The organism is Streptomyces sp. RPT161 (assembly GCF_027533845.1).
In the GTDB taxonomy this organism is placed as follows: domain Bacteria; phylum Actinomycetota; class Actinomycetes; order Streptomycetales; family Streptomycetaceae; genus Streptantibioticus_A; species Streptantibioticus_A silvisoli_A.
In genome coordinates this window covers 909,376-965,545 of sequence record NZ_JAPZVN010000001.1, presented here as the reverse complement: position 1 = coordinate 965,545, position 56,170 = coordinate 909,376, and the positions used below count along the sequence as shown (strand labels likewise).

Below are 56,170 nucleotides of genomic sequence, written 5' to 3'. Positions count from 1 at the left end.
GACCTTCGCTGTGCTCGCGGTGTTCACCAGCGGCCAGGCGGCCTTCCACGCCGGGTGGTTCACCGAGAACCTGATCACCCAGGCGCTGGTGATGCTGCTCCTGCGCACCGCGCGCGGACCGGTACCCAGCGCTCTGCGATGGGCAACCGGCTCACTCGCCGCCATCGGCCTGCTGCTGCCGCTTTCGCCGCTGGGCGCGGCGCTGGGGCTGGGGGCGTTGCCGCTGGCGTACTACCCGTGCCTGCTGGTGGTACTCGCGGCGTACGGCGCCGCCCTGGCGGTGTGCCGGAGGTCCCGGCTGGCCAGCGGCGGTGCCTGAGCTCCTGGGTTGAGGCCCGCTCGGCACCCGCCGGACGACCGTCGTGGTTGATCGTCGTCGCGGCGGAGACCAAGCGGAGTTCAAGTTGCCCCGCGGCTCAGGCAGTTGCCTCACCAGCAGGCAAGTTGCTCACCCGTAGGACAGGTTGGCGCACGGGTTGTCGTCCGCCGAGCGGGCCTGGCTGGCTTCCTGGGACGAAAGCGCGCTCGGGGTCGGGGAGGACGCGTTTGATGTGCCCGAGGCGGCGGTCGCCGCGTAGTCCTGGCCCAGCACCAGGTTGATGCCGGAGGTCGCGGTCTGCTCCAGCTTCGCGCCCGGGAACAGCTTGGCCAGCGTCTGCGCGCCCTGTAGATGCGCGGCGCCGTACTCGATGATGGTCGTGGGGTGCTGCTGGGAGGTGGCGGTGGCGGTGCCGGTCACGGTGAAGTTGTCGTCCCGCAGCTTCTGCGCGGCCTTGGCGGCCAGCCCGTGGTCGAGGGTGCCGTTGTAGACGGCCACCACGATTCCGGTGCCGGTGACGTCGGAGACGGGGGTGGCGGACGGCGAGGTGGCCGCCGCGGGCTTCTTGCCGCCGCTGGCGTCCTGCCCGTCGAGGGTCCGGTCCGCCTTCAACTCGGCCCACAGCGCGTCCACGTCCGGGTGGACCAGGGCGACCCGCTCGCCCTGGTAACGCCAGGGAGCGGTGATGAACTTGATGTTGTGAAGGTCGATGCCCTTCATGGACATCGCGAACGACAGCAGCTTGTCGGCCGAGCCGAGTCCCGGGTCCACGGTGAGGGACTTGGTCGCCGCGTCGGCCAGCGGCAGCAGCGTCGTCGGGCTGAACCCCTCGCCCTGCACCTTCTTCATCAGGGAGGACAGGAAGGCCTGTTGGCGCTTCATCCGGCCGATGTCCGAGCCGTCGCCGACGCCGTGCCGCAGCCGTACGTAGTTCAGCGCCTGCTGTCCCTGGACGGTCTGCAGGCCCTTGGGGAAGATCAGCTTGCCCTTGTAGCCCAGGTTGGGGTTGAGGTCGCCCTGGTAGACGTTGTTCGGCATGCAGACCTGCACGCCACCGACCGCGGAGGTCATCGCGGAGAAGCCCTTGAAGTCGACCACCATCGTGTGGTCCACCCGGATTCCGGTGAGCTTCTCCACCGTGTTCTGGGTGCAGGCCGGGTTGCCGGACGGTGAGTCGCCCATGGAGAAGGCGGAGTTGAACATCGCGCTTGGCTGCTCCGCGGACCACTTGCCGCCGGGCAGCAGGCAGGGCGGGATGTCCACCAGCGAGTCGCGGGGTATGGAGATGCCGACCGCGTGTTTGTGGTCGGCGTAGACGTGCAGCAGGATCGTGGTGTCCGAGTGGGCGACGTCCTGCCCGGCCGCGCCGCCCAGTGCGCTGTTGCCGCCGGCGCGGCTGTCGGAGCCGATCATCAGCACGTTCTGGCCCGCGGTGTCGGACGGCCGGTCCTTGCTCAGGCCGTTGGCGTCGAACGTGGTGATGTTGCCGTCGAGCTTGAGGTACAGCGCGCCGATGCCCGCCACCAGCAGCACCGCCACCGAGATGCTGACCACGGCGAACATCCGTTTGGGATTGCGCCTGCCCTTGCGTCCGCGGCCTTGCGCCGCCGCGCGTCCACGGCCTCTGCTCTGCGCCGCGCGCCCAGCCCGTCCCCCGGTCCTTGCCCCACGGCTGCCTGTCATACTCACACCCTCGTCTGCACCAACGACGAAAAGAAGACGGTTGCACCGGGGCATTGGTTGCCCAGTTGCGCAACGCGGCGATCAAACGGACAAAGCGGGCCCCGGAGTTACCGGACGGTATCCCAACGGCCTGAGAAGTTCCTGAGGACCCCCGGGAAAGCGGTAACGAGAACCATAGGCCACGCACAGCACGTCTGACCTGGGAGGTGACCGCGCCAACCGCCCTTGTCGGGCGTTCTTACGTGATCAGGTACAGGGTCGGTACGTTTTCTTCACACGCCTCCGCGCGCTCCGCACGCGGAACGCGCGGGTGATATGCCCGACGGCGCAGGTCAGTCCGCCACCCGCGCGGCGGCGAAGGCGGCGAAGTCCGCCCAGGCGGCGGGGCTGAAGGTGAGGGTGGGACCCTCCGGATCCTTGGAGTCCCGAACGTGCACGGCGGCGGGGTGGGCGGCGATTTCGATGCAGTTGCCGCCTTCTTCGCTGCTGTAGCTGGACTTGAACCATTCCAGTGCGGCGTTCATCGCTCTCCTAGCAGCCGGCCCAACAGGCCCTTGGCTTCCTCTGGGTTGAGGGCCTGTGTTCGCAGCATCGCATACTTCTGGGCGAGGACACTCACCTCATCTGGGTCAGAGATGAGCTGGCTGCCACGCTGAGTCTCGACGTAGGCGAGCAGGGCGTGTTCGGGGGTCTCTAGCAGAACGAAGGGACCGGCCAGCCCGGCGTGCGTCTCCCTGCCGAACGGCATGATCTGGAGCGTGAGGCCGGGCAAGTCTGCGCATTCGCGCAGGCAACTCAGTTGGTCCCTGTACACCTCCTTGCCGCCCAAGCGGTCCATGAGGACGGCCTCGGAGAGGATGAAACTGGCTGTTGGCGGGACCTTGCGGTGCAGGATGTCCTGCCGCTCCATGCGAGTGGCAACGCGACGTTCGACCTTCTCTTCGCAGAGGAGGGGGACCCGGCTGCGGAAGACTGCGCGTGCGTATGCCTCAGTTTGGAGCAGACCCGGGATCAACTGGTTCTCGTACGAGGAGATGGCGATCGCCTCCCGCTCATGGTCGATGAACGCCTCAGCCCACACCGGGTACTTCGCCCGCTCCGGCAGATTCCGTACTGCCACCTCCAACGCACCCTTGGTCTCCAACAGTTCGTCCAACTGCTCGGCGAGATCGAGCTTCAGCGGGCGGCGCCCCTGCTCGATGGAGGCGATGGTCTCCTCATGGACACCTAGCCGTTCGGCGAGTTCGCGTTGCGTCAGCCTCGCCCACCTGCGGAACAGCGCCACCTGGGCGCCGACCAGCCGTTCCGGAGTGGCGTTCTTCATGGGCTTCATGCCCGACCAACTCCCCACCCCCACCCGTACGTCACCTCGAACAAACCCGTACGGAAGATCCGTACGGGCTGACGCACTGGTTCCGCTTCGCGGCTCGACGTAACCATCTGTCGCATGAGCGACAGCCCTCAACAGTCGTGCTTCAGCAGGCACTTCTACCCACGTACGCGCCGATCCGTGCCAGCCGCACGGGAGTTCGCGCGGCGGGCTCTGCGGCACTGGCACATCGTGTCGCGCACGGACGACATCCTGCTGTGCGTAACCGAGTTGGCCACCAACGCGCTGCTGCACGGCGTCCCGCCGGGGCGCGGTTACCAGGTCTCGCTGGAGCTGTCCGGGGACGGCGTACTACGCGTGGAGCTGCACGACAGCGGCGACGGCGAACCACGTATCCCCGACACGACAGCCGAGGCCGAATCCGGCCGGGGGCTGCGGCTGGTGGACGCCCTCGCCGACAAGTGGGGCGTGGGGGAGCGGGTGCCCGGAAAGATCGTTTGGTGTGAGTTCGAGAGGGTGGGCGGGTTCAGGTGAGGAGGAGGGAATCCACGTCCATCTCGACCTTGGCCCCGATGGACTCGGGCAGGGTGAAGGTCTGGCCCTTCCGGTAGACCGCGCGGGAGCGGTACTCACCGTTGAGGGGGTCGCTGAGCACGACGACCTCGTTGTGCTTGCGGTCGGCGATTACGTACACGGTCCGGCCACCGCGTACAGATCGGGCTTGGTGTAGAGATCGGTGCGCCAGTTGGACGAGGTGACCTCCAGGGCGAGGCGGCAGACAGCGGGTTCCACGCAGTTGTACTGGACCACATGGTCCTGGTGGTCCGCGTCCACGATCGCCAGGTCCGGGATCGCGTAGTCCTCCTCACCTGTCGGTAGCCAGATGCCGATCGCTTGGACGACGCGGGTTTCGCCCCGGTGCAGGTTCGCGGTCAGAAGCCGCATCATCACGTCGGTGAGCGACGCCGCGTGCGGAATGTCGGCGCGCGGCGTCACGACCAGCTGCCCACCGAGGATCTCGGGGCGGTAGCCGGGGGAAAGTTCTGGAACACCGATTCGGCCACGTCGAGGAGGCGTTCCGGGGCAGCCGTCATGTCGCTTCTGCTGCCTGCCTCGTCCTTCTAGACCACGGGACCTCGCCTCCAGGACATAACGACAGAACGGCTGCCCCGGCAGCAGTATGCCGGGACAGCCGCAACGGGGCGCGTGGAAGCGTTCAGAGGCGCTCGGGCGTCTGGATGCCCAGCAGTTCCATGCCCTGCCGCAGGGTGCGGGCGGTCAGGTCGCACAGGAACAGCCGGTTCTCCACCATCGCCTGGCCGCCCTCGGCCTTGAGCACCGGGCAGTGCTCGTAGAACGCGGTGTACGCGGACGACAGCCCGTACAGGTACGAGGCCAGCTTGTGCGGCTCGTAGGTCTCCCGTACCGACGCCAGCGTCTCGGCGAACTCGTCGAGCGCCAGGCCGAGTTGGCGCTCGGCCGGGGCCAGCGGCAGCTCCGGGTGCGGTACCGGGCGGACGTCGCCCGCCTTGCGGATGATGGAGCGGATCCGCGCGTAGGCGTACTGCAGGTACACGCTGGTGTCGCCGTTGAGCGAGACCATCCGGTCCAGGTCGAAGGTGTAGTCCCGGGTGAGCGAGGTGGACAGGTCGGCGTACTTCACGGCGCCGATGCCGACCTGCGCCGCCCGCTCGCCGATCTCCTCGGGCGTCAGGTCCTTGCTCTTGTCCGCGATGACCGCGCGTGCCCGGTCCACCGCCTCGTCCAGTAGGTCGACCAGCCGCACGGTCTCGCCCTCACGGGTCTTGAACGGCTTGCCGTCCTTGCCCAGCACCGTGCCGAACGGCAGGTGCTTCGCGGTGACCTCGTCGGTCAGCCAGCCCGCCCGGCGGGCGGTCTCGAAGACCATCTTGAAGTGCAGGGCCTGCCGCGCGTCGACCACGTACAGCAGGGTGTCGGCGTGCAGGTTGCCGGTGCGGTCGCGGATCGCGGACAGGTCGCTGGCCGCGTAGCCGTAACCGCCGTCGGCCTTGCGGACGATCAGCGGCACCGGTGTGCCGTCCTTGGCCTTGATGTCGTCGAAGAACACGCACAGCGCGCCGTTGGACTCGACCGCGACGCCGGAGTCCTCCAGCAGCTTGCAGGTCTCGGCCAGCATGTCGTTGTACGCGCTCTCGCCGACGATGTCCTCGTCGCGCATCTCGACGGCCAGCTTGTCGTAGACCGAGTAGAAGTAGATCTTCGACTCGTCGACGATCTTGTGCCACAGGGCGAGCGTCTGCTCGTCCCCCGCCTGGAGGTCGACCACCCGGCGCCGGGACCGGTCCTTGAACTCCTCGTCGGAGTCGAACAGTGCCCGCGACGCCTTGTACAGCCGGTTGAGCCGGGACATCGCGTTCTCGCCGCTGTCACCGTCGGACGGGTGGTCCAGCTCGTGCGGGTGCTCGATCAGGTACTGGATGAGCATGCCGAACTGGGTGCCCCAGTCGCCGATGTGGTGGCGCCGGATCACCGTCTCGCCCGCGAACTCCAGGATCCGCACGATCGCGTCGCCGATCACCGTGGAGCGCAGATGGCCGACGTGCATCTCCTTCGCCACGTTGGGCTGCGAGTAGTCGATCACGGTGCGGCCGGGCCGCTCGGCGTGCGGGACACCGAGCCGGTCGTCGTCGGCGCGTGCGGCAAGCGTGTTGATGATCGCCGTGTCGGTGACGGTGAGGTTCAGGAAGCCGGGGCCCGACACCTCGATCCCGGCCAGCATGTCGTCGGCGGGCAGGTGCTCGACGACCTGGGCTGCCAGTTCGCGCGGGTTGGCCTTGTTCCGCTTGGCCAGTCCCAGCACCCCGTTGGCCTGGAAGTCCGCCCGGTCGCTACGTCGCAGCAGCGGATCGGCGTCGGCGGCCGACGGCACCGCGGCGGCGAGGGCCGCGGAGACGCGCTGCTGGATCGTGGCGGAGAGGGAAGGGACCGAAGCCATGGGATGGATGCCGTTCCTTGTATAGGTGACACGGTTCGAATCGTGTCTGAGTATCCCATGGCTCCCATGGCGAAGGGCGCCTCCCGAGGGATGGGACAATCTACTGGGGACGTGTGGCCGGTAAGGGCTCGTTCCCCAGCAGGATGGTTGCCGATCAACCGGAAGGAAGCAGAGACAGTGGCTCAGAGCACCGAAGCCGACTGGGTCGCCCGCGCTGCGGACGACGTCATCGCGGAAGCCGAGCGGCGGGCTCCGGGTAAAAAGATCGTCTGCGCCTCCGGCATCAGCCCGTCGGGCCCGATCCACCTGGGCAACCTGCGCGAGATCATGGTCCCGCACCTGGTCGCCGACGAGATCAAGCGGCGTGGCATCGACTGCGAGCACATCCTGTCCTGGGACGACTACGACCGGCTGCGCAAGGTCCCGGCCGGGCAGCCGGAGTCCTTCGCCGAGCACATCGGCCGTCCGCTGACCTCCGTCCCGGACCCGACCGGCGAGCACGCCAGCTGGTCCGACCACTTCAAGGCGCCCTTCAGGGCCGCGCTGCGGGAACTGGGCGTCGAGGTCCGGGAGATCAGCCAGACCGAGATGTACACCTCGGGCGCCTACCGCGAGCAGATCCTGCACGCCATGCGCGAGCGGCAGCGGATCGACGCGGTGCTCGGCCGGTACCGCACCAAGAAGGCCAAGACCGACGAGGGCTCGGAGGGCGCCGCCGAGGACGACGAGGGCGGCGCGGGCACCGCCTACTACCCGTACAAGCCGTACTGCGGGGCGTGCGGGCGCGATCTGACCCAGGTCACCTCGTACGACGACGAGACCACCGAGATCTCCTACACCTGCACGGCCTGCGGGCACCGCGAGTCGTTCCGGCTGGACAGCCACGACCAGGGCAAGCTGGTGTGGAAGGTCGACTGGCCGATGCGCTGGGCGTACGAGGGCGTGACCTTCGAGTCCGGTGGCGTCGACCACTCCTCGCCGGGCTCCTCGTTCACCGTCGGCGGCCAACTGGTGCGCGAGGTGTTCGACGGGCTGCCGCCGGTGTACCTGCCGTACTCCTTCGTCGGCATCAGCGGCATGGCGAAGATGTCCAGCTCCAAGGGCGGCGTGCCCACCGCGGGCGACGCGCTGCGCATCATGGAGCCGCAGCTGCTGCGCTGGCTGTACGCCCGCCGCCAGCCCAAGCAGGCCTTCAACATCTCCTTCGACCAGGAGATCAGCCGCACCTACGACGAGTGGGACGCGCTGGAGCGCAAGATCGAGTCGGACACCGCCGCGCCGGTGGACATCGCGGTCCACTCCAGGGCCGCCCGTACCGCCGCCGGTGAACTGCCCACCACGCCGCGGAAGTTGCCGTTCCGGACGCTCGCCTCGGTGGTCGACATCACCACCGGACACGAGGAGCAGACCCTGCGGATCCTGCGCGACTTCACCATCGAGGACCCCATCTCCTCGCTGGACGAGACGCGTCCGCGGCTGGACAAGGCGGAGTCCTGGGTGTCCACGCACGTGGACGAGGAGCAGCGCACCCGGGTGCGCACCGAGCCGGACCGCGAGACCCTCGCCACGCTCGGCGACGCGGACCGCGAGGCGCTCAAGCTGCTGGTGGACGGCCTGGACGAGCACTGGTCGCTGGACGGCCTGACCACGCTGGTCTACGCGGTGCCCAAGCTGCAGGCCGGGCTGGCCGCGGACGCCAAGCCGACGCCGGAACTGAAGGCCGCGCAGCGGCAGTTCTTCGCCCTGCTGTACAAGCTGCTGGTGGGCCGGGACACGGGTCCGCGCCTGCCCACCCTGCTGCTGGCGGTCGGCGCCGACCGGGTTCGGGAACTGCTGGCGGCCAGCTAGGGGGTTGACCCTGGCGGTGGTTCCCGGGCAAGCGGTTTCCAGCCCGTTCCACACCGCCGGGCTCCGGCCCGGCGGTGTGGAACCACCGCAACCAGACACAGCTGTTGGCCCTACGCGATGTGGTCTTCCATCAGCTCGTCGTTGAAACGGGCGGTGAACTGGTCCATGTACTGGTTCAGCTCGCGAGACTGGAGGCGCAACCCGTACTCGGCCTCGACGTTCGCGGCGAAGGCGCCCGGCGTCGGCATGCCCTCCTCTATCGAGCGCCGGAACACCTGGTACAGATCCTCCTTCGACGGCGCCCCCTCCTGCGCGCGCTTGCCCAACGGCCGCACACCGCCCGCCCCGTTCGGCACCTGGAGCTGCGGCTCCGGTGCCTGAGCCTGGGCTGGCACCGGCTCGGGCTCCGTCGCGCGTGGCTCCGGCACCGGGATCTGCTGCGGCTGCTCGTCGTACCGGGGCTGGTGCTCCCGCACGGGTACGTACGTGGACGGCACGTAGTTCGGGTCGTAGTCGCCCCTGTACTGCACATGCTGAGGCGTGGCGAACCACTGGCTCGGCGCCTCCTCGGCAGCCACGACCGGCTCCTCGGCCGGGGCGGCCTTGGACGCCAGCTCCGGCGCCGCGGGCTGGGCCGGCAGCAGCTGCGGCTCGATCCCCGCCGCCGCGAGGCCTGCGGGGGCGGTCTCCGCCAGCGGCACTCCGTACCGCGCGAGGCGCAGCGGCATCAGGGACTCGACCGGGGCCTTGCGCCGCCAACTCCGCCCAAACCGCGACCGCAGCCGCGCCTGATACACGAGCCGCTCCTGCTCCAGCTTGATGACCTGGTCGTACGAGCGCAGCTCCCACAGCTTCATCCGCCGCCACAGCAGGAACGTCGGGACCGGCGCCAGCAGCCAGCGCGTGATGCGCACGCCCTCCATGTGCTTGTCGGCGGTGATGTCGGCAATCCGCCCGACAGCGTGGCGGGCGGCCTCGACGGTGACGACGAACAGCACCGGGATGACGGCGTGCATCCCCATGCCCAGCGGGTCGGAGGCCGCCGCGGCGTTGAACACCACGGTCGCGATGGTCAGCAACCACGCCGTCTGCCGCAGCAGCGGGAAGGGCATGCGGATCCAGGTCAGCAGCAGATCCAGAGCCAGCAGGACACAGATACCCGCATCGATGCCGATCGGGAAGAAGTAGGAGAACTCGCCGAATCCCTTTCTGATGGCCAGCTCACGCACGGCCGTGTAAGAGCCGGCGAAGCCGATACCGGCGATGACCAGCGCACCAGCGACGACTACCCCGATGAGTATTCGGTGCGCGCGTGTGACCTTCAGTGGCGCGGCCACTCGGGAACCCCTCCCTGTTCGGTCTGTTGCGGGCGACAGCCTGGCACATGCGTACGGGACGGCGTGGACCGGTACGGACGAGTCCGCGCGGAAGCGGGAAGTTGTCGCCCTCCCGGGGCGCGCTCCGCGTGGGGGTCACATCCGGTGATCGTCATGCGAGGCAGGCTGAGAAGCGGGTCTGCGCCGCGACAGCGTGCGGGCCCACTGCGGCTGGGGTGGCCAGGCGGGGAGGTGGTGCTGCGGAGTGGACAACGGACAGCCCGAATCCCCCACATGGCGCGGCACCGTTGAACGCGATCGTCGCGGCGGCCGGCAACTCCCGTACCACCGCGCAGGAACCGGCGAAGCCGATCGCGGCGATGACCATCGCCCCGGCGGCGACGACGCCGACCGACGACCGGTGCTTACGGTCCATCCGTGTCGCGGACATCCCGCGGCCCTCCCGCGCTCGCCAACTGGCGCGGCACAGCCTGCCATACGGGCCGGGCGCGGAGCGCGGGAGGACTCAACCGTTACTTCAGCGAGGCCAGTGCTTCCTTGGCCGCCTGCTGGGTGTCCTTGTCCATTTCGTCGGCCTTGGGCTTGTCATCACCCTGCATGCCGGCGCCGTTGAAGTCGATCACCACCACGACGTTGGCGGACCGGGCCACCACCGTCGCGTTGTGGTAGGGGTCGTCGCCCTTCTTGTCGTCCCAGGTGATCAGGGTGGCGCTGTCGCCGAGCCCGCTGAGTTGCGTGGTCTTGGGGCTGGACGCCTTGCCGGTGGTGGTCTGCACGGCCTGCTGGAACGAGGACTTGGCCTGGTCGTCGGCGGACGCGTTCGGGATCGAGTCGAACCGCTGGAACGAGTCGTCCAGGTAGCGGAACTGGTAGCCGTCCAGACCGTTCCAGGAGCAGCCGCCGCGGTCCTTGAGGTCGTTGGAGTTGGCCGCCGTGCCGTTCGGGTTCTTCGCGCTCTGCACCAGGTGGTTGACGGTGTCCTGCGACATGGCCTTGCAGGGGTCGGGCAGCGTCTTGTACTTCGCCGGGGCGAGCGAGGGCGAGGCGGTGGACGTGGAGGAACCGGAGGACGACGATCCGGCCTGACCCTGCTGGCTCTTGGCGCCTGAGTCGGAGCCCGAGGAACAGCCGGCGAGCAGCATCACCGGCACGGCGGCACACGCGAGCAGGCGGGCGAGGTGCGGGGCAGCTGGTCTGTGCATGGGTCCTTCTGTCGTCGTGGGGCGGTTGTTGCGTGACGCGCGACCGTCCCGGCCGCAGCCGTAAACCGACACAATACGTGCTCGGCGTGGCGCGTTGTCCTTCCACGCACTCAATGTGCTATTCGTCTCGCCGGTGTCCGGTGGGGCCTTATTCCTCGATTTTCCTGGCCAGTTCCTGCGCCAGTCCGTGCGCGCCGAGTTGCAGGTCGACGCTCGGCGGGGTCACCGACGCGTTGGTGGACCACTGCGAGAACTCGATGGTGACCAGCACGTTGGCGGCGCGGAACACCACCGTCACATCGCGGTGCACCCCGGAGCCCTGGGTCATCACCGCGTCGTTGAGGAACGCCTCGTCGCCGATGCCGCCGACCCGGCGCGGCGCGGTGTCGGGCGCGGTGCTCGCGGAGGCGCTCGCCGAGGACGGGGACGGGCTCGACGACGGCTGCGAGGGGGTCGCGCTGGCGCCGGCGGTCGGTCGCTGGCTCGGCGCGGGGCTCTGGCCGGAGGTGCCGCCGGGCGTGGGCGACTCGGCGGGGATGTGGGCGGCGGCGGCCATCTGCTCGTACTCCTGCGCCGCCTTGTCCTCGTCGCTGACGGCCGGGTCGTAGCTGACCACCCGCTCGAAGTCGATGTGCAGATAGCGGTTGCCGCTGGTGACCGCGCCGCTCCACTTGCAGCCGACCCTGCGGTCGGTGTCGAACGTGGGGGTGGCCTGGCCGTCGTAGTCCTGTGAGTTGGGCAGCAGCTGGTGCAGCGTGGTGGAGCTCACGGCGCCGCAGGGCTCCGGGAGGTTGCGGTACTTGCCGGGCGGCGCGGCGCTCGCGGAGTCGCTGCGACTGCTGAGGCCGGAGTTGTCGGTGGCGCTGCCGTTGCCGCCGGGGCCGGAGCAGCCGACGAGGGCGGCGAGGGCGGTGAGCGAGAGGACGCCCGCTATGGCTCCGGTGCGGCGCGCCCTGGGCGTGTTGCCGGTCAGCCCTTCGCCGGGCACTCCCCTTGGCGTCACTGGCCTGGCCCCCTTTCGAAAACGCGTTGCCGCTGTGGGGCGGCCCGTGGACACAATGTCTACCGCAGAGATCGCCAGCGCCGCCGGTCGCGGGTGTTGATTGGGTTGTTTCGCCCCCGAATCTTGTTTTGACTAAGAAGCGCTAGATTTTGCCCGGTTTGTCGTTATTTTCAGCCGGTAAGTCCAACACTGAAAGCAGTGAGTCCAACCCAGGGGGAGAGATGACGTACACCGAGGTGCCCGGCGTCCGGGTGCCGATCCGCATGTGGACCGATCCGGCAGGCGTGGAGGACGTGGCGATGCGGCAGCTGCGCAACGTCACCACGCTGCCGTGGATCAAGGGCCTGGCGGTGATGCCGGACGTGCACTACGGCAAGGGCGCGACCGTCGGCTCGGTCATCGCCATGGAGGGCGCCGTCTGCCCGGCCGCGGTCGGCGTCGACATCGGCTGCGGGATGAGCGCGGTACGCACCTCACTGACGGCCAACGACCTGCCCGGCGACCTCTCCCGGCTGCGTTCCAGGATCGAGCAGGCCATTCCGGTGGGCCGCGGCATGCACGGCGATCCGGTGGACCCGCTTCGGCTGCACGGGTTCCGCACCGCGGACTGGGACGGGTTCTGGTCCGGGTTCGGCCAGCTGGCGGAGGCGGTCCGGTTCCGCGAGGAGCGGGCCACCAAGCAGATGGGAACGCTGGGGTCCGGCAACCACTTCTGGGAGCTGTGCCTGGACGCCGACGACGCCGTGTGGATCATGCTGCACTCCGGGTCACGGAACATCGGCAAGGAGCTGGCCGAGTACCACATCGGCGAGGCCCAGAAGCTGCCGCACAACCAGGGCCTGGTCGACCGCGACCTCGCGGTGTTCATCGCGGACACCCCGCAGATGGCCGCCTACCGGCGCGATCTGTTCTGGGCCCAGGAGTACGCGAAGCGCAACCGCGCGATCATGATGGCGCTGTCGCAGGACGTGATCCGCGGGGAGTTCAAGAAGGCCAACGTGACCTTCGACGAGGTGATCTCCTGCCACCACAACTACGTCAGCGAGGAGCGCTACGAGGGCGTGGAGCTGCTCGTCACCCGCAAGGGCGCGATCAAGGCGGCCGACGGGGACTACGGCATCATCCCCGGCTCCATGGGCACCGGTTCCTACATCGTGCGCGGCCTGGGCAACGAGGCGTCCTTCAACTCGGCCTCGCACGGCGCAGGCCGCCGGATGAGCCGCAACGCGGCGAAGAAGCGGTTCTCCACGCAGGACCTGGCCGAGCAGACCCGCGGTGTGGAGTGCCGTAAGGACTCCGGCGTGATCGACGAGATCCCCGGCGCGTACAAGCCGATCGATCAGGTCATCGACCAGCAGCGGGACCTCGTGGAGGTCGTGGCCAAGCTGAAGCAGGTCATCTGCGTGAAGGGATAGCGGCTGCCCACCGGCTCGTTGTGCCCGGCCCCCCTGTGCGGATGGCGCGCGTGCCTCGCATGTGCGTCATCCGCCTTCTGTGCCACGGTGAGCGATCGGCCTTCCGAACGCGGCAACGGCTGGGCCGCGACCCGTCGTTGCCGTGGGGACCTGTCCCGGGAACCGCCGACGGGCCGGTTGCTAGGGCCGCCAGGTGAGGGGGACCGGGGTGCACTGGAAGGCCGCGCCGGAGCCGAGGGCGTGGACCTCGGTCAGTTCCACCGCCCGGTTCGCCAGGGCGGGCTTGCACAGCATGGGCTCGACCGCCGGATCCTCCTGCCGCAGATCGTGCCAGGTGGTGTGCGGCCCCAGATGGTGGAAGGGCGCCCGGCAACCCAGGCTCACCAGACCGCGGAACACCGTGCCACGGGTGCAGATCCTGATCTGGTCGCCGTGCTTGACGACCTCGTAGGGCGTCGGGCCGTGGTCAGCCGCGTACGCGGGGGACGCGGCGGCCAGGGCGCCCAAGGCGAGGGCCGCCGTCGCGGACAGGCTGGCGATGGTACGCAGGCGCAGGACGCTTCTCCTTCTGGGGCCGGGCCGCGCGGGCTGGATGGCCCGCGCGGCGAACGCACGTGAAGGGAAACGACGGCGCGGGGCATGGGTAACGACAGCGCCGAACAAGGCGGTTGGGGCTGTCGGGCCTCAGTTCTCGCGGTGCACCTTGTAGTTGGAGGCCTGCGCCCGCGGCCGGACCACCAGCAGGTCGATGTTGACGTGCGACGGGCGGGTGACCGCCCAGTCCACCGTGTCGGCGACGTCCTCGGCGGTGAGCGGCTCGGCGACCCCCGAGTAGACCGCCGCGGCCTTCTCCTCGTCGCCCCCGAAACGATTCTTCGCGAACTCCTCGGTCCTGACCATGCCCGGGGCGATCTCGATCACCCGTACCGGCTCGCCGCACAGTTCCAGGCGCAGCGTCTCCGCGATCACATGGGCACCGTGCTTGGCCGCGACATAGCCGCCCCCGCCCTCGTAGGTGGCCAGGCCCGCGGTCGAGGACAGCACCACGATGGTGCCGTCGCCGCTGGCCCGCAGGGCGGGCAGCAGGGCCTGGGTGAGGTGCAGCACCCCGAGCACGTTGACCTCGTACATGCTGCGCCAGTCCGCGGGGTCCGCCGCCTCGATCCGGTCGGCGCCGAGCGCACCGCCCGCGTTGTTGACCAGTACGTCGCAGCGGTCCAGCCCCGCCGCGAACGCCTCGACCGCCGCCCGGTCGGTCACGTCGAGCACCTGCGCCACCGCGTCACGGCCCTCCTTGACCAGTTCGGCGGCGAGTCCCTCGACGCGGTCCGCACGGCGCGCGGCGAGTACCACCCGGTAACCGGAGGCGGCCAGCCGACGGGCGGTGGCGGCACCGATGCCGCTGCTGGCTCCTGTGACTACTGCGGTGCGGCGGCTCATACTGCGCGTCTCCCTCATGCGGTCCGGACCTTCGTGCGGTCAGCGTAACGCCGTGATCGGTTTCACTGGGCCCGGCTGAATCGGCGGCTCGACCACCGCGCGCCGCCGCCCTGAGCCGCCTGACCCCGCTGGCGGCGATCGTGGCCACCACGTCCACGATCCGGTTCGGCACCGTCCGCGCTGCCCGCGGCCGTCCGCTGCCCGCCGCGCGCACCTCTGCGGCCGGGCCGCCGCTGCGGCACGGTCTACCGGAACCCCTGATCCGTCCGCGACTCGGGGGGAGTTGGCGCGTACCGCGACCGTTCACCGGACGAAACGGGCAGGCCCCAGGGGTGCTTCGGTGGTTCGCCGGACGGCTGTCCTCGCTGGCCGCGCTCGTCCACCGACGCGGGTGCCCGTCATCTGCCGCTGCACGTCGGCTCGTTGGGCAGCGAGCGCCAACTGCCGTCACCGGCCGACGAGGTGTAGCCGGGCCTGCGGGCATGAGACGTACCGCCCACGCCAACTCCCGTACCGCTGTGCCTGCTGGAACGCCCTCGCGGGCCCGCGTCGTCTTCGGCTCCCCCGCGGGCGAAGACGACGGCGGGCCGCGCGAGGGCAACGGCCGTACGCCGTGCTGATGAGGGTTCCGGGTAGAGGAATGGTGAGGCAACCCGGAACGGCGTTGACGGGATTTTTCGGCACGAACTAGGTTCGTGAGCTGCGGGGACAACGGGGGTGGGACAAGGTGAAGCACGCCATGGGACAGCTATGAAGCAGCCGCGGACGGACGACTCGGACCGTCAGGCGCGCCAGGCGCTGGGCCAGGCCCTGCGCGCCATGCACCAGTTGTCGGGCCGGACGCTACGGGCCGTGGAACGGGACGTCTCGATCAGTGACTCCACGCTCTCGCGCTACTTCCGCGGCCAGGCGGTGCCCGCCTGGCCGACGGTGGAGAAGATCTGCGCCGCACTGGGCGGAGATCCGGCGTCGATAAGGCAGTTATGGACCGCCGCGATGGCGGAGAGAAGCGGTACGGCGTTCGACACGGACGCGTCCCCCGGTCCTGAGCCGGATGCCGCGGCGCGCGACGATCCGCCGCGGCCACGGCGGCGGCGCCCCTCGGCTCCGGGCCGCACCGGCTGGTTGTGGCTGGCGGTCGGTCTGTTCATCGGCTTCGCGCTGGGCGCCACCCTCACCGCCGCCTCGAACTCCGGCAGCTCCGCGGCGCAGTCGCCGCCCGCCCAGGTCAGCGTGGCCCCGAGCCCGGCGGCCACCGGCACCTTCTGCCCGTGGAAGTACGTGGTGACCGACGGCAACGGCGACGACGTCCGGGTCTTCGACACCCCGCACCGCGACAGCATCATCGCCCGCTACTCGCCCAGCGAGGTGTTCTACGCCCCCGAACCGCCGGTCATCGTCAGCGGCATGATGCGGACGGCTCAGGGCTGGATCGGCGAGGGCAACTGGATCCAGCGCTACCACGGTTCCTGCCACACCGGCGGGCCGTGAGGACGGTCTCTCCACCGAGGCGCGCCCGAACCCGCCCCCCCGACCGGGGCGGGTCCTACGGCCAGACCAGGCAGTACATCTGATGCCCCGTCTCGTGGCAGCGTTGGGCGAAGTCCTGCCATTCGTGGAGCATTTGGTAGATCACGAAGGCGTCGCGCGGACCACGGCGGTCCGGGACGGTGGACCAGATGAAGGCGGCGGCGCCCAGTTGTTCCTCGCCTGCCTTGCGGAGCGGTTCGACGACATTGACGGGCAGTTTCACCACGGCGTAATCCGGGTGAAGCACCACGAGTTCCAGCGGCGGCACCTTGGCCAGGGGTATGCCCTCGATGCCGGTGAGCACCATCGCCGCCATCGTTTCCGGTTTGACCTTGGTGAACATTCCATTGCCGAGCTCATCGCCACCGAGCTCCTCGGGCCGCATGGAGATCGGTACCCGGGCCGCCGTGGCGCCGTCAGGCGCGCCGAAATACTTGTAGGTCACCCCCACTCGGCCACCCCTGTTTCCACCCTCCGCGGCTCGCTGGCGCCCCGTTCCGGCGGGTCGGCGCCGTTTGCCGGTGGGGCGGGCGTGCTGGGGTTCACGGTCGCCCGTCCCCTCGCCCAGTTCGCCACCTGGCTGCATTTCACTACCCGACCATTCGCAAGCCCAACCGCGCAACCCGATCATCGTCTCAGATACGAGGTCGAGACCTGATGATGAAACGCCCGCCCCGGCGAAACGGTTCAAGCCTCTGAGACCATGTGTATGTGAGCATTCCCTACGCGTACGAAGCACCAGTCTCGCAGACCCTCTTCGACCGGGCTGCCGCTGTGACGCCTGGTGGCGTGAACTCTCCGGTCCGCGCATTCCGGGCCGTGGGCGGTACGCCCCGTTTCATGGTGTCCGGTTCCGGTCCGTACCTCACCGATGCCGACGGCCGGGACTACGTGGACCTGGTGTGCTCGTGGGGTCCGATGATCCTCGGCCACGCGCACCCGGCCGTGATCGACGCCGTGCAGGCCGCGGTTGCGCGCGGTACGTCCTTCGGCACGCCCGGTCAGGGCGAGGTGGAGCTAGCCGAGGAGATCGTGGCCCGGGTGGCGCCGGTCGAGCAGGTGCGGCTGGTCTCGTCGGGCACCGAGGCGACGATGTCGGCGATCCGGCTGGCCCGCGGGTTCACCGGCCGGGCGAAGGTGATCAAGTTCGCGGGCTGCTACCACGGGCACGTGGACGCCCTGCTGGCCGCGGCGGGCTCGGGCGTGGCGACGTTCGGCCTGCCGGACACCCCGGGCGTGACCGGTGCCCAGGCGGGCGAGACGATCGTGCTGCCGTACAACGACCTGGACGCTGTCCGCGCGGCGTTCGCGGCGCACCCGGGCGAGATCGCCTGTGTGATCACCGAGGCGTCACCGGGCAACATGGGCGTCGTTCCGCCGCTGCCCGGCTTCAACCAGGGTTTGGCCGATCTGTGCCGCAACAATGGCGCGTTGTACATCTCCGACGAGGTGATGACCGGCTTCCGGGTCTCCAAGGCGGGCTGGTACGGGATCGACGGGGTCACTCCGGACCTGATGACCTTCGGCAAGGTGATGGGCGGCGGCTTCCCGGCGGCGGCGTTCGGCGGCCGGGCCGATGTGATGGCGCACCTCGCCCCGGCCGGGCCGGTCTACCAGGCGGGCACGCTGTCCGGTAACCCGGTGGCGACCGCGGCGGGCCTGGCGCAGCTGCGGCTGCTGGACGACGCGGTGTACCAGCGGGTGGACGCGGTGGCGGGCCAGGTGGCCGAGCTGGTCGGCGAGGCACTGAACAAGGCGGGCGTGCCGCACCGGGTGCAGACCGCGGGGAACATGTTCTCGGTGTTCTTCACCGAGCGGCCGGTGACCAACTACGACGAGGCCAGGGCGCAGGAGGCGTTCCGGTTCACCGCGTTCTTCCACTCGATGCTGGCGCAGGGCGTCTATCTGCCGCCGTCGGCGTTCGAGTCCTGGTTCGTCTCCGCGTCGCACGACGACGCGGCGATCGAGCGCATCGCGGCGGCGCTTCCGGCCGCCGCAACGGCAGCGGCGGAGGCCACCCAGTGAGCGACAACCAGGACATCACGGTCGTCCACCTGATGCGGCACGGTGAGGTGCACAACCCGGAGGGCCTGCTGTACGGGCGGCTGCCCGGGTACCACCTCTCCGAGCTCGGCCGGAAGATGGCCGACCGGGTCGCCGAGCACCTCGCGGACCGCGACATCCGCTACGTGGTGGCGTCACCGCTGGAGCGGGCGCAGGAGACCGCGGCGCCGATCGCCGCCGCCCACGAGCTGGCCGTCGCCACCGACGAGCGGCTGATCGAGGCGGCCAACGTCTTCCAGGGCAAGACCTTCGGCGTCGGCGACGGCGCGCTGAAGAAACCGGCAAACTGGAAATACCTGACAAACCCCTTCAAGCCCAGCTGGGGTGAGCCGTACATCGAGCAGGTCGTACGGATGATGGCGGCGCTCGGCGCGGCGCGGGACGCGGCCCGCGGGCACGAAGCGGTGTGCGTCAGCCACCAGTTGCCGATCTGGGTGGTGCGCAGCTTCGCGGAGCGGCGGCGGCTGTGGCACGACCCGCGCAAGAGGCAGTGCACGCTGGCGAGTCTGACCAGCTTCACGTACCGCGGCGACAAGATCGTTTCGGTGGGCTACAGCGAGCCGGCCCGCGATCTGGTGCCCGCGCACCTGCTGGCGGGTGCCAAGGCGAAGGGCGGCACCAAGGGGTTCGGGGCGTAGCGGTAGCGGTTCCCTGAAGAACGTGTAGCGGCCGGGTGGCGGTTTCCCGTCACCCGGCCGCGGTGTGATTTTCCGCCAACTGGCCAGGAACCGCGGGTGGAAGCATGCCGTCTTATCCCGTGTGCGTGGACATAGCGCGCCCACAGCGATGTGACGACGGCAGTAGGAACACGACCGCGGACGGCGGGAAACAGCATGCGTTCGATGACCCGAAGGGGCTTGCTCACTTTGACCGCGGGGGCCGCGATGGGCGCGGCCGTCGGTTGCTCCAACGGCAGCGGCTCGTCAAAACCCAACACGGCCGGCCCGGCGGGTGGCGCCGCCGACCCGAGCCAGCCCGCCGGCACGCCGATCGGTGACGGCTCGACCTCCGACACCGGGCCGCAGCCGTTCCAGCCGACCGTCGAGCGGCTGGAACCCGGCCAGACACCCCCGCAGTTCGTCATCTTCTCCTGGGACGGCGCGGGCGAACTCGACAACGGGCTGTTCCAGCGCTTCCGCAAGCTGGCGCAGGACCACAACGCGAAGATGACCTTCTTCCTGTCCGGCCTCTACTGCCTGCCGGAGTCGAAGAAGCACCTGTACCGGCCGCCGAACAACCCGGTGGGCGCCTCGGCGATCGGGTACTTCAGCGACAGGCACATCAAGATGACCCTTGAGCAGGTGCGCGCGGCGTGGCTTGAGGGGCACGAGATAGGCACCCACTTCAACGGTCACTTCTGCGACGGCCACGGTTCGGTCGCGCACTGGACTCCGGCGCAGTGGGAGAGCGAGATCCAGCAGGCGGTCGACTTCGTCACCAAGTGGAAGACGAACACCGGCTTCACCGATGTGCAGTCGCTGCCGTTCGACTACCGCAAGGAGATGGTCGGCGGCCGGACGCCGTGTCTGCTCGGGCAGGACAACTGGCTGCCGACCGCCAAGAAGCTCGGCTTCCGGTACGACGCCAGCTCGCCCGGTGGTTTGCAGATATGGCCGACGAAGAAGCACGGCATCTGGGACCTTCCGTTGCAGGCGGTACCGTTCCCCGGGCGGAAGTTCGAGGTCCTGTCGATGGACTTCAACATGCTGTACAACCAGTCGCAGAACGCCACAAAGAGCGACCCGCGCAACTACCCCGGCTGGCGCCAGCAGGCGACCGAGGCGTATGTGCAGGGCTTCCAGCGGGCGTACGAGACGAACCGCGCGCCGTTCTACATCGGCAACCACTTCGAGCAGTGGAACGGCGGGATATACATGGACGCCGTCGAGGAGGCGTTCAAGCAGATCGCGGACGAGAAGCGGTCGGATGTGCGGTTGGTGTCGTTCAAGCAGTATGTGAACTGGCTTGACGCGCAGGACCCGAAGCTTCTGGCGAAGCTCCGGTCGCTGAACGTCGGCGAAAAGCCGAAAGAGGGCTGGAAGTCCTTCACCCAGTCCGTCTGACCTCGCGGGGGCTCCGCGACCGGCCGGGTGGCGGCGCCCCCGGGGCGGCTGAGGTGCGGTCCGGCTCGCTAGAGGCGGGGCGTCCTTGCTGGTGGGGTGGGGGTTGAAGGGGAATGGTGGGGGGTGCTAAAGGACGGGGGGAGCCGCATGCGAAACTTTTCACATGAGTCTGACGCGCCTCCCGCAATCGGGCCCCCGCCGCCGCGCCGTAGCCGCGCTGGTCACGGGAGCCGCTCTTGTGCTGGCACTGGCCGGATGCGGTTCGGTGTCCGGGGGGTCGTCCTCGGGCTCGTCGGACACCAAGTTCGTCCAGGGCACCGGCCAGATCACCACCCTGCCCAAGGGTGAGCGCCCCGCCGCCCCCGACATCTCCGGCGCGACGGTCGACGGCCAGCAGCTGTCGCTCTCCCAGTTCAAGGGCAAGGTCGTCGTCCTGAACGTGTGGGGATCGTGGTGCGACCCGTGCCGCGCCGAGGCCCCCAACCTCGCCGAGGTCGCCAAGGACACCGCCGCCAAGGGCGTGCAGTTCGTCGGCATCAACATCCGCGACTACAGCACCGCCCAGTCCAAGAGCTTCGAGCACAGCTTCGGCATCACGTACCCGAGCTTCTACGACCCGGACGGCAACCTGCTGGTGAAGTTCCCGCGCGGCAGCCTGCCCCCGCAGTCCATCCCCACCACCCTGATCATCGACCGCGACCAGAAGATCGCGGTACGCGCGCTCACCGCGCTCACCACCGACCAGCTGCGCAAGGCGCTCGACCCGATCGTCGCGGAGAAGTGACGTGACGTTCCTGGCCGCCGCCATCGACGCGCCCAACCAGACGGTGATGACCGGGGCGCTGCTGCTGGCCGTCCCGGTGGCGCTCATCGGCGGTCTGGCGTCGTTCTTCTCGCCGTGCGTACTGCCGCTGGTGCCCGGCTACCTCTCCTATGTGACCGGTGTCTCCGGAGCCGACCTGGGCAACGCCAAGCGCGGCCGGATGGCCGCCGGGGCCTCGCTGTTCGTACTGGGCTTCACCGCCGTCTTCGTCTCCGGCGGCACGCTGTTCGGCGGCTTCGGCTACACCCTCCAGCAGTACAAGGGCACCATCACCATGGTGCTCGGCGCGCTCACCATCCTGCTCGGCGTGGCCTTCATGGGCCTGCTGCCGGGCCTGTTCCAGCGCGAGTTCCGGCTGCACAAGCGTCCGTCGATCGGGCTGGCCGGGGCGCCGGTGCTCGGTGTGCTGTTCGGGCTCGGCTGGACGCCCTGCCTGGGACCGACGCTCGCCGCGGTCCAGGCGCTCTCCTTCAACCAGGCGAGCGCGGCCCGCGGTGCCCTGCTCACCGCCGTCTACTGCATCGGCCTCGGGCTGCCGTTCATCGTCGCCGCGATAGCGTTCCGACGGGCGCTCGGCGCCTTCGCGTTCGTCAAGCGGCACTACGCATGGGTGATGCGGATCGGCGGCGGCATGCTGGTGGTGGTCGGTGTGCTGCTGGTGACGGGGGCCTGGGACCGGATCGTCTCCCAGATGCAGACCTGGGCCACCGGCTTCAATGTGGGGATCTGATTGATGAGCACGACGGACACCAGCACCGGCACCGGTGCGGACGGCGCCGCCGAGGCGCTGAGCACCGCGCCGCGTGAGGACGGCGACACCACCGGCGACGCTCCGAACCTGCCGAAGCTCGGCGTCATCGGCTGGCTGCGCTGGTTCTGGCGGCAGTTGACGTCGATGCGGGTCGCGCTGATCCTGCTGTTCCTGCTGTCGCTGGCGGCCATCCCCGGCTCGCTGGTCCCGCAGGAGGGCACCGACCCGGTCAAGGTCTCGGACTTCCTGAAGAACCACACCACGCTCGGCCCGATCTACACCAAGCTCGGGCTGTTCCACGTCTACAGCTCGGTGTGGTTCTCCGCGATCTACATCCTGCTGTTCGTCTCGCTGGCGGGCTGCATCATCCCGCGCAGCTGGCAGTTCGTCGGCCAGCTGCGCTCCCAGCCGCCGCGCGCCCCGCGCAAGCTGGACCGGATGCCCGCCTACGCGACCTGGCGCACCGACGCCACGCCGCAGGACGTGCTCGACTCGGCCCGCGACACGCTGCGCGGCCGGCGCTTCCGGGTGGCGTCCGGCGAGGAATCGGTCGCCGCCGAGAAGGGCTATCTGCGCGAGGCCGGGAACCTGGTCTTCCACATCGCCCTGTTCGGGCTGCTGATCGCGTTCGCCATCGGCACGCTGTACAAGTCGGACGGCAACAAGCTGGTCGTCACCGGCGGCGGTTTCACCAACAACCAGACGCAGTACGACGACCTCAGGCACGGCGCCTTCTTCGACCCGGACAACATGGCCCCGTTCGGCTTCAGGCTGAACGCGTTCCACGCCACGTACGAGGATTCGGGACCGCAGAAGGGCACGCCGCGCAGCTACTCCGCCGACGTCACCTACTTCGGCCCGGACGGCAAGAGCCACAAGCGGACCATCCACGTCAACGACCCGCTGAACGTGGCGGGCAACAAGGTCTATCTGACCTCGCACGGCTACTCGATGGTGGTGACGGTCCGGGACGGCCAGGGCAACGTCGCCTACAGCGGCCCGGTGCCGTTCCTGCCGCTGGACGGAAACGTCACCTCGCAGGGCGTCGTCAAGGTGCCGGACGCGGTGGGCAAGGACGGTAAGCGCGACCAGCTCGGCTTCGCCGGACTGTTCACCCCGACGATGGCGATCGACCCGGTGAACGGCCCGCACTCGGTCTTCCCGGCGCTGGACCGCCCCGCGCTGTTCATCACCGGCTACCACGGCGACCTGGGCATGGACAGCGGTCTGGCGCAGAACGTCTACACGCTCGACACGACCAACAAGAACCTCAAGCAGTTCACGGACGACAAGGGCAACCCGGTCCGCAAACTGATGGTGCCCGGCGACACCTGGACGCTGCCGAACGGCGCCGGGTCGATCACGCTCAACCGCGTCGACCAGTGGGCCAACTTCGAGATCGTCCACCAGCCGGGCAACTCGCTCGCCCTCGGCAGCGCCGTGTGCATGCTGCTCGGGCTCGCCGGGTCGCTGTTCATCCAGCGCCGCCGGGTGTGGGTACGGGCTCGGCGCACGGAGGACGGGCGCACCCTCGTCGAGCTGGCCGGGCTCGGCCGCAGCGAGTCGCGGAAGGTCGCCGAGGAACTGGCGGTGCTGGTGTCGGCCGTACACGCCAAGGCGCCCACCGCGGCCGAAGAACCGCAAGAATCCCAGCCGGATTCCCTGTCAGATGGGGACCACTCGGACAAGGAGCAGTCGTGACCATCGCTGCCGGGGTCAATGAGAGCTTGGCCAGTATCAGCAACTACCTGGTGTATTCGGCGATCACCGTCTACACCCTGGCCTTCCTCGCCCACATCGCCGAGTGGACCTTCGGCAGCCGCAGCCGGGTGGCGCGCACCGCGCGGGCGGTCACCGAGTCGGCCGCCGCGCCCGCCGCTCCGGCGGTTCGGGTGACGCAGCGCGGCGGCGGTACCACCGTGCTGGACCGGCCGAAGGTGGTGACCCGGGACGGTTCGGACGACCGGGGCGCCACCGACGGCCCGGGCGCCGCGGGCGGCAGCGAGAAGGGCGACCTGTACGGGCGTATCGCCATCTCGCTGACCGTGCTCGCCTGGCTGCTGCACCTCGGCGGAGTGGTGGCCCGCGCGCTGTCCGTGGGGCGGGCGCCGTGGGGCAACATGTACGAGTTCTCCACGACGCTGGGCCTGGTCGCCATCGGCCTGTACCTGTTGCTGCTGGCGCTCGGCAAGAACGTCCGCTGGGTCGGGCTGTTCCTGATCACCTCGGTGCTGCTGGACCTGGGTCTGGCGGTCACGGTGCTGTACGCGGACTCCGACCAGCTGGTGCCGGCGCTGCACTCGTACTGGCTGTGGATCCACGTCAGTTGCGCGATCATCTGCGGCGCCGCGTTCCACCTGGGTGCGCTGGCCACCTTCCTCTACCTCTTCCGTGACGGATACGAGCTGCGCGGCGAGCAGGGGCGGCTGGGCAGGCTGGACTTCCTGCTGGAGCGGCTGCCCGCCGCGGCGACGCTGGACAAGTTCGCGTACCGGATCAACGCGGCGATCTTCCCGCTGTGGACGTTCACCATCATCGCGGGATCGATCTGGGCCGAGTCGGCATGGGGCCGGTACTGGGGCTGGGACCCCACGGAGACCTGGTCGTTCATCACCTGGGTCGCGTACGCGTGCTACCTGCATGCCCGTGCCACCGCGGGCTGGAAGGGCCGCAAGGCGGCCTACCTGTGCCTGATCGCCTTCGGCTGCTTCCTGTTCAACTACTACTGCGTCAACATCTTCATCGTCGGCAAGCACAGCTACGCCGGGCTGTAAGCCCGACCGTAAGGTCCTTTCCCGGGGGTCTGGGCTTCGGCCCAGACCCCTTCTGGGAGCTCCACCCCCGGCGAGCCCTCGGGGGCTGGGGCGCAGCCCTCAGGGAAGCCTGGGCGAAGCACCGAACGGAAATCCCCTTACTCCTACCGCCGGTGGCGGTGACCAGGCTCCTGGTGGGGCGGGGTCTGCCGGGAGCCCGGCAGGGTGGGCTTGGGGAGGTGCGCCACCTCCCATTCCGCCTCGGCGAGTTGCTCCGCCGTATCGGTGGGCAGGCCCGGCGGGCGAGATGCCGCCGAGTCCCAGCCGAAGGCGGACGTGAGGTCACCGAACGTACGCCGCCGCCACCGGCTGATGTTGGGTTCGGTCACCCCGGTGAACCGCTCCAGGAACCGCAGCACCGAGGTGTGGTCGAACGCCTCACCGGCCGCCCAACCGCCCACCGTCCACGGCGAGATGATGATGCACGGCACCCGGAAACCGGCTCCGATCGGCAGTCCGTTGACGAACTCGTCCGGTGTGCCCGGCTTCGGCGTGGGCGGCGGAACATGGTCGAACAGGCCGTCGTTCTCGTCGTAGTTGAGGATGAACGCGGTCTTCGCCCACACCTTCGGGTTCGAGGCGATCGCCTCGATCTTCGAGGCGACGAAGTCCGCGCCCGCCGCGGGCAGGTAGTCCGGGTGCTCCGACTGGTAGCTGGTCGGGATGATCCAGGAGACCGCGGGCAGCTGGCCGCTTCGGGCGTCCTCCTCGAAGGCGCCCGCGGGCCGGAACCGCATGCCGCGCTCGTAGAGCGGATCGCCGGGCTTGGCGTCCTGGAAGGACTGGAAGTTCTCCAGCATGTTGCAGCCGTAGTTGTCCAGCTCCTGGTACACCTGCCAGCTGATTCCGGCGTCCTCCAGCCGCTCCGCGTACGTGGTCCAGCGGTACGGCGACGGCGCGTCGTTGGTGGTGATCGGGCCGCCGTGGGTGCCGCTCGGGTCGATGGTGCCCGTCATCCAGTACAGCCGGTTGGGCCAGGTCGGCCCGAACACCGAGCAGAAGTAGTTGTCGCAGATCGTGAACGCCTCCGCCAGCGCGAACTGGAACGGAATGTCCTCGCGGGTGTGGTAGCCCATCACGTACGGGCCGTTGGCGCCGTCCGCCGCCCGGTGCGCGGGCAGCCACCTGTCCATCCGGCCGTGGTTCCACGCCCGGTGCTGCACCTCCCAGGCGTGGCTGGTGGACGGGATCGCCTGGGCGCTCGACTTGTGCGTGTCGAGGTGGAAGGGGAGCAGATATCCGGCGGGGTTCTCCTCGTCCGGCTGGTAGAACACCGAACGGCCGGTGCTGAGTCGCAGCGCGTCGGGGTCCGCGAACCCCCGTACGCCCTTGAGGGTGCCGAAGTAGTGGTCGAAGGACCGGTTCTCCTGCATCAGCAGGACCACGTGTTCGATGTCCGCCAGCGAGCCGTGCCGGGCCGGTCCGGCCGCGACCGCCCGCTGGACGCTCGGCGGCAGTAGGGACAGCGCGGCGGCGCCGCCGAGTGCGCCCCCCGCCGAGCCGAGGAGTCTGCGTCGGGTGATGTCGGGCATGGGTATCCCTCTCCCTCGAATCGCGTACGCCCTCTCCGGGCCTTCGCCGACTCTCCAGCGCCGATCGGATCGGAGGGAGGAGCAATTGCGTTAACTATGCAGCAATTGACCGTGTACGGATGAGGCTTTGGGGATGGTTCGGCGTGTCGCGGGCATGCCGCTCGCGCCGTCGGCGGCGCTGCCGCCAGTGGTGACTCCGGCTCAGGACGCGGTGGGTGAGGCGTCGTCAGGTCCGGAGGCGCCGTTCTGCTTGCGGCGCAGCTCCTCCTCGCGGCGGCGCAGGTCCGCCTCCCACTCCTTGAGCATGGCCTCGTCCCGCTTGTTCGCCAGGCTCAACGAGCGTAGGAACTCGGGGTTGTCGTCCGGCGCGACCCAGTGCGTCGGCTCCTCGGCCGCCGTCGTCCCGAAGCCCGCGCCGTCCGCCGCAGGCCCGCCGCCGCGCAGGCCCGCCCGCGGACGCCCCGCGGCCAGCCAGGCGACCGGTCCGATCAGCACCTCACCGAACAGCAGGATGATGAGCACCCACACCACCTTGGGCAGATTGCGCACCTGCTGCTCGGGGGTGTTCAGGCAGTCGATGAACGCGAAGATCCACAGCGCGAGCACCAGCAGGAAGGGCAGATACCTGATCATGCCGACGCGGTCCCCCTGAGTACGGCGAAGGGCCGCGGACGGCCCAGTGACGGATCAAGGGTAGACCGCGCGGGCCGACGGGTGGGCCGTCCGCGGCGCACCCGCGGGCGGGCGCGCTGAACGCCGTGCCGTGCGCCCGGCGGCGAGCGGCGACATCGGATGTCGGATACTGGAACGCATGGCTTACGACGATCTTCGCTCGTTCCTGAGGGCGCTGGAGCGGGACGGTGACCTCAAGCGCATCAAGGTCGAGGTCGACCCCTGTCTGGAGGTCGGCGAGATCGTCGATCGGGTGAACAAGGCGGGTGGCCCCGCCCTGCTGTTCGAGAACGTGCGCGGCTCCGCCATGCCGCTGGCGATGAACGTCTTCGGCACCGACCGTCGGCTGCTCAAGGCGCTCGGGCTGAACTCGTACGACGACATCAGCGAGAAGATCGCGGGCCTGCTCAAGCCCGAACTGCCGCACGGCTTCACCGGGGTGCGCGAGGCGTTCGGCAAGCTCGCCGGGATGGCGCACGTACCGCCGAAGAAGGTCAGGCCGGGTGACGCGCCGGTGCAGGAGGTCGTGCTCACCGGCGACGAGGTGGACCTGGAGCGGCTGCCCGCGCTGTTCACCTGGCCGCACGACGGCGGCTCGTTCTTCAACCTCGGCCTGACGCACACCAAGGACCCGGAGACCGGGGTGCGCAACCTCGGCCTCTACCGGTTGCAGCGGCATGACGCGCGGACCATCGGCATGCACTGGCAGATCCACAAGGACAGCCGCAACCACTACCAGGTCGCCCAGCGGCGCGGCGAGCGGCTTCCGGTGGCCATCGCGTTCGGCTGCCCGCCCGCGGTGACCTACGCGGCCACCGCGCCGCTGCCCGGTGACATCGACGAGTACCTGTTCGCGGGATTCGTCCAGGGCAAGCGGGTGGAGATGGTGGACTGCAAGACGGTCCCGCTCCAGGTCCCGGCCGCCGCCGAGGTGGTCCTGGAAGGCTGGCTGGAGCCCGGAAGGACGCTGCCGGAGGGGCCGTTCGGCGACCACACCGGCTTCTACACCCCGCAGGAGCCGTTCCCGGCGCTGACCATCGACTGTGTGACGACGCGTCGACGGCCGCTGCTGCAGTCGATCGTGGTGGGGCGCCCGCCGACCGAGGACGGCCCGCTGGGCAAGGCCACCGAGCGCTTCTTCCTGCCGCTGCTCAAGGTCATCGTCCCGGACATCGTCGACTACGACCTGCCCGAGGCGGGCGGCTTCCACAACTGCGCGATCGTCTCGATCGACAAGAAGTACCCCAAGCACGCCCAGAAGGTGATGCACGCCATCTGGGGAGCGCACATGATGTCGCTCACCAAACTCATCATCGTGGTCGACTCGGACTGCGATGTGCACGACTACCACGAGGTCGCCTGGCGGGCGTTCGGCAACACCGACTACGCCCGCGACCTGACCGTGGTCGAAGGTCCCGTCGACCACCTTGACCACGCCTCCTACCAGCAGTTCTGGGGCGGCAAGGCGGGCATCGACGCGACTCGGAAGCTGCCCGAGGAGGGCTACACCCGCGACGGCGGCTGGCCGGAGATGGTCGTCTCCGACCCGCAGACCGCCGCGCGGGTGACACGGCGATGGAAGGAGTACGGGCTGTGAGCGTTGAGTCGGCGGCCCCGGATCTGTTCGGACCGGAGCCCGCGCCGCCCGGCAGGATCAAGGCGTTCCTGCGGCTGGTGATGATCGAGCACTCGGTCTTCGCCCTGCCCTTCGCCTACATCGCCGCGCTCACCGCCATGCAGGCGCGGAGCGCCTCCGTCCACTGGTGGCAGCTGTTCCTGGTGACCGTCGCGATGGTGGGGTTGCGCACCTTCGCGATGGCCTGCAACCGGATCATCGACCGGGAGATCGACGCCCGCAACCCGCGTACCGCGGGCCGCGAACTGGTCACCGGCGCGGTCTCGGTGCGCTCCGCGTGGACCGGCGCGCTGGTCGCCCTGGTGGTCTTCCTCGCCGCCGCCGCGTCGCTCAACACACTGTGCCTGTGGCTGGCACCGCTGGCCGTGGTGCCGATGGTGGTCTATCCGTACGGGAAGCGGTTCACCAACTTCCCGCACGCCATCCTCGGCCTGGCCCAGGCGATGGGGCCGATCGGCGCATGGCTCGCGGTGACCGGCAGCTGGTCGTGGGACGCGGTGATCCTGGGGCTCGCGGTGGGCGTGTGGATCGGCGGCTTCGACCTGATCTTCGGCTGCCAGGACGTGGCGGCCGACCGGGCGCACGGTGTGAAGTCGGTACCGGCCCGCTTCGGCATCGCCGCCGCGCTGTACGGCGCCCGGGCCTGCCATGTGGTGACCACCGCGCTGCTCGCCTGGTACGGCGTCGCCTCCGGCGCCGGCGCCTTCTGGTGGATCGGCCTGCTGATCGTCGCGGTCGCGTTCTGCTACGAGCACTCCATCGTCAAGCCGGGTGACCTGTCCCGGCTGAACCGGGCGTTCTTCACCGTCAACGGGTTCATCGGCATCGCGCTGTTCGTCTGCGCGCTGCTCGACCTGCTGACCCGCGGACTCGCCGCCTGACAGCGCGTCAGTCCGGGTTGCGGCGAGCTCAGGGTATGAGCTCGCCGACCCGGCGCTCCCGGAACGCGAACGCCGCGAGCACTCCGCCCACCAGCCCGAACAGATGCCCCTGCCAGGACACCCCGGTCGCGTTCGGCAGCACGCCCCACAGGATCGAGCCGTAGAGCACCGCCACCGCCACGCCCAGCGCGATGTCCAGCGGACGCCGGTCGACGAACCCGCGCACCACCAGATACGCGAACAGTCCGAATATCAGGCCGGACGCCCCCGCCGTGTTGGTGCCGGACGGCGCCACCAGCCACACGCCGAGCCCGCTGACGACGATGATCAGCAGCGAGATGGCGAGGAACCGGCCTATGCCGCGCAGCGCGGCGAGGAAGCCGAGGACCAGCAGCGGCAGGCTGTTCGCCGCGACATGCCCGAAGCCGAAGTGGACGAACGCCGCCGGGATGATGTCCAGCAGCCCGCGGGCCTGCCGGGGCACGATCCCGAAGTGGTCCAGTGCGCCGTGCGACACCGCGTCCACGGCCTCCAGCGCCCACAGCAGCGCCACCCAGCCAGCCATGAGCGCGCCCGCCGCGACGACGTTCGCCAAACCGCCGCCCGGGCGCACGGGCTTCGCATACGCCACCATCTCGCCGCCCCCTCGGTACCCCTCGAACCCCGTTGACCTCCTGTGCCCCGGCCCGGTTCCGCGCACTCCCGGGCCGCGCCCGGGGCAGGCTGCCCCCGGTCGGGAGATGTGCTTCCACGGTAGACAACGGGTCCGACATCCGTCCCGGTTCCGCGGCGCAGGTGGTTCTGCGGGCATCCGGCCCGATCGGGGCCGTTCGGACGGATAGGCTCCCGGTGTGGAGCCGCGACACACCTCATCGATACCCGACGACCGCCGACGTCCCTGGGTGGTCGGCGTCTCCGGGGCCTCCGGCACCCCGTTCGCGGCGTCCGTCGTCCGGGCGCTGCTGCACGCGGGGGAGGCGGTCGACCTGGTGGTCAGCCGGGCCGCCCGGCTGACGGTGCTGGACGAGACGGGTCACCCGTTCCGGGACGCCCACTGGCGCGAGGACCTCGCCCGGTGGCTGGCCCGCGGCGCCGACGGCACGCCGGACGCGTACGACGTCGACCTCGCCGCGGTGCGCTGCTGGCCCGCGGGTGACCTGGCGGCCGGGCCCTCGTCCGGCTCGTACCCGGCGAAGGGCATGCTGATCGTTCCGGCGAGTACGGCGTGCGTGGCGGGAGTGGCGCTCGGGCTGTCGAAGGACCTGTTGCAGCGCGCCGCGAGCGTGACGCTCAAGGAACGGCGGCCGTTGGTGGTCGTGGTGCGCGAGACCCCGCTCAGCGGGCCGACGCTCCGGCAGCTGGTCGCCCTTGACGAGGCGGGCGCCGTGGTGCTGCCCGCCTCTCCTGCCTTCTACGCCGGTGCGGTCAGCGCCCAGGACCTGGTGGACTTCGTGGCCGGCCGGACACTAGACGCCGTCGGCGTGCCGCACAAGCTGTACCGCAGATGGACGGGCGAGCTGGGCGGCGCACAGGGGTGACGGAGGGGCGAAGCACTTCCCTTGAGGGTGGTGGTGGGTGGCGCACAGGTGTGACAGGGGTGCGAAGCACGTCCGTTGAGGGCGGTGGTGGTGGCGGGTGGGCGGACGCCGAGGACCGACGTCGGGTCCTGACGTCAGGTTCCGGGCACCGTGTGCCTTAGATTCAATCCGTAAGCGCGGGACCGAAGTAGGAATGGAAGGCTCCAGGTACATGGACGCGGTGGACAGGCAGCTCATCCAGGCCCTGCGTGAGAACGGCAGGGCGTCCTATGCCGAGCTGGGCAGGCTCGTGGGGCTCTCCGGCCCCAGCGTCACCGACCGCATCAACCGCCTTGAGCAGGCCGGGGTCATCACCGGTTACCGCGCCACCGTGGCCCCCGCCGCGCTGGGCCTCGGCGCCACCGCGCTGGTCGGCATCCAGCTCAGCGACGCCGCCGACCACGAGGACGTGGCGCGCCGGATGCAGGACCTGGACGAGATCGAGGACTGCTGGTTCATCGCGGGCGACGACTCGTTCATGCTCAAGGTCCGGGTGCCCGACGTGGACGGACTCGAGCACACCATCCGGCGGCTGTCCGGCATCCGCGGCGTGGCCCGCACCCGCACCACCGTGGTCCTCTCCACGAAGTGGGAGAACCGGGTCGGCGAGCTGCCCGAAGAGGTCTGACCGGGGCCGCCCTGTCGGCGCCGTCAGGGGCAGGGCGTAGTCTCGATCGGGTCTAGGTGAGAAGGAGGCGGCATGGACGCGGGGCTCAAGCGTGAGCTGGAGGAGAAGGTCTACGCGGGGGAGCGGTTGACCCGCGAGGACGGGATCGCCCTCTACGAGTCCGACGACCTCGCCTGGCTCGGCGGTCTCGCGCACCACGTGCGGACGCAGAAGAACGGCGACGTCGTCCACTTCAACGTCAACCGCCACCTGAACATGACCAACGTGTGCACGGCGTCGTGCGCGTACTGCTCGTTCCAGCGCAAGCCGGGCGAGAAGGACGCGTACACCATGCGCATCGAGGAGGCCGTCCGGCTCGCCCAGCAGATGGAGGGCGACAACCTCACCGAGCTGCACATCGTCAACGGCCTGCACCCGACGCTGCCTTGGCGCTACTACCCGCGCTCGCTGCGCGCGCTCAAGGAAGCCCTGCCGCAGGTGGCGCTGAAGGCGTTCACCGCCACCGAGATCCACCACTTCGAGACGATCTCCGGCCTCGACGCGTCGGAGATCCTCGACGAGCTGATCGACGCCGGTCTCGAGTCGCTGACCGGCGGTGGCGCCGAGATCTTCGACTGGGAGGTCCGGCAGCACATCGTGGACCACCGCACCCACTGGGAGGACTGGTCCCGTATCCACCGGCTGGCGCACTCCAAGGGCCTCAAGACGCCGAGCACCATGCTCTACGGCCACATCGAGGAGCCGCGCCACCGCGTCGACCACGTCCTGCGGCTGCGTGAACTCCAGGACGAGACCGGCGGTTTCCAGGTCTTCATCCCGCTGCGCTACCAGCACGACTTCGTGGACATGAAGGACGGCAAGATCCGCAACCGCCTACAGGCCCGCACCACGATGGCCTCCGGCGCCGAGGCGCTGAAGACCTTCGCGGTCTCCCGGCTGCTGTTCGACAACGTGCCGCACGTCAAGGTGTTCTGGGTGATGCACGGTCTGTCCACCGCCCAACTCGCCCTGAACCACGGTGCGGACGACATGGACGGCTCGGTGGTCGAGTACAAGATCACGCATGACGCGGACGACTTCGGCACCCCGAACAAGCTGACCCGCGAGGACCTGCTGGACCTGATCCGGGACGCGGGCTTCCGGCCGGTCGAGCGCAACACCCGGTACGAGGTCATCCGCGAGTACCCGGGTCCGGACGCCGACCGTCGCGAGTCCCCGCAGCCCATGCGGGTGTGAGGCCGCCCCCCGAGGTGATCGTCCGGGAGGCGTGTTTCACTGGTGGGGTATGTACCGTACGGACGAGGAAAGAGTGGAAACGTCGTGAGCTGGAAGCCGAGCGCCATGCTCCGCTATACCGCGATGCGCCTTGGCCTGTTCGTGGCGAGCTTCGCCGTCATCTGGGGCCTCGTCTACCTGCGTGTCCTCCCGTCCGGGCTCGGCAGCTCCAACCTGCTGTGGGTGCTGCTGCTCGCGCTGGTCATCTCCGGGGCGCTGAGCTACGCGCTGCTGCGCAAGGTACGTGACCAGGCGTCCGCGCAGATCTCGGAGCGGGTGGACCGCACCCGCCGGGCCTTCGACGCCAAGGCCGGTGACGAGGACGCCGCCGACGACGCGGCGCGCAGCGCGCAGAGCGGCTGAGCCTCACCATGTGACGGTCGTCACGCACTTCACCACGCCCCGCGAGGGAATCACCCTTCCCCTGCGGGGCGTTGGTGTCTCTTGTTATCGCAATCCCAAAGAATCGCTTTGGGGTTGTCAAAGTACGAGTGTTAGCGTGACCGACATGTCCTCTTCCGCCACCCAAGCAGCGCCTACCGGTACGTCACGTCGAATACCCAGGATCCCGTTCTGGGCCCAGATCTTGTTGGGTCTCGTCGGTGGCGCGTTGCTCGGCTGGCTGGCGCACAGCCAGGACATCGCATGGCTGGGCAGCACCCTGGCGCAGATCGGCCACCTCTTCGTCCAGCTGCTGAAGCTGGCGGTCGCCCCGCTGGTCTTCTTCGCGATCGTGGTGTCCATCACCAACCTGCGCAACGTCTCCAACGCCGCCCGGCTGGCCACCCGCACCCTGCTGTGGTTCATGGCCACCTCGCTGATCGCGGTCGTCATCGGCCTGGCGATCGGGCTGCTCACCCACCCCGGTTCGGGCACCGGACTGACCGCGGCCAACGGTTCCAAGCCGCAACACACCGGATCCTGGCTGGACTTCCTCACCGGCATCGTCCCGACCGACATCATCACGCCGTTCACCCAGCTCAACGTGTTGCAGATCGTCTTCATGGCGGCCGTCGTCGGCATCGCGGCGCTGCAACTCGGTGAGAGGGCACAGCCGTTGCTCACCCTCAGCGGCAGCGTCCTGGAACTGCTGCAGAAGGCGCTGTGGTGGGTCATCCGGCTCGCTCCGCTGGGCACGCTGGGCCTGATCGGCAACGCGATCAACACCTACGGCTGGGACCTGATCAAGCAGTACGCGACGTTCACCGTCGATGTCTACGTCGGCTGCGCGCTGGTGATGTTCGGCGTCTACCCGCTGCTGCTGGCCACCGTGGCCAAGGTCAGTCCGCTGCGGTTCTTCCGCGGCGCCTGGCCCGCGATCCAGCTCGCCTTCGTCTCCCGCTCCTCGGTCGGCACCATGCCGGTCACCCAGCGGGTCACCGAGCGGCTGGGCGTGCCGCGCGAGTACGCCTCGTTCGCGGTGCCTTTCGGCGCCACGACCAAGATGGACGGCTGTGCCGCGATCTACCCGGCGATCTCCGCGATCTTCATCGCCGAGGTCTTCGGCATCCACCTGGGCATAGGCGACTACGTGCTGATCGCCTTCGTCTCGGTCATCGGCTCCGCCGCCACCGCCGGACTGACCGGCGCGGTCGTGATGCTCACCCTCACCCTGTCCACGCTCGGCCTCCCCCTGGAGGGCGTCGGCCTGCTGCTGGCCATCGACCCGATCCTGGACATGATGCGCACGGCGACGAACGTCGCGGGGCAGTCGGTCATCCCGATCCTGGTGGCCGCCCGTGAGCGGCTGCTGGACCGGGAGGCCTTCGACGCGGCCGACGGCGAGTTCGACCTGGACGGCTCGGACGAACCGGAGCGGGTCGCCGCGGCTGCGTAGTTACGCCCTTCGAGAGGCCCTCGCCAGTCGGCGAGGGCCTCTCGTCGTTGCTGGGGCACTGCCAAGCTGCCGCAGGAGGGCGGGTCCAGGTTCGGCGCCGTTGGCCAGAAGATCGGGTGGCGGAGGCGCCGCCGGGTGAACTTCCTTCGCGCCGTAGGGTGTTGGCGTGATCGATCCCACCGTGGCGACGCGCGCCGCGTATGACGGCATCGCCGCCGAGTACGCGCGGCAGTGGAGTACGCCCCCGGCGTGGATGAGTGCTGAGCTGGAGCGCCTGGCCGGGCTGCTGCCCGCCGGGGCGCGGATAGCGGACATCGGCTGCGGCCCCGGGCATCACACCCGGATGTTGCGGGAGCGCGGCTTCGACGTCACCGGGTTCGACCTGTCGCGGGCGATGCTCACCGCGGCCGGGGTGCCGGGGCTGGTTCAGGCCGACATGCGGGCGCTGCCGGTGGACGCGGGGGCGCTGGACGCGGTGTGGTGTGTGGCCGCGCTGCTGCACGTACCGCGGCCCGAAGTGCCGGTGGTACTCGGCGAGTTCGGGCGGGTGCTGCGGGCGGGCGGCGAGTTGCTGCTCAGCGTCGCCGAGGGCGACGGCGAGGGGTGGGACGAGCGGGCCTACGGGCCCTCGCGCCGGCGCTGGTACGTACTGCACCGGTACGAGGCGCTCGCCGAGCTGCTGGACGCGGCCGGGTTCGACGTGGCCGACCACGCTCGGCAGTCGACGCACCGCGAGTGGCTGCGGGTTCACGCCCGGCGCCGTTGAACAGCGGTGCCCCTGCCGCTGTCCGCGGCAGGGGCACACCCGTCAGCACGCGTCAGTCGTGGTGGATGCGGGCGCGGTGGGTGACGGTGGAGTTCTGCGCGGTGGCGCTGGGCATCGCGCTGGGCGAGGCCTGGCCGGGGGTGGCGGCCACGTTGCCCGGCAGGATGCTGGGGCTCTGGCTGGGCATCGCCTGCGGGCGCTGGCCGGGCATCGGCCGGGACGGGCGGTGGCCGGGGCGCAGGTGCTGCTTGTGGCCCGGCAGGCTGGGCAGCGTGGTGACGTTGCGGCACCAGCGGGGGACCCGGCCCACGTTCTTGACGTAGCTGGCGCTCACCCACTCGCGCTGGCGGGTGTCCAGCTTGTACCAGATCGCGTTGCCGCGGACCCGCTGGCCGCGGACCTTGCAGACGATGCGGACGACCCGGCCGCTGTTCAGGTGGCCGACGGCCTGGTACCGGGTGCTCGGCCCGCTCCTGATCACCACACTGTGCCGGGCGACCACGCGGCCCTTGGCGTCGGGGACGAGCATCGTGTGGTGGCCGCGGCCGGCCGGCATGCCGGTGTCGGCCTGGGCGGGAACCGCGGGTACACACAGGAGTCCGACGACTCCGATTGCTACGGCGAGGCGGCGCATAGGGACCTCAGTTCTCGTGCGTGAGCGTGCGCTCGTGTGCGAAGGGGTGCGCCCAGCATGCGCGGACCGGCCGTCGGAAACCCTGAGGTGGCAGGGGGAGACACGGCCAATCCCCCGGACGGTGGTACGGGTTCACGCTCTTGCGTCATACGCCGGTCGGGGCTTCGAGGACGGCGAACCGTTGGCCTGATTCCTTCCGGGCAGCATGTGTTTACCGCCGGTAACTCGCCTGGCCGTGCCAGAGACGCCCATGTCGCATGACATGTCACCGCAACTCGGTCGCGCGGGACCCGAGTTGACCACTCCGTCGGGCCGTGCCGTGCGGGCCGTCGCCGTGCCCATGGGCGCGGCCGCCACCACCGGCGGCTCGGCGCCGCGGGCCGCACCGCCCAGCGGATCGAGGAACCGTACGCCAACCGTCAGACCGGCTCGGCGCCGCGGGCGTAGCGGGCGGCGAACTCCCGGAACCGGCGGCCCGCCGTGCTGCCCGGTCGGCCCTGGTACCAGGCCAGACCGATGGTGCGGTACGCGTCCTGGTCGGCGATCGGCACCAGCCGGACCCCGGCGGGCGGTGGGCCGCCGTCGCCCGCCGGGACCACGGCGACGCCGAGCCCGGCGGCCACCAGGCCGTTGATGGTGGAGACCTCGGCGCACTCGGACACCACGTCGGGAGTCACCCCGGCCCGGTGGAACAGCTGGCAGGTGATCTGCCGCAGTCCCAGCGCCGGGCGCATGATGATGAACCGCTCGTCCGTCAGCTCGTCCAGCCGGACGGTGTCGCGGTCGGCGAGCCGGTGGTCGGCGGGCACCGCGAGCCCCAACCGCTCGTCGCGCAGCGGCAACCAGCCGAGCTGCGGGTCGGACGGCCGCGGGCTGGTGATCGCGGCCTCCGCGGTGCCGTCCCGCAGCAGCTCCAGCACGGCCCCGGCCGAGTCCTGGTGCAACGTGAAGCGCGCGCCGGGGGAGTCCTGGGCGTACGCGCCGAGCAGCCGGGGCACCAGCCAGCTGCCGAGCGAGTGCACGAAGGCCAGGGCGAGTGTCTCCCGCGGCGGGGCGAGCAGCGTGGCGATGCGGCCCTGAGCCGCGTCCAGCTCGTCCAGTGCCCGCTGTGCGTGCCGCCGGAAGATCCGGCCGTGGTCGTTGAGGCGTAGCCGGTGCCGGTCGCGGTCGAACAGCCGGGCGCCGACCTGCCGTTCCAGCCGCAGCAGCGCCCGCGACAGCGTCGGCTGGGCTATCCGCAGCCGCGCCGCCGCCTCGGTCACATGCTCGGTCTCGGCGAGCGTGAGGAACCAGCGCAGTTCGTCGATGGTCACCCGGAGATTGTCCCTCTTCCCAGGGTTATGCACGGGGCGCATGAACCGGCACCAAATCCGGTATTTCCCTTTTGGTGGACGGGTGTTGATGCTGGCTACATGCTCACTACTGACGAGAAACTCGCACTGGCCACCGCGTTCCACACCGGCCTTGTCACCGCCGACTGGGAATTGATCCGTTCACTGCTCACCGACGACGCCAGCTGGACGCTGCCCGGCGACAACCGGATTTCCGGTCGGGTGGTCGGCGCGGACGCGGTGGTGGAGCGTGCCCGGCTGATCGCCGGATACGGCGTGAATTTCGACTTCCAGCGCGTTCTGGTCAGCCGCGACAACCTGGCACTGTCACTGCACAACACCGCGGAACGCAACGGTGTGCGGCTGGACGAATACCTGGCCACCGTGTGCTTTCTACGGGACGGAAAGATCGCGGCTATCGAGACGTATCTGTCGGATGTCGACGGGATGAACGCCTTCTTCTGTTGAGCGTCAACCGGTGGTGCGGGAGTTCGGCGAGGCGGGAGCCGAACTCCCGTACCGCGTTCAGCAGTTGCCGTCCGCGGGTCGGCCCGCGAAGCGCTCCGCCAGCCAGTCCATGGCCAGCGGCGAGCCCGCGATCGCGCCCTCCACGTGCCCCATCAGCGGCAGCTCCCGCCACCACACGGTGCCGCCCTCGCCGCACCACTCGCGGCGCAGCTGGGCGGCCACCGGGTACGGGATCAGCTCGTCGTCGGTCGCCTGGTACAGGTAGACCGGGGCGTCGGGGGCGTGGGTGCCCAGTTGGTCAGCGCGCAGCCGCCGCTGCCAGTCGGGCTGGACCAGCGGGTCGGTGACCGTCACCTCGTCGACGGTCTTGAACGCCGCCGCGATGGTGTCCTCGGCCACGCACTGCGTCTTGTCCAGGTTGACGTAGTAACGTCCCTTGGCGTTCAGGTACTTGGCCAGGTCGAGCTCGGGGTAGGCGGTGTCGTGGCCGACACCGGCCATCAGGATCAGGCCCGCGCCGATGTTGCCGTTGTTGTAGTCGGCGACCTTCAGCAGGTCGGCGGGCACGCCGCCGGTGGCGGTGCCCTGGACGTTCAGGTCGGGCGCGTAGCCGTGGTGCAGCTCGGCGGCCCATCCGGCGGCCTGGCCGCCCTGCGAGTAGCCCATGATGCCGACCGGGCTGTCGGCGTCCAGACCGGTGCCGGGCAGGCGCTCGGCCGCGCGGGCGGCGTCCAGTACCGCCTGGCCCTCGGCCCGGCCCACCGCGTAGGTCTCCACGCCCGGGTCGCCGGCCAGCTCGTAGTCGGTGACCGCGACCGCCCAGCCGCGCAGCAGCGCCTGGTTGATCAGGTTGCCCTCGACGGCGGTGCCGGTGGGGAACCCGGCCGAGGGCGCGCACTTGGGGGCCAGTCCCACCGTGCCGACGGCGTAGGTGACCAGGGGGCGTCGGCCTGTGCGACCGTCGTCGGGGACCAGGACGGTGCCGGAGACGACGTTGGGCGCACCGGTGGCGCTGGTGGAGCGGTAGCGGATCGTCCAGGCCCTGGCGTTGGACGGGGTGAGCGGGTTCGGCAGGAATCTGGACGGGCGGGCACTGACGATGTCGCCGGGACGCTCGCCGGTGGGGGCGGCGGTGGCGGCGGCCTGCGGCAGGGCGGCGCTCATCGCGAGTGCGGTGAGTGCGGCGAGGACGGCGCGCCGGGCGCGCGAGATCGTGGGGGTCATGGCGGCGGCTCTCCCAACTGCCCTGGGTGACGTACGGGTTCGTCCGCGCTCAGGGATTTTCCCGGCCGGGACCCGATACCGCCAGACGCGTGCGGAGGGAAAACTCGCGCGCCCGGAAAAGGCAGGAGCCCCGCGCGGTGCGCGGGGCTCCTTGGGTACTGCGTATCGGACGCGATTACGCCGGGGTGACGTTCTCGGCCTGCGGGCCCTTCGGGCCCTGGGTGACGTCGAAGGTCACGCTCTGGTTCTCCTCGAGGGAGCGGAAGCCAGCGGCGTTGATCGCGGAGTAGTGAACGAAGACGTCGGGGCCCCCGCCGTCCTGGGCGATGAAGCCGAAGCCCTTTTCAGCGTTGAACCACTTCACGGTTCCGGTAGCCATAAAGCCCTCCTTGGGCCAAGGGTCGCCCTGCTCCAGAACCTGCAAAGAAGTCTGAAAACTACAAAAGCCTGCGGCGTCACATGCTCCGCAGGCTCTGTACTGCAAGGGAAACCAAACTGCAACTTGCGTTGAGGGTAGCACGGCACAACTGAACCGGGGAAGAGGTCGAAGATCTCCGGCCATGGCGTGTCCCAGCCTCTTGACGTCGGCCAAAACCGCCCGAGCGGCCGCTTCCGGACCGCCCCGTGACAAGATCGGGATCGGTCGCGACTAGCCTCCCGATGTGGACAATTCTGCGTTTACGCCTGCACCGGCCGCATCCGCCACCGACCCCCGGCACCACCGTCCGAACCGCCCCCGGGTGGGTCACATCCAGTTCCTGAACTGCCTCCCCCTCTACTGGGGACTCGCCCGAACGGGGACGCTGCTCGACCTGGAGTTGACCAAGGACACGCCGGACGAGCTCAACGACATGCTGGTCCGCGGCGACCTCGACATCGGCCCGATCTCGCTGGTGGAGTTCCTGCGGCACGCGGACGACCTGGTCGTGCTGCCGGACATCGCGGTGGGCTGCGACGGCCCGGTGATGTCCTGCGTGATCGTCAGCCAGGTTCCGCTCGACCAGCTGGACGGCGCCAAGGTGGCGCTCGGCTCCACCTCCCGTACCTCCGTTCGCCTCGCCCAGCTGCTGCTGGCGGAGCGGATCGGCGTCGCCCCGGACTACTTCACCTGCCCGCCCGACCTCGGGCTGATGATGCAGGAGGCGCAGGCCGCCGTGCTGATCGGAGACGCCGCGCTGCGCGCCACCCTGCACGACGCGCCTCGGCTCGGCCTTGAGGTGCACGATCTGGGGCTGATGTGGAAGGAGTGGACCGGGCTGCCGTTCGTCTTCGCGGTCTGGGCGGCCCGCCGCGACTACCTGGCCACCCGCCCGCGCGCCGTGTTCGAGGTGCACAAGGCGTTCCTGGCCTCCCGCGACCTCTCCCTGGAAGAGGTGGAGAAGGCCGCCGAGCAGGCAGCGCGCTGGGAGACGTTCGACGCCGAACTGCTGCGGCGCTACTTCACCACGCTCGACTTCTCGCTCGGCCGCGACCAGCTGACCGGCATCGCCGAGTTCGCCCGCCGGGTCGGCGACACCACCGGCTTCCCGCCGGACGTGGCAGTGGAGCTCTACCAGCCGGAGGCCTACACCGGACCCCGCACGGCCTAGCCCGCGCCCCCGCGCCGCGGCGCGTCCCGCCGCCGGGCATCCGCCGGGACGGCGAGACGCGGCACGGCGCGCACGGGCATCCGCCGCCGTCCCCTGACGGGTTGCCAGACTGCGTACGTGGAACATACGCGGTAACCGACATGGGCGAGGCGGGAGCGTGGCCGGTGAGCGAGAAGAAACGTCCCTCCGCCGACGAACTGCTGGAGGCGCTGAACGTCAAGGCGATCCGGGCGCTGCGGAGCGCCGGGTTCGGCCTGCCCAGGCTGCGCGAGATGGCGAGGGGCGAGGACGGCGACGAGCGGGTGCACGCCATCGTCGCGGAGTTCACCACCGACGACACCCAGCGGATGGTGCGCACCACCTGGCCGCCCGACCGGCTGCCGCGCCCCGCCGACCACACGCCGCTGACCCGCCGGGTGATCAGGCGCTGGACCCTTGTGCTGCTGTTCGACCTGGCGGCCGGGGCGCTGTGCTGGCTGCTGACGCTGGCGGGCAACAGGGCCACCACCCTGGCCGTGGTGCTGGCGTTGCTGATGGTGCATGGGGTGTGGGTGATGCGCGGAATGCCGGAGGCGCCCGGCCACAGGGCCGCCGCCATCCTCGCCTGGGTCGGGCTTCCGGTGCTGCTGCTGGGCGTGGTCTACGGCAGCCCGCGCGCCTACCTCGACATCTGGGGCCGGCAGGCCACCGCCACCGCCTACAGCCAGACCTGGACGCACACCAACGGCACCGCGCCCTCGCCCACCTGCTACGTCCAGCTGCCCGACGGCCAGGTCAGGGAACTGCTCACCGACAACCGCACCTGCGCGGGCCTGGGCAGCGCCGCCGCGCGGCCGATCCCGGTGGTCTACGACCCCGCGGAAGGGGTTCTTCCGGTGTCCGGCACCAAGGCGAGCCTGAACCTCGGACGGGACATGGGCTTCGCCATGGCCGGGCTGCTGCTGGTGGTGCTGGCCGCGGGCACCGCGGTGGTACGAACCGGAGCCGCCGCGCGCGGGTGACCGAACGGCGACGGGTGGGCGGCCGGGCGAAAAGTACCGGACGATACCCTGGCCGAAGGCCACACCGCATCGCCTCCGGAGGAACCATGCAATCCGTACTGGACCGCGCCGCCGCCGGGGGACGGATCACCCCGCAGGAGGCACTGGAGCTCTACCGGAACGCTCCGCTGCACGCGCTCGGCCAGGCCGCCGACGCCGCTCGCCGCCGCCGCTACGCCGACACCGCGCACATCGCCACGTACATCATCGAGCGGAACATCAACTACACGAACGTGTGCGTCACCGCGTGCAAGTTCTGTGCCTTCTACGCTCCGCCCAAGAGCGACAAGGGCTGGACCCGTGACCTCGACGACATCCTGCGGCGCTGCGCGGAGACCGTCGAACTGGGCGGTACGCAGATCATGTTCCAGGGCGGCCACCACCCCGACTTCGGCGTGGAGTACTACGAGAAGCACTTCGCGGCGATCAAGAAGGACTTTCCGCAGCTGGTGATCCACTCCCTCGGCGCCTCCGAGGTGGAGCACATGGCGCGGATCTCCGGGGTGAGCGTCGAGGAGGCGATCCGCCGGATCCACGCCGCGGGCCTGGACTCGTTCGCGGGCGCCGGCGCGGAACTCCTGCCGGAGCGGCCGCGCAAGGCGATCGCGCCGCTCAAGGAGTCCGGTGAGCGGTGGCTGGAGATCATGGAGACCGCGCACAACCTGGGTGTGGAGTCCACCTCCACCATGCTGATGGGCACCGGCGAGACCAACGCCGAACGCATCGAGCACCTGCGCATGATCCGTGACGTACAGGACCGCACCGGTGGCTTCCGGGCGTTCATCCCGTACACGTACCAGCCGGAGAACAACCACCTCAAGGGCCAGACGCAGGCGACGGTCTTCGAGTACCTGCGGATGATCGCCATCGCGCGGCTGTTCCTGGACAACGTCGCGCACATCCAGGGCTCCTGGCTGACCACCGGCAAGGAGGCGGGCCAACTCTCCCTGCACTACGGGGCGGACGACCTCGGCTCGGTGATGCTGGAGGAGAACGTGGTCTCCTCGGCCGGGGCCAAGCACCGCTCCAACCTCGCGGAGTTGATCCACCTGATCCGCACCGCGGGGCGGGTGCCGGCGCAGCGGGCGACGACCTACGAGCACCTGGTCGTGCACGACGACCCGGCGAACGACCCGGTCAATGACCACGTTGTCTCGCACCTTTCGTCCACCGCGCTCGACGGGGGCACGGCGCACCCCGAGTTGAAGCTGATCGACGCCTCCTAGGCGCGCGGATGCTGACGATCCACGTCGGCGCCGCACTGCGGCGCACGGCGGACGGCCGGGCCGTGCCCGGGGACGCGGTGGCGGTACGGGACGACCGGGTGGCGGAGGTCGGCCCGCTGGAGGAACTGCGGGAGCGGTATCCGCAGGCGCGGGTGCGCAGTTGGCCCGGCACGGTCGGACCCGCCCTGGTGCACGAGGGTGCGCTTCCCGCGGCGCCCACGCCACGGGAGCGGGTCTACGCGGTGCTGCGGTCGGGGGCCACGGCGGTGCTGGCGGACCGGGTCGCGGACCCGGACCTGCGGGACGCCGCGCGGCGCAGCGGGCTCACGGTCCTGGCGGCTCCCGGGCGGCCCGCGGAGCTGGTTCCGTCCGCCCGCGCGGACCTCGCGGTCTTCGACGACGCGGGCACATGTGTGGCGACGGTCGTCGCGGGCCGCGCGGTACACCGCCGGGCGTAGGCCCCGCCCGATCCGCCCGATTGGCACCGGCTTTTGCGGTGGCGGGGGTTGGGAGTAAACCCACCCGCCGGACCAACCGTGCGCCAGGCGAAAGGCCGACGGCAATCGGTGGGCGGGAGGGAAACCAGGGAAGCCCCAGCGGGGGCGTCAACGTGCCGTAAAGGCAACCCTGTTCGACATCAGGGACGCGTCAAGGCCCCCCTCCACCCGCATCTCACCCGTCAGGGTGATCCGTAACGGGGGAGGTGCGGCGCGGTGGCGGAGACCATCACGACTGCTGGCAGGCGCGTCACCGAGGCGGCGACGCAGACGCGAACGCGGGCGAGCGCGAAGGTGCCGACGCCACCCAGCCGCACACCCGCCCCCAGCCGGCAGCCGCGCGCAATACGCCCGCGCCGCCGCAGTGTCCCCGCGACGCTGCGCGCCGCGCTGACGGTGGTCCTGGCCCTGGTCATCGCGCTCGGCGCGCTGTGCGCCGCGATCCCGGCCCACACCAGCGGCAGTTGGACCAGCATCCAGCAGCGGCTGGCCCCGCAGGTCCGGCACGCGTCCGGGCTGTACCTGGCCCTCACCGACATGGACGCCGAGACCGCGAACATCCTGGTCTTCGGCAACGCCATGGACCTGGCCGGTGCCCGCGCGCAGGCGCGGAAGCTCTACGCCCAGGACCGTGACTCGGTCAGCACCGAGCTGCAGGGCGCCACCCGCTCCGCCGGTAACGACGCCGCGGCGCAGAACGCGCTGGTGGGGATCCTGGACGGGCTCGGCCAGTACGAGGAACTCGCCTCCCGGGCCACCTCGCTCAACGACCAGGCCGGCGCCCCCGCGGGGCACCCGGCGCCGGCCGCCCTCACCGCGTACCGCCAGGCCACGGACCTGATGCGGGATTCGCTGCTTCCGGCGGCGAACAAGTTGATCAACGCCAACAACGCGTCGTTCACGGCCACTTACGACGACGAGCGCGGACTGCTGTCCGATCTGCGGTGGGCCGCGCTCGGCCTGGGCCTGCTCACCCTCGGCGCGCTCGTCGCGCTGCAGGTGTTCATCACCGGGCGCTTCCGCCGGCTGGTCAACCCGGCGCTGGCCGCCGCGACCCTGCTGTGTGCGGCGGTCATCGGCACCGCCGTCACCATGTCCGGCGACGAGCAGCACCAGCTGGGCATCGCCCGGCACGACGCCTTCGACTCGGTGGTCGCGCTGTCGGCCGCCCGCGCGGTGGGCTACGACGCCAACGCCGACGAGAGCCGCAACCTGCTGGACGCCCAGCGCAGCGGCCAGTACTCGGACGCCTTCTTCGGAAAGTCCCAGGAGATCGCCCAGATCAACGGCTCAAGTCCGGCGACGTACTCCTCGGACGTCGCCGCCGCGCGGCAGGCCTACCTAGCCGACCACAACGATGTGCGGTTCGGCGGCTACCTGGGCACCGAGTTCCGCAACATCACCTTTCCCGGCGAGGGTTCGGCCGCCGAGCGCGCGCTGTCCGCCTGGGTGGACTACGAGCACGTCGACCGCACCACCCGCGAGTACGTCGCCGCCGGACGGCTCGACCAGGCCATCCGTCTCAACACCAGCTGGGCCAGGGGCGGTTCGAACTACACGTTCCAGCAGTGGGACGACGCGATGAAGGACGACATCGCGATCAACGACCACGCGTTCGCCGACGCGGTCTCCAGCGGTCAGTCGGAGTTGGACTCGTCGCTGGTCCTGGTCATCGCCGGTACGGCGGTGGCGCTGGCGCTGGCCGCCGTCGGCGTACGGCTGCGGCTGCGCGAGTTCCGCTGACCGCGCCCAGCCAGCCGCGGCGCGAGCGCGAGGCCGAACCGGTGGGCGGGTGGGGAAGGCCCCGCGCCGCCGTGGACAATGGGCAGCGTGACCCGAGCCTCCCTGGACAAGCAGCCGTCGGAAGTCGCGTCGATGTTCGACGACGTGGCGGCCAAGTACGACCTGACCAACGACGTGCTGTCACTGGGGCAGGCCCGGGTGTGGCGCAAGGCGGTGGCCCGCGCCGTGGACGCCCGGCCCGGTGAGCGGGTGCTGGACCTGGCCGCCGGTACCGGCACCTCCTCGCTGCCGTACCTCGACGCGGGCGCGCAGGTCGTGCCGTGCGACTTCTCGCTGGGCATGCTGCGCGAGGGCAAGCGGCGCCATCCGCGGCTGCCGCTGACCGCGGGCGACGCGACGAAGCTGCCGTTCGCGGACGACACCTTCGACGCGGTCACCATCTCCTTCGGGCTGCGCAACGTACAGGACCACGGCACGGCCCTCGCCGAGATGCTGCGGGTGACCCGGCCCGGCGGCCGGGTGGTGATCTGTGAGTTCAGCCATCCCACGTGGGCGCCGTTCCGCACTGTCTACACCGAGTACCTGATGCGCGCCCTGCCGCCGGTCGCCACCGCGGTCAGCAGCAACCCGGAGGCGTACGTCTATCTCGCCGAGTCGATCCGCGCCTGGCCGGACCAGCCGGGCCTGGCCGCCCGGCTGCGCGAGGCCGGTTGGACGAGGGTCGCCTGGCGCAACCTGACCGGCGGCGTGGTGGCCCTGCACCGCGGCTTCAAGCCATAGCGCCGCACGCCGGCGAGCCCGGCGCCAGGGCCGCCGAGGGGCCCTGAATAGACTTGCCGCACATGTCCAGTGCCCGGCGTGCCCGGCACGTAGCAACCGAACCATCGGGAGATCCGTCGTGAGCGAGACCACCGCCACGTCCGAGCGCACCGCCGATGTGATCGTGGTCGGTGCCGGTCCGGCCGGTTCGGCCACCGCTTACCACCTCGCCAAGTCCGGGCTCGACGTGCTGCTGTTGGAGAAGACCGCCTTCCCGCGCGAGAAGGTGTGCGGTGACGGCCTGACGCCCCGCGCGGTCAAGCAACTGGTCGGCATGGGCATCGACATCTCCGAGGAAGCGGGCTGGCTGCGCAACAAGGGGCTGCGGATCATCGGCGGCGGGGTGCGCATGCAACTCGACTGGCCGGACCTGGCCTCGTACCCGGACTACGGTCTGGTGCGCAAGCGTGACGACTTCGACGAGCAACTGGCCCGGCAGGCGGAGAAGGCGGGCGCCCGGCTGTACGAGCGCTGCAACGTCGGCGCGCCGCTGACCGACGCCCGTACCGGCCGGATCACCGGTGTCGAGGCCAGGCTGGGCGAGGAGAAGGCGCCGGTCACCTTCCACGCCCCGCTGGTGGTCGCCGCCGACGGCAACTCCACCCGGCTCTCCCTCGCCATGGGCCTGCACCGCCGCGAGGACCGCCCGATGGGCGTCGCGGTGCGTACGTACTTCACCAGCCCGCGGCACGACGACGACTACCTGGAGTCCTGGCTGGAGTTGTGGGACCGGCGCGGCCCGCAGGACCGGCTGCTGCCCGGCTACGGCTGGATCTTCGGCATGGGCGACGGTACGAGCAACGTCGGGCTCGGGGTGCTCAACACCTCCGCCGCGTTCAAGGAGTTGGACTGGCGCGAGGTGCTCAAGGCGTGGTGCGCCTCGATGCCGGAGGACTGGGGGTACACCCCGGAGAACATGACCGGTCCGATCCGCGGTGCGGCGCTGCCCATGGCGTTCAACCGCCAGCCGCACTACACCCGCGGTCTGCTGCTGGTCGGCGACGCGGGCGGGCTGGTCAACCCGTTCAACGGCGAGGGCATCGCGTACGCGATGGAGTCCGGCCAGATCGCCGCCGACGTCATCGTCCAGGCCGCCGCGCGGGCCACAACCGCCCAGCGTGAGCTGGCACTTCAGCACTACCCGAAGGTGCTGAAGGACACCTACGGCGGCTACTACACGCTGGGCCGCGCGTTCGTGAAGCTCATCGGCAACCCGAAGATCATGAAGCTGGCCGCCCAGCGCGGGCTGACCCACCCGATACTGATGCGGTTCACGCTGAAGCTGCTGGCCAACCTCACCGATCCGACCGGTGGCGACGCGATGGACCGCATCATCAACGGCCTGAGCAAGGTGGCCCCGCGCGCCTGACGGTGCGCGCACCAATAGCCGATACGGTCAACTCCGGTCACGGCAGGTAAGAACCTGTTCGGTACTTGATTGCCCGGTGCGGGCTTTTCTGAATACGCCACACCCTGCTCTCAATGACGCCTGAACGGCGGGAACGGTTGCAGCCCGACAGGGTGATTTCCAGGGCGTTCCAGAGCTGCCAAAAGCGGCTCCATCTCAACGTTCCCGCAGGTCAGGTGGTGTCCAGTAGTACACGAGAGCGAATTCTCATGGGTTGAAAAGGCATTCTTAGAAAACCTCATATATCTCTAAGCCCTAATTCACGGGAATTGGCTTCCTGGGCTCCGCCGGCCGTGTAGCGTTCTTTCTGTCGCCGCCGGAAGTAGGCGGCGGAAATCCGACAGCAGTCGGGTTGGCCATTGAATGCGGAGGACATCATGACTTTCCGTCGGATCGTTCCGATCGTCGTCAAGCGTCGTCACCCGGAGCCCCCGAAGAAGCACCGTCCGGTGGGCGAGCCCAAGCACGAGTGCCACAAGCCGGTGGACCGGCGCCACCCGCGCCGTCGCCCCGTTTGCTGATCGAGCCATAACCGGCGGGACCGCGGCGGGGCACGCCGCGGTCCCGCCGTCAACTCGTCCACGGCGCAAGCGGGGTGGCGTTGAGCGGTTACCAGGAGCGCGATTCCGAAAAGCGAATTGGCGCGGAAAAAGAAAACGCGGAACACGCCGATGGCGCGGAAAGCGAGGAGAACACCCAGCGGGTCAGCGGCGTCGCTGTGCGGCAGGCGTTCCGCCGCTTCTGGCCGTTGGTGAAGGGCGACCGCCGCTGGCTCGCGGTCATCTGCGTGTGCGTCGTACTGGCCGCGCTCGGTGAGACCGCCGCCATCCTGCTGTTCAGCGAGCTGACCGACCACGCCCTGCGCACCGGTTCGGTAGCCGCTTTCTGGCACCCGGCCGGAGAGTGGCTCGCGGTGACGGTCCTGGGCGCGGTCATCGGGTACCTGGGCAACTCGCTGGCGGTGTGGACCGCCGAGCGCTTCGTGATGCGGCTGCGCGCCCGGGTCTTCGGCCACCTCCAGGACCTGCCTCCGGACTTCTTCGCCCGGCACCGGCTCGGCGACCTGGTCGAGCGGCTCACCGGGGACGTCGCGGTCATCGAGCAACTGGTGCTCACCGGTGTGGTCGGCACCATCTCGGCCCTGTTCAGCGTGGTGTTCTACGCCGCCGCCGCGCTCTGGCTGTGCTGGCAACTGGCGCTGGCCACCTTCTGCCTGGCGCCGCTGTTCTGGCTCGCGGCGAGACGGTTCTCCGGTCGGATCAAACGCGTGGCGCGGGCGGAACGGGTCGCGGACGGGGCGATCACCTCGGTGCTTGAGGAGTCGCTGGGCAACATCGTGCTCACCCAGGCGTACAACCGTAAGCGCGCCGAGGAGAGGCGGCTGCGCCGTGAGGCCCGCGCCTGGCTGCGGGCCTCGGTGACCGGCGCCCGGCTGACCGAGCTGTACCAGCAGATCGTCCAGGTCGTGGAGACCCTGTGCGTGCTGGCGGTGATCGGACTCGGCGCCTGGGAGATCGCCCAGCACCGGCTGACAATCGGGCAGCTGCTCGCCTTCGCCGCCTTCCTCGGCTACCTCTATCCGCCCATCCAGTCGCTGGGCAACCTGGGGCTGACCCTCCAGGCGGCCACCGCGGGCGCCGAGCGGCTGCTGGAGATCCTGGACACCGAACCGGCCGTCAGCGATCCGCCGCACCCCGTCAACCCCCGGCGCGTACACGGCACCGTCACGCTCACCGACGTCGGCTTCCGCTACCCGGGCGCCACGTGCGACGCCCTGAGGGGGATCAGCTTCGAGGCCCGGCCCGGCGAACTGGTGCTGGTCACCGGCCCCAGCGGTGCGGGCAAGTCCACGTTCGCCAAGCTGCTGCTGCGCTTCTACGACCCGGACACCGGCACCGTGCGCCTGGACGGGGTACCGCTGGACGCGCTGCCGTTGGGCTTCCTGCGCCGCCACGTCGCCCTGCTGCCGCAGCAGACCCTGATCCTGCACGACACCATCGCCGAGAACATCGGCTGCGGGCGGCCGGGCGCCAGCCGGGCGGAGATCGTCGAGGCGGCCCGCAACGCCGACGCCCATGACTTCGTCACCGCCCTGCCGGACGGCTACGACACCCTGATCGACCCGCACACCGCCCGGCTCTCCGGCGGTCAGCTGCAGCGCATCGCCATCGCCCGCGCGATGCTGCGCGACGCCCGGGTGCTCGTGCTGGACGAGCCGACCGCGGGTCTGGACGCGGTCGCCGCCCGCCGGGTCATCAGCCCGCTGCGCCGGCTGATGGCGGGCCGCACCACGATCATGATCACCCACGATCTGCAGCTGGCCCCGGACGCCGACCGGATCCTCGTACTCGACGGCGGACGCCTGGTGGAGCACGGCGGGCACGCGGAACTGCTGGGCCGCCGAAGCGTCTACGCGGAACTGCACTCCGCGCGGCAGGAGGCCCGGGCGTGACCGATTTACGTACCCCCTGGAGGGACCCCGCGCCGCTTTGTGCGGCCCCCAGCGATCGAAGGAGGCCCCGGTGACCTGTGTCCTCGTGGTTGACGACGAACCGGCGATCCGCCACGCCCTGGAACTCATCCTGCAGCGGCGCGGCTACGAGGTGCTGCTGGCGATGGACGGCGAGCAGGCCCTTCGGGCACTGGAGACGCACCGCCCGGACCTCGTGGTGCTGGATGTGCTGCTGCCGGGCACCGACGGCCTGACCGTCTGCCGCCGCCTGCGGGCGCGGGGCAACGAGGTGCCGGTGCTGATGCTCACCGCCCGGGACACCGTGGGCGACTGCGTCACGGGTCTGGAGGCCGGGGCCGACGACTACCTGACCAAGCCGTTCGTCAACGAGGAACTGCTCGCCCGGATCGCGGTACTGCTGCGCCGAGCCGCCGCGGCCCAGCAGGAGTCCGTGCTCACCTACGGCGGATTGCGGATGCACACCCCGTCGCGCACCGTAACCCGGGACGGGGCGGAACTCAGCCTGACGCGCACCGAGTTCGAGCTGCTGGAACTGTTCCTGTCGTATCCGCGCAAGCCGCTCGCCCGTGAGCAGATGCTCAGCGCGCTGTGGAGCGAGCATGACCGGCCGACCACCAACGCGCTGGACGTCTACGTGATGTACCTGCGCCGCAAGACCGAGGCGGGCGGCCGACCTCGGCTGATCCACACGGTGCGCGGGGTCGGCTACGTGCTCGACGTCAACGGTGGTGTGGACATCACCCGTCCGGCGGGCCAGGCGCAGTGTCCCGAAGCCGGTCGGCTTCCGCTACAGGCGCGTAACAGCTACTGACTTATCCCTTTTCGGGGTGAGAGCGTCTAGGCGTCGGCACTGGGTAGGTGCCGTTCAGGGACATGGGCTGCCAGACGTCCAGGAGGAGTAACGATGCGTTCCACGACCGCCCGCCGGCGGATACCCGCCGTCGCGACCCAGGCCGCCGTCCTCGCCGCCGTCGGCGCGCTCGCGCTCACGGCGTGCTCGTCGGGGAACGGTTCGGCCAACGCCTCCATCGGCACCGGCAGTGGTTCGGCCAACGCCTCCGGCACCGGCGGTTCCGGCAGCAGCGCCACCGGTTCCGGTTCGTCCACGGCCCAGGGCACCCAGACCTCCGCGCAGGGCTCCGCCGGTGGGCACGCCTGTACGACCGGCCAGCTGAAGGCGGACCAGGAGAACCCGGACGTCGGCGCCGGCCAGTACTACTCCAAGATCGTCTTCACCAACGTCTCCGGCAGCACCTGCGCGCTCACCGGCTTCCCGGGTGTCTCCTACGTGAAGCAGGGTGGCGTCCAGTCCGGCAACGCCGCGGTGCGCGCCGGCGACCACGTCACGACGGTCACCCTGCGCGCGCACGGCGGCAAGGCGAGCGCGGTGCTGCACGACAGCAACGGCGTCGGCGGCTACGACCCCAGCCAGTGCCAGCTGTCTCCCGCCCAGGGCCTGCGGGTCTACCCCCCGAACCAGAAGGCGGCCCTGTTCATCCCCTGGCAGCACGACCACTGCGCGGGCCCGACCGTGCACTCCCTGACCATCGGCGCGGTCACCGCGGGCTAGTCCGATCCGTGTACGGCCGAGGGCCGCTGACCCGCGGGGGTCAGCGGCCCTCGGCCGTGTGCTGGGTTGGATCCGCCGTCAGGAGGTTCAGGCGACGCGGACCGCGCCCGTCGGCTCGTCGTACGACAGCGGGTGCTCGACGACGCCGCTGCTCGGGTTCTGGGCGCCGATGAAGTTGCCGTTACCGACGTAGACGGCGACGTGGTAGGCGCTGCCCGCGCTGCCCCAGTAGAGGATGTCGCCGGGCTGGAGGTTGCTGAGGGAGACCTGGGTGCCCGCGGTCGACTGGTCCTCGGAGACGCGCGGCAGGTCGACGCCGATGGTGCGGAACGCGGCCTGGACCAGACCGGAGCAGTCGTAGGCGTTGGGGCCGGTGGAGCCCATCACGTACGCCTTGCCGAGCTGCGCCTGAAGGAAGCTCAGGACGCTGGAGATGCTGCCGCTGGTGGACGAGGCCACCGAAGACGAGGAGGAAGCGGACGAACTGCCCGAGTCGGTGGAGAGCGGAGCACGCTGCGCGTCACGGGAAGCGGCCTGCTGGGCGGCCGCGTGCTCGGCGGCGGCCTTGGCCTCGGCGGCCTTCTGCTCGTCGGCTTCCTTGTGCTGCTTGGCGACCTGGGAGGCGGCGGAGACGGCCTGGTCCTGGGCGGCCTGGAGCTGGTACGTGATGACGGCCTGAGCGGTGGCGTCGGCGGCACGCAGCTGGGAGAGGTCGAGGGTCTGGGTGACCTCGTTGGGCGTCTGGTCGCTGGGGCTGCTGGCCTGCGCGGGGGAAGCGGCACCGGTGAGGGCGACGGCTCCGATCACACCACCGGCAACTCCGGCGCGTTTGACCCAGTTTGGCGGCGTATGTCGGGCGTGCCGACGGCTGCGTATGTGGGGATCGGACTGCGGGGCGCGGGTCTGCGTTGGGGACATGGCCAATATGGCTATCAGGAATTCCTGGGCGCGTACAAAAAACGTAAGGTACGCCACAGTTTCGCGAGCCCCGGTCGCAATGCCGGGCTTTGATCTTGCGTTGGGCTTTCTGGAGCCTTCGAGTCCGTTTGCGTGTACTCGCGTTCACAATCGCGCGAACCCCAAGTACGGCATGGTCAGCGCGGCGTGTCCCGGTTCACCCGGCGGCACGCCCGTCCCAACGGGCCTGTGGCGCTATACCACGTGCGGGTCTTCGGTCCAACTTTGCGTTGACGGCGGTGGCTTGATAATGCGGCAGACCCGCGTGACCTGCGGTTACCCCGTTCCGCGTCACCATTGGTGATCATCTGAGTGCTTCCCGTATGAAGATCGACCTCTTCGCGGGCGTGTGATCCACTGTCAGGTGGTAGAGATCACAAAGCTGTTGGCGTACGCCGTGTCGCAGATCACAGACCGACGGGCATAGGATGCAGGCGGTTCGGGCTTGTGAACTGCCTCACATAGGAACGATCTGTCAGTCAACGCCGACTGGAAGGAGCGAGGGCGGTGAACACCTACGTCCCCATCCTCGTGCTCGGAGCCCTGGCGGCGGGGTTCGCGATCTTCTCCGTGGACATGGCCCGACGTACCGGGCCGAAGAGGTACAACCGGGCGAAGCTGGACGCCTATGAGTGCGGTATCGAGCCGACACCGCAGCCGGCCGGAGGCGGGCGCTTCCCGATCAAGTACTACCTGACGGCGATGCTCTTCATCGTCTTCGACATCGAGATCGTCTTCCTCTACCCCTGGGCGGTCAGCTTCGACGCCCTCGGGCTGTTCGGACTCGTCGAAATGCTGCTGTTCGTCCTCACTGTCTTCGTCGCCTACGCCTATGTGTGGCGGCGCGGGGGCCTGGAGTGGGACTGAGCAACCGAGTCACAATGGATGAACCCGGGCATTTAGGACAGGGGCAAACGCTATGGGTATCGAGGAGAAGCTGCCGAGCGGCTTTCTGCTCACGACCGTCGAGCAGGCCGCGGGCTGGGTGCGCAAGGCGTCGGTCTTTCCGGCGACGTTCGGTCTGGCCTGCTGCGCCATCGAGATGATGACCACCGGCGCCGGTCGCTACGACATGGCCCGGTTCGGCATGGAGGTCTTCCGCGGCTCGCCCCGGCAGGCGGACCTGATGATCGTGGCCGGGCGGGTCAGCCAGAAGATGGCCCCGGTGCTGCGCCAGGTCTACGACCAGATGCCGAACCCCAAGTGGGTCATCTCCATGGGCGTGTGCGCCTCCAGCGGCGGGATGTTCAACAACTACGCCATCGTCCAGGGCGTCGACCACATCGTCCCCGTCGACATCTATCTGCCCGGCTGCCCCCCGCGGCCCGAGATGCTGCTCGACGCGATCATCAAGCTGCACCGCAAGATCCAGAACGAGAAGCTCGGCGTGAACCGCCAGGAGGACGAGCGCCTCGCGGAGGAAGCGGCCCTGAAGGCGGTCCCGACCATTGAAATGAAGGGGCTGCTCAGGTGAGCGACGCGCACGCGGCCGCCGGGCCGCAGAGGATCAGGAAAGCCGCACTTCTGCGCCGCGTGGGCGGAGAAGCGAACGAGGTGGCACGGTGAGCGACGCGCACGCGGCCGCCGGGCCGCAGAGGATCAGGAAAGCCGCACTTCTGCGCCGCGTGGGCGGAGAAGCGAGCGAGGTGGCACGGTGAGCGACGCGCACGCGGCCGCCGGGCCGCAGAGGATCAGGAAAGCCGCACTTCTGCGCCGCGTGGGCGGAGAAGCGAGCGAGGTGGCACGGTGAGCGACTCCAATTCCCAGGACGCCAACGGCGTCAACCCCGACAAGGACGTCAACGCCACCAACCTGCCGGGTCAGCGCGGTGACCAGGGCGAGGCGGTCCGCGTCCAGCGCGGCATGTTCGGCGCCAACAACGGTGGGGATACGTCCGGTTACGGTGGGCTGGTGCGGCCGGTGCGGATGCCCGGCGCTTCGTCCCGGCCGTACGGCGGCTGGTTCGACGAGGTCGCCGACGAGCTGGAAGGCGCGCTGGAGGAACAGGGGCTGGTCCCGGAGAACGCGATCGAGAAGACGGTCGTGGACCGCGGCGAGATCACCTTCCACGTCGCACGCGAACACCTGCCCCGGGTGGCCAGGACCCTGCGTGACGACCCGGCACTGCGCTTCGAGCTGTGCACCGGGGTGAGCGGAGTCCACTTCCCCGGCGACAAGGGCCGGGAGCTGCACGCCGTCTACCACCTGCGGTCGATCACTCACAACCGGTTGATCAGGCTTGAGGTCAGCGCCCCGGACGCCGATCCGCACGTGCCGTCGATCGTCTCCGTCTATCCGACCAACGACTGGCACGAGCGCGAGACCTACGACTTCTTCGGCATCGTCTTCGACGATCACCCGGCGCTCACCCGGATCATGATGCCCGACGACTGGCAGGGCCATCCGCAGCGCAAGGACTACCCGCTCGGCGGCGTCCCCGTCGAGTACAAGGGCGCCCAGATCCCGGCTCCCGACCAGCGGAGGTCGTACTCGTGACCGCTTCGTATGAGCAACCGCACGCACCCCAGCAGGCCGAGGAACGCGTCACCACCGAGGGTCGGGTCTTCACCGTCACCGGCGGTGACTGGGACGAACTCGCTGAAACCGTGGGCAAGGCGGACGACGAGCACATCGTCGTCAACATGGGCCCCCAACACCCGTCCACCCACGGTGTGCTCCGGCTGATCCTGGAGATCGAGGGCGAGACGGTCACCGAGGCCCGGTGCGGCATCGGCTATCTGCACACCGGCATCGAGAAGAACATGGAGTACCGGACGTGGACCCAGGGGTCGACGTTCGTGACCCGCATGGACTACCTCACGCCGCTGTTCAACGAGGCCGCCTACGCGCTCGCGGTGGAGAAGCTGCTGGGCATCACCGACCAGATCCCGGAGCGGGCCAGCGTCATCCGCGTGCTGATGATGGAGCTCAACCGGATCTCCTCGCACCTGGTCGCCATCGCCACCGGCGGCATGGAGCTGGGCGCCACCACGATCATGATCTACGGGTTCCGGGACCGCGAACTCATCCTGGACGCCTTCGAGTTGATCACCGGCCTGCGGATGAACCACGCCTACATCCGCCCCGGCGGCCTCGCCCAGGACCTGCCGCCCGGCGCCGTGGACCATGTCCGCGAACTGGTGAAGAAGTTCCGCAAGAACCTCCCCGAGTACGACAAACTCGCCACCGGCAACCCGGTGTTCAAGGGCCGGATGCAGGACGTCGGCTACCTCGACCTGGCCGGGTGCATGGCGCTGGGCGCCACGGGACCGATCCTGCGCGCCGCCGGGCTCCCGCACGACCTGCGCAAGGCACAGCCGTACTGCGGCTACCAGGACTACGACTTCGACGTACCGACCGCTGACACCTGTGACTCCTACGGCCGGTTCCTGGTGCGGCTGGAGGAGATGCGGCAGTCGCTGCGGATCGTCGAACAGTGCCTGGACCGGCTGGAGCCGGGCCCGGTGATGGTTGCCGACAAGAAGATCGCCTGGCCCGCGCAACTCGCCCTCGGCCCGGACGGGCTGGGCAACTCGCTGGACCACATCAAGAAGATCATGGGCACCTCGATGGAGGCCCTGATCCACCACTTCAAGCTGGTCACCGAGGGTTTCCGGGTGCCGCCCGGCCAGGCGTACACGGCCGTGGAATCGGCCAAGGGCGAACTGGGCGTGCATGTCGTCAGTGACGGCGGCACCCGGCCGCACCGGGTGCACTTCCGCGACCCGTCCTTCACCAACCTGCAAACCATGGCGGCGATGTGCGAGGGCGGCATGGTCGCCGATGTCA

Annotated in this window: 57 protein-coding genes (2 of these 57 running past the window's edge); 36 read left to right on the top strand and 21 right to left on the bottom strand. The window is 69.8% G+C overall.

Annotated elements, in window-relative coordinates:
- Window positions 1-319: the final stretch of an HAD-IC family P-type ATPase gene (locus O5O46_RS04450; protein WP_443072376.1), read on the top strand. Its footprint begins 2,366 nt before the window's first position; 319 of the gene's 2,685 nt are visible here — the last part of the coding sequence; the start codon falls outside the window, past its left edge; the stop codon is at window positions 317-319.
- Window positions 320-448: 129 nt separating this feature from the next.
- Here the strand turns inward: O5O46_RS04450 and O5O46_RS04445 are convergent, their stop codons facing one another.
- From O5O46_RS04445 to O5O46_RS04435, 3 genes are all read right to left on the bottom strand, one after another.
- Complete coding sequence (locus O5O46_RS04445; protein ID WP_443072375.1) at window positions 449-2,002, bottom strand: LCP family protein; 1,554 nt, start codon at window positions 2,000-2,002, stop codon at window positions 449-451.
- Window positions 2,003-2,334: 332 nt separating this feature from the next.
- Window positions 2,335-2,526: a DUF397 domain-containing protein gene (locus tag O5O46_RS04440; RefSeq protein ID WP_269853846.1), complete on the bottom strand. Its 192-nt coding sequence runs from the start codon at window positions 2,524-2,526 to the stop codon at window positions 2,335-2,337.
- The gene (locus O5O46_RS04435) at window positions 2,523-3,335 is read right to left on the bottom strand and encodes a helix-turn-helix domain-containing protein (protein ID WP_269853845.1); all 813 of its coding nucleotides are present in this window, start codon (window positions 3,333-3,335) and stop codon (window positions 2,523-2,525) included. Before O5O46_RS04435 ends, O5O46_RS04440 begins: the two co-directional genes overlap by 4 nt.
- Window positions 3,336-3,449: 114 nt before the next feature.
- Here O5O46_RS04435 and O5O46_RS04430 point away from each other — a divergent pair, with 114 nt between their 5' ends.
- Window positions 3,450-3,866 carry an ATP-binding protein gene (locus O5O46_RS04430; RefSeq protein WP_269853844.1) on the top strand — a complete coding sequence of 139 codons (417 nt, stop codon included), beginning with the start codon at window positions 3,450-3,452 and terminating at the stop codon, window positions 3,864-3,866.
- Here the strand turns inward: O5O46_RS04430 and O5O46_RS04425 are convergent.
- The 3 genes from O5O46_RS04425 to argS form a co-directional block, all read right to left on the bottom strand.
- Window positions 3,859-4,026 carry a hypothetical protein gene (locus O5O46_RS04425; protein WP_269853843.1) on the bottom strand — a complete coding sequence of 56 codons (168 nt, stop codon included), beginning with the start codon at window positions 4,024-4,026 and terminating at the stop codon, window positions 3,859-3,861. The two genes, O5O46_RS04430 and O5O46_RS04425, sit on opposite strands and share 8 nt — an antisense overlap.
- On the bottom strand, window positions 4,017-4,328 hold the full coding sequence (locus O5O46_RS04420; RefSeq protein ID WP_269853842.1) for a Uma2 family endonuclease: 312 nt from the start codon (window positions 4,326-4,328) through the stop codon (window positions 4,017-4,019). The genes O5O46_RS04425 and O5O46_RS04420 overlap by 10 nt, the downstream gene beginning before the upstream one ends.
- A 220-nt stretch (window positions 4,329-4,548) precedes the next feature.
- Window positions 4,549-6,309 carry an arginine--tRNA ligase gene (argS, locus tag O5O46_RS04415; RefSeq protein ID WP_269853841.1) on the bottom strand — a complete coding sequence of 587 codons (1,761 nt, stop codon included), beginning with the start codon at window positions 6,307-6,309 and terminating at the stop codon, window positions 4,549-4,551.
- Between the two features lie 177 nt (window positions 6,310-6,486).
- On the opposite strand from argS, the gene lysS reads away from it, so the two are divergent.
- Window positions 6,487-8,157, top strand: a complete 1,671-nt coding sequence (lysS, locus tag O5O46_RS04410; protein ID WP_269853840.1) for a lysine--tRNA ligase — start codon at window positions 6,487-6,489, stop codon at window positions 8,155-8,157.
- Between the two features lie 110 nt (window positions 8,158-8,267).
- Here lysS and O5O46_RS04405 read toward each other — a convergent pair whose 3' ends face one another.
- From O5O46_RS04405 to O5O46_RS04390, 4 genes are all read right to left on the bottom strand, one after another.
- Entirely contained in the window at window positions 8,268-9,494 is a 1,227-nt protein-coding gene (locus tag O5O46_RS04405; protein WP_269853839.1) for a DUF2637 domain-containing protein, read from the bottom strand.
- Between the two features lie 151 nt (window positions 9,495-9,645).
- Window positions 9,646-9,924, bottom strand: a complete 279-nt coding sequence (locus tag O5O46_RS04400; protein ID WP_269853934.1) for a hypothetical protein — start codon at window positions 9,922-9,924, stop codon at window positions 9,646-9,648.
- An 82-nt stretch (window positions 9,925-10,006) separates the two neighbouring features.
- The gene (locus tag O5O46_RS04395) at window positions 10,007-10,696 is read right to left on the bottom strand and encodes a DUF3558 family protein (RefSeq protein WP_269853838.1); all 690 of its coding nucleotides are present in this window, start codon (window positions 10,694-10,696) and stop codon (window positions 10,007-10,009) included.
- A gap of 148 nt (window positions 10,697-10,844) precedes the next feature.
- Window positions 10,845-11,699, bottom strand: a complete 855-nt coding sequence (locus tag O5O46_RS04390) for a hypothetical protein (protein WP_269853837.1) — start codon at window positions 11,697-11,699, stop codon at window positions 10,845-10,847.
- Window positions 11,700-11,920: 221 nt separating this feature from the next.
- Here O5O46_RS04390 and O5O46_RS04385 point away from each other — a divergent pair, with 221 nt between their 5' ends.
- A complete protein-coding gene (locus O5O46_RS04385; RefSeq protein WP_269853836.1) occupies window positions 11,921-13,114 on the top strand; it encodes an RtcB family protein in 1,194 nt (397 codons plus the stop codon).
- A 180-nt stretch (window positions 13,115-13,294) separates the two neighbouring features.
- On the opposite strand, the gene O5O46_RS04380 is transcribed toward O5O46_RS04385, so the two are convergent.
- Window positions 13,295-13,621, bottom strand: coding sequence for a hypothetical protein (locus tag O5O46_RS04380; protein WP_269853835.1), 327 nt, complete (start codon window positions 13,619-13,621; stop codon window positions 13,295-13,297).
- Between the two features lie 177 nt (window positions 13,622-13,798).
- The gene (locus O5O46_RS04375) at window positions 13,799-14,554 is read right to left on the bottom strand and encodes an SDR family oxidoreductase (protein ID WP_269853834.1); all 756 of its coding nucleotides are present in this window, start codon (window positions 14,552-14,554) and stop codon (window positions 13,799-13,801) included.
- 482 nt (window positions 14,555-15,036) lie between these two features.
- On the opposite strand from O5O46_RS04375, the gene O5O46_RS04370 reads away from it, so the two are divergent.
- Both O5O46_RS04370 and O5O46_RS04365 read left to right on the top strand, forming a co-directional pair.
- Window positions 15,037-15,174 (top strand): hypothetical protein, encoded by a 138-nt coding sequence (locus O5O46_RS04370; protein WP_269853833.1) that lies wholly within the window; start codon window positions 15,037-15,039, stop codon window positions 15,172-15,174.
- 130 nt (window positions 15,175-15,304) lie between these two features.
- Window positions 15,305-16,045: a helix-turn-helix domain-containing protein gene (locus O5O46_RS04365; protein WP_269853832.1), complete on the top strand. Its 741-nt coding sequence runs from the start codon at window positions 15,305-15,307 to the stop codon at window positions 16,043-16,045.
- 55 nt (window positions 16,046-16,100) lie between these two features.
- Here O5O46_RS04365 and O5O46_RS04360 read toward each other — a convergent pair whose 3' ends face one another.
- Entirely contained in the window at window positions 16,101-16,670 is a 570-nt protein-coding gene (locus O5O46_RS04360; protein ID WP_269853931.1) for a hypothetical protein, read from the bottom strand.
- A gap of 131 nt (window positions 16,671-16,801) precedes the next feature.
- On the opposite strand from O5O46_RS04360, the gene hemL reads away from it, so the two are divergent.
- From hemL to ccsB, 7 genes are all read left to right on the top strand, one after another.
- Window positions 16,802-18,109, top strand: a complete 1,308-nt coding sequence (gene hemL / locus O5O46_RS04355) for a glutamate-1-semialdehyde 2,1-aminomutase (protein WP_269853930.1) — start codon at window positions 16,802-16,804, stop codon at window positions 18,107-18,109.
- 32 nt (window positions 18,110-18,141) lie between these two features.
- On the top strand, window positions 18,142-18,786 hold the full coding sequence (locus tag O5O46_RS04350; protein WP_269853929.1) for a histidine phosphatase family protein: 645 nt from the start codon (window positions 18,142-18,144) through the stop codon (window positions 18,784-18,786).
- Between the two features lie 195 nt (window positions 18,787-18,981).
- Window positions 18,982-20,211, top strand: coding sequence for a hypothetical protein (locus O5O46_RS04345; RefSeq protein ID WP_269853831.1), 1,230 nt, complete (start codon window positions 18,982-18,984; stop codon window positions 20,209-20,211).
- Window positions 20,212-20,374: 163 nt separating this feature from the next.
- Complete coding sequence (locus tag O5O46_RS04340) at window positions 20,375-20,995, top strand: TlpA family protein disulfide reductase (RefSeq protein ID WP_269853830.1); 621 nt, start codon at window positions 20,375-20,377, stop codon at window positions 20,993-20,995.
- Between the two features lie 46 nt (window positions 20,996-21,041).
- Entirely contained in the window at window positions 21,042-21,764 is a 723-nt protein-coding gene (locus O5O46_RS04335) for a cytochrome c biogenesis CcdA family protein (RefSeq protein ID WP_269853928.1), read from the top strand.
- Between the two features lie 3 nt (window positions 21,765-21,767).
- On the top strand, window positions 21,768-23,486 hold the full coding sequence (gene resB, locus O5O46_RS04330) for a cytochrome c biogenesis protein ResB (protein WP_269853829.1): 1,719 nt from the start codon (window positions 21,768-21,770) through the stop codon (window positions 23,484-23,486).
- Window positions 23,483-24,559 carry a c-type cytochrome biogenesis protein CcsB gene (gene ccsB, locus O5O46_RS04325; RefSeq protein ID WP_269853828.1) on the top strand — a complete coding sequence of 359 codons (1,077 nt, stop codon included), beginning with the start codon at window positions 23,483-23,485 and terminating at the stop codon, window positions 24,557-24,559. The genes resB and ccsB overlap by 4 nt, the downstream gene beginning before the upstream one ends.
- A 143-nt stretch (window positions 24,560-24,702) precedes the next feature.
- Here the strand turns inward: ccsB and O5O46_RS04320 are convergent, their stop codons facing one another.
- Complete coding sequence (locus O5O46_RS04320) at window positions 24,703-26,130, bottom strand: alkaline phosphatase family protein (RefSeq protein ID WP_269853827.1); 1,428 nt, start codon at window positions 26,128-26,130, stop codon at window positions 24,703-24,705.
- 201 nt (window positions 26,131-26,331) lie between these two features.
- Complete coding sequence (locus O5O46_RS04315; RefSeq protein WP_269853826.1) at window positions 26,332-26,763, bottom strand: PLD nuclease N-terminal domain-containing protein; 432 nt, start codon at window positions 26,761-26,763, stop codon at window positions 26,332-26,334.
- A gap of 178 nt (window positions 26,764-26,941) precedes the next feature.
- On the opposite strand from O5O46_RS04315, the gene O5O46_RS04310 reads away from it, so the two are divergent.
- Window positions 26,942-28,399 carry a menaquinone biosynthesis decarboxylase gene (locus O5O46_RS04310; protein ID WP_269853825.1) on the top strand — a complete coding sequence of 486 codons (1,458 nt, stop codon included), beginning with the start codon at window positions 26,942-26,944 and terminating at the stop codon, window positions 28,397-28,399.
- Window positions 28,396-29,319 carry a menaquinone biosynthesis prenyltransferase MqnP gene (mqnP, locus tag O5O46_RS04305; RefSeq protein ID WP_269853824.1) on the top strand — a complete coding sequence of 308 codons (924 nt, stop codon included), beginning with the start codon at window positions 28,396-28,398 and terminating at the stop codon, window positions 29,317-29,319. Before O5O46_RS04310 ends, mqnP begins: the two co-directional genes overlap by 4 nt.
- Window positions 29,320-29,347: 28 nt before the next feature.
- Here the strand turns inward: mqnP and O5O46_RS04300 are convergent, their stop codons facing one another.
- On the bottom strand, window positions 29,348-29,953 hold the full coding sequence (locus O5O46_RS04300; protein WP_391858375.1) for a rhomboid family intramembrane serine protease: 606 nt from the start codon (window positions 29,951-29,953) through the stop codon (window positions 29,348-29,350).
- 217 nt (window positions 29,954-30,170) lie between these two features.
- Here O5O46_RS04300 and O5O46_RS04295 point away from each other — a divergent pair, with 217 nt between their 5' ends.
- The 6 genes from O5O46_RS04295 (at window position 30,171) to O5O46_RS04270 (ending at window position 35,402) form a co-directional block, all read left to right on the top strand.
- The gene (locus tag O5O46_RS04295; protein WP_269853823.1) at window positions 30,171-30,857 is read left to right on the top strand and encodes a UbiX family flavin prenyltransferase; all 687 of its coding nucleotides are present in this window, start codon (window positions 30,171-30,173) and stop codon (window positions 30,855-30,857) included.
- A gap of 211 nt (window positions 30,858-31,068) precedes the next feature.
- Window positions 31,069-31,524, top strand: a complete 456-nt coding sequence (locus O5O46_RS04290) for an Lrp/AsnC family transcriptional regulator (RefSeq protein ID WP_269853926.1) — start codon at window positions 31,069-31,071, stop codon at window positions 31,522-31,524.
- A 72-nt stretch (window positions 31,525-31,596) separates the two neighbouring features.
- On the top strand, window positions 31,597-32,760 hold the full coding sequence (gene mqnE, locus O5O46_RS04285; RefSeq protein ID WP_269853822.1) for an aminofutalosine synthase MqnE: 1,164 nt from the start codon (window positions 31,597-31,599) through the stop codon (window positions 32,758-32,760).
- A 105-nt stretch (window positions 32,761-32,865) separates the two neighbouring features.
- Window positions 32,866-33,162, top strand: coding sequence for a DUF4229 domain-containing protein (locus O5O46_RS04280; RefSeq protein ID WP_269853925.1), 297 nt, complete (start codon window positions 32,866-32,868; stop codon window positions 33,160-33,162).
- A gap of 145 nt (window positions 33,163-33,307) precedes the next feature.
- Window positions 33,308-34,636 (top strand): dicarboxylate/amino acid:cation symporter, encoded by a 1,329-nt coding sequence (locus O5O46_RS04275; protein ID WP_269853821.1) that lies wholly within the window; start codon window positions 33,308-33,310, stop codon window positions 34,634-34,636.
- Between the two features lie 166 nt (window positions 34,637-34,802).
- Window positions 34,803-35,402: a class I SAM-dependent methyltransferase gene (locus O5O46_RS04270; protein ID WP_269853820.1), complete on the top strand. Its 600-nt coding sequence runs from the start codon at window positions 34,803-34,805 to the stop codon at window positions 35,400-35,402.
- A 52-nt stretch (window positions 35,403-35,454) separates the two neighbouring features.
- Here the strand turns inward: O5O46_RS04270 and O5O46_RS04265 are convergent, their stop codons facing one another.
- Window positions 35,455-35,958 carry an SH3 domain-containing protein gene (locus O5O46_RS04265; RefSeq protein ID WP_269853819.1) on the bottom strand — a complete coding sequence of 168 codons (504 nt, stop codon included), beginning with the start codon at window positions 35,956-35,958 and terminating at the stop codon, window positions 35,455-35,457.
- A 497-nt stretch (window positions 35,959-36,455) separates the two neighbouring features.
- Window positions 36,456-37,349 (bottom strand): LysR family transcriptional regulator, encoded by an 894-nt coding sequence (locus tag O5O46_RS04260; protein ID WP_269853818.1) that lies wholly within the window; start codon window positions 37,347-37,349, stop codon window positions 36,456-36,458.
- 99 nt (window positions 37,350-37,448) lie between these two features.
- Between O5O46_RS04260 and O5O46_RS04255 the strand changes: the two genes are divergently transcribed.
- Complete coding sequence (locus O5O46_RS04255; protein WP_269853817.1) at window positions 37,449-37,835, top strand: nuclear transport factor 2 family protein; 387 nt, start codon at window positions 37,449-37,451, stop codon at window positions 37,833-37,835.
- 57 nt (window positions 37,836-37,892) lie between these two features.
- Here O5O46_RS04255 and O5O46_RS04250 read toward each other — a convergent pair whose 3' ends face one another.
- Window positions 37,893-39,059 carry a lipase family protein gene (locus tag O5O46_RS04250; RefSeq protein ID WP_269853816.1) on the bottom strand — a complete coding sequence of 389 codons (1,167 nt, stop codon included), beginning with the start codon at window positions 39,057-39,059 and terminating at the stop codon, window positions 37,893-37,895.
- Between the two features lie 175 nt (window positions 39,060-39,234).
- On the bottom strand, window positions 39,235-39,438 hold the full coding sequence (locus O5O46_RS04245) for a cold-shock protein (protein ID WP_269853815.1): 204 nt from the start codon (window positions 39,436-39,438) through the stop codon (window positions 39,235-39,237).
- Window positions 39,439-39,721: 283 nt separating this feature from the next.
- Here O5O46_RS04245 and O5O46_RS04240 point away from each other — a divergent pair, with 283 nt between their 5' ends.
- The 10 genes from O5O46_RS04240 (at window position 39,722) to O5O46_RS04195 (ending at window position 51,424) form a co-directional block, all read left to right on the top strand.
- Window positions 39,722-40,648: a menaquinone biosynthetic enzyme MqnA/MqnD family protein gene (locus O5O46_RS04240; protein WP_443072374.1), complete on the top strand. Its 927-nt coding sequence runs from the start codon at window positions 39,722-39,724 to the stop codon at window positions 40,646-40,648.
- 164 nt (window positions 40,649-40,812) lie between these two features.
- A complete protein-coding gene (locus O5O46_RS04235) occupies window positions 40,813-41,649 on the top strand; it encodes a hypothetical protein (protein ID WP_269853813.1) in 837 nt (278 codons plus the stop codon).
- An 86-nt stretch (window positions 41,650-41,735) separates the two neighbouring features.
- Window positions 41,736-42,914: a cyclic dehypoxanthinyl futalosine synthase gene (gene mqnC / locus O5O46_RS04230; RefSeq protein ID WP_269853812.1), complete on the top strand. Its 1,179-nt coding sequence runs from the start codon at window positions 41,736-41,738 to the stop codon at window positions 42,912-42,914.
- Between the two features lie 8 nt (window positions 42,915-42,922).
- Entirely contained in the window at window positions 42,923-43,372 is a 450-nt protein-coding gene (locus O5O46_RS04225; RefSeq protein WP_269853811.1) for an imidazolonepropionase-like domain-containing protein, read from the top strand.
- 255 nt (window positions 43,373-43,627) lie between these two features.
- Window positions 43,628-45,154 carry a hypothetical protein gene (locus O5O46_RS04220; RefSeq protein ID WP_269853810.1) on the top strand — a complete coding sequence of 509 codons (1,527 nt, stop codon included), beginning with the start codon at window positions 43,628-43,630 and terminating at the stop codon, window positions 45,152-45,154.
- A gap of 87 nt (window positions 45,155-45,241) precedes the next feature.
- Entirely contained in the window at window positions 45,242-45,934 is a 693-nt protein-coding gene (locus tag O5O46_RS04215; protein WP_269853809.1) for a demethylmenaquinone methyltransferase, read from the top strand.
- Window positions 45,935-46,052: 118 nt separating this feature from the next.
- A complete protein-coding gene (locus O5O46_RS04210; RefSeq protein ID WP_269853808.1) occupies window positions 46,053-47,342 on the top strand; it encodes a geranylgeranyl reductase family protein in 1,290 nt (429 codons plus the stop codon).
- 757 nt (window positions 47,343-48,099) lie between these two features.
- Entirely contained in the window at window positions 48,100-49,833 is a 1,734-nt protein-coding gene (locus O5O46_RS04205; protein ID WP_269853924.1) for an ABC transporter ATP-binding protein, read from the top strand.
- A gap of 70 nt (window positions 49,834-49,903) precedes the next feature.
- Window positions 49,904-50,665, top strand: coding sequence for a response regulator transcription factor (locus O5O46_RS04200; protein WP_269853807.1), 762 nt, complete (start codon window positions 49,904-49,906; stop codon window positions 50,663-50,665).
- Window positions 50,666-50,758: 93 nt separating this feature from the next.
- Window positions 50,759-51,424, top strand: coding sequence for a DUF4232 domain-containing protein (locus tag O5O46_RS04195; protein ID WP_269853806.1), 666 nt, complete (start codon window positions 50,759-50,761; stop codon window positions 51,422-51,424).
- 87 nt (window positions 51,425-51,511) lie between these two features.
- Here O5O46_RS04195 and O5O46_RS04190 read toward each other — a convergent pair whose 3' ends face one another.
- Window positions 51,512-52,342: a C40 family peptidase gene (locus O5O46_RS04190; RefSeq protein ID WP_269853805.1), complete on the bottom strand. Its 831-nt coding sequence runs from the start codon at window positions 52,340-52,342 to the stop codon at window positions 51,512-51,514.
- A 546-nt stretch (window positions 52,343-52,888) separates the two neighbouring features.
- On the opposite strand from O5O46_RS04190, the gene O5O46_RS04185 reads away from it, so the two are divergent.
- The 4 genes from O5O46_RS04185 to O5O46_RS04170 form a co-directional block, all read left to right on the top strand.
- Window positions 52,889-53,248, top strand: a complete 360-nt coding sequence (locus O5O46_RS04185; RefSeq protein ID WP_269853804.1) for an NADH-quinone oxidoreductase subunit A — start codon at window positions 52,889-52,891, stop codon at window positions 53,246-53,248.
- A gap of 52 nt (window positions 53,249-53,300) precedes the next feature.
- The gene (locus O5O46_RS04180) at window positions 53,301-53,855 is read left to right on the top strand and encodes a NuoB/complex I 20 kDa subunit family protein (RefSeq protein ID WP_269853803.1); all 555 of its coding nucleotides are present in this window, start codon (window positions 53,301-53,303) and stop codon (window positions 53,853-53,855) included.
- Window positions 53,856-54,127: 272 nt separating this feature from the next.
- Window positions 54,128-54,877, top strand: coding sequence for an NADH-quinone oxidoreductase subunit C (locus tag O5O46_RS04175; protein WP_269853802.1), 750 nt, complete (start codon window positions 54,128-54,130; stop codon window positions 54,875-54,877).
- Window positions 54,874-56,170, top strand: the 5' portion of a protein-coding gene (locus O5O46_RS04170; protein WP_269853801.1) for an NADH-quinone oxidoreductase subunit D. Its footprint extends 50 nt past the window's final position; 1,297 of the gene's 1,347 nt are visible here — the first part of the coding sequence; it begins with the start codon at window positions 54,874-54,876; the stop codon falls past the right edge of the window. Before O5O46_RS04175 ends, O5O46_RS04170 begins: the two co-directional genes overlap by 4 nt.

Bases quoted from the DNA above. Each gene is read 5' to 3' on its own strand.
- O5O46_RS04440 (WP_269853846.1), bottom strand. From the start codon at position 2,526: ATGAACGCCGCACTGGAATGGTTCAAGTCCAGCTACAGCAGCGAAGAA.
- resB (WP_269853829.1), top strand. From the start codon at position 21,768: ATGAGCACGACGGACACCAGCACCGGCACCGGTGCGGACGGCGCCGCC.
- O5O46_RS04245 (WP_269853815.1), bottom strand. From the start codon at position 39,438: ATGGCTACCGGAACCGTGAAGTGGTTCAACGCTGAAAAGGGCTTCGGC.
- O5O46_RS04195 (WP_269853806.1), top strand. From the start codon at position 50,759: ATGCGTTCCACGACCGCCCGCCGGCGGATACCCGCCGTCGCGACCCAG.
- mqnE (WP_269853822.1), top strand. From the start codon at position 31,597: ATGGACGCGGGGCTCAAGCGTGAGCTGGAGGAGAAGGTCTACGCGGGG.
- O5O46_RS04400 (WP_269853934.1), bottom strand. From the start codon at position 9,924: ATGTCCGCGACACGGATGGACCGTAAGCACCGGTCGTCGGTCGGCGTC.
- O5O46_RS04335 (WP_269853928.1), top strand. From the start codon at position 21,042: ATGACCGGGGCGCTGCTGCTGGCCGTCCCGGTGGCGCTCATCGGCGGT.
- O5O46_RS04445 (WP_443072375.1), bottom strand. From the start codon at position 2,002: ATGACAGGCAGCCGTGGGGCAAGGACCGGGGGACGGGCTGGGCGCGCG.
- argS (WP_269853841.1), bottom strand. From the start codon at position 6,309: ATGGCTTCGGTCCCTTCCCTCTCCGCCACGATCCAGCAGCGCGTCTCC.
- O5O46_RS04375 (WP_269853834.1), bottom strand. From the start codon at position 14,554: ATGAGCCGCCGCACCGCAGTAGTCACAGGAGCCAGCAGCGGCATCGGT.
- O5O46_RS04275 (WP_269853821.1), top strand. From the start codon at position 33,308: ATGTCCTCTTCCGCCACCCAAGCAGCGCCTACCGGTACGTCACGTCGA.
- O5O46_RS04385 (WP_269853836.1), top strand. From the start codon at position 11,921: ATGACGTACACCGAGGTGCCCGGCGTCCGGGTGCCGATCCGCATGTGG.
- O5O46_RS04395 (WP_269853838.1), bottom strand. From the start codon at position 10,696: ATGCACAGACCAGCTGCCCCGCACCTCGCCCGCCTGCTCGCGTGTGCC.
- O5O46_RS04190 (WP_269853805.1), bottom strand. From the start codon at position 52,342: ATGTCCCCAACGCAGACCCGCGCCCCGCAGTCCGATCCCCACATACGC.
- O5O46_RS04265 (WP_269853819.1), bottom strand. From the start codon at position 35,958: ATGCCGGCCGGCCGCGGCCACCACACGATGCTCGTCCCCGACGCCAAG.
- O5O46_RS04360 (WP_269853931.1), bottom strand. From the start codon at position 16,670: ATGCAGCCAGGTGGCGAACTGGGCGAGGGGACGGGCGACCGTGAACCC.
- O5O46_RS04320 (WP_269853827.1), bottom strand. From the start codon at position 26,130: ATGCCCGACATCACCCGACGCAGACTCCTCGGCTCGGCGGGGGGCGCA.
- O5O46_RS04350 (WP_269853929.1), top strand. From the start codon at position 18,142: ATGCGGCACGGTGAGGTGCACAACCCGGAGGGCCTGCTGTACGGGCGG.
- O5O46_RS04365 (WP_269853832.1), top strand. From the start codon at position 15,305: ATGAAGCAGCCGCGGACGGACGACTCGGACCGTCAGGCGCGCCAGGCG.
- O5O46_RS04435 (WP_269853845.1), bottom strand. From the start codon at position 3,335: ATGAAGCCCATGAAGAACGCCACTCCGGAACGGCTGGTCGGCGCCCAG.
- O5O46_RS04340 (WP_269853830.1), top strand. From the start codon at position 20,375: ATGAGTCTGACGCGCCTCCCGCAATCGGGCCCCCGCCGCCGCGCCGTA.
- O5O46_RS04315 (WP_269853826.1), bottom strand. From the start codon at position 26,763: ATGATCAGGTATCTGCCCTTCCTGCTGGTGCTCGCGCTGTGGATCTTC.
- O5O46_RS04310 (WP_269853825.1), top strand. From the start codon at position 26,942: ATGGCTTACGACGATCTTCGCTCGTTCCTGAGGGCGCTGGAGCGGGAC.
- O5O46_RS04370 (WP_269853833.1), top strand. From the start codon at position 15,037: ATGAGACGTACCGCCCACGCCAACTCCCGTACCGCTGTGCCTGCTGGA.
- O5O46_RS04255 (WP_269853817.1), top strand. From the start codon at position 37,449: ATGCTCACTACTGACGAGAAACTCGCACTGGCCACCGCGTTCCACACC.
- O5O46_RS04225 (WP_269853811.1), top strand. From the start codon at position 42,923: ATGCTGACGATCCACGTCGGCGCCGCACTGCGGCGCACGGCGGACGGC.
- O5O46_RS04280 (WP_269853925.1), top strand. From the start codon at position 32,866: ATGCTCCGCTATACCGCGATGCGCCTTGGCCTGTTCGTGGCGAGCTTC.
- O5O46_RS04180 (WP_269853803.1), top strand. From the start codon at position 53,301: ATGGGTATCGAGGAGAAGCTGCCGAGCGGCTTTCTGCTCACGACCGTC.
- mqnC (WP_269853812.1), top strand. From the start codon at position 41,736: ATGCAATCCGTACTGGACCGCGCCGCCGCCGGGGGACGGATCACCCCG.
- O5O46_RS04250 (WP_269853816.1), bottom strand. From the start codon at position 39,059: ATGACCCCCACGATCTCGCGCGCCCGGCGCGCCGTCCTCGCCGCACTC.
- O5O46_RS04345 (WP_269853831.1), top strand. From the start codon at position 18,982: ATGCGTTCGATGACCCGAAGGGGCTTGCTCACTTTGACCGCGGGGGCC.
- O5O46_RS04430 (WP_269853844.1), top strand. From the start codon at position 3,450: ATGAGCGACAGCCCTCAACAGTCGTGCTTCAGCAGGCACTTCTACCCA.
- O5O46_RS04300 (WP_391858375.1), bottom strand. From the start codon at position 29,953: ATGGTGGCGTATGCGAAGCCCGTGCGCCCGGGCGGCGGTTTGGCGAAC.
- O5O46_RS04290 (WP_269853926.1), top strand. From the start codon at position 31,069: ATGGACGCGGTGGACAGGCAGCTCATCCAGGCCCTGCGTGAGAACGGC.